At 64.2% G+C, this 57,671-nt stretch carries 50 protein-coding genes and 1 tRNA gene (2 of these 51 running past the window's edge); 28 read left to right on the forward strand and 23 right to left on the reverse strand.

Going from position 1 to position 57,671, the window contains the following annotated elements; translation table 11 throughout:
* The 4 genes from JG747_RS01325 to JG747_RS01340 form a co-directional block, all read left to right on the forward strand.
* Positions 1–1,254, forward strand: partial view of a glucoamylase family protein gene (locus JG747_RS01325; protein ID WP_038653758.1) — the 3' portion only. The gene continues 96 nt to the left of window position 1, outside the view; the window shows 1,254 of its 1,350 coding nt (coding positions 97–1,350); its start codon lies beyond the left edge, outside the window; the stop codon is at positions 1,252–1,254.
* Entirely contained in the window at positions 1,244–2,773 is a 1,530-nt protein-coding gene (locus JG747_RS01330; protein ID WP_019862820.1) for a mercuric reductase, read from the forward strand. The genes JG747_RS01325 and JG747_RS01330 overlap by 11 nt, the downstream gene beginning before the upstream one ends.
* Positions 2,774–3,150: 377 nt before the next feature.
* A complete protein-coding gene (locus JG747_RS01335) occupies positions 3,151–4,167 on the forward strand; it encodes a glycosyltransferase family 4 protein (protein WP_244748314.1) in 1,017 nt (338 codons plus the stop codon).
* The gene (locus JG747_RS01340) at positions 4,164–5,738 is read left to right on the forward strand and encodes a glycosyltransferase (RefSeq protein ID WP_202361009.1); all 1,575 of its coding nucleotides are present in this window, start codon (positions 4,164–4,166) and stop codon (positions 5,736–5,738) included. The genes JG747_RS01335 and JG747_RS01340 overlap by 4 nt, the downstream gene beginning before the upstream one ends.
* Here the strand turns inward: JG747_RS01340 and JG747_RS01345 are convergent.
* The 3 genes from JG747_RS01345 to JG747_RS01355 all read right to left on the reverse strand — a co-directional run bounded on the left by JG747_RS01345 (position 5,721) and on the right by JG747_RS01355 (position 8,847).
* Entirely contained in the window at positions 5,721–6,713 is a 993-nt protein-coding gene (locus tag JG747_RS01345; protein ID WP_244748315.1) for a hypothetical protein, read from the reverse strand. The genes JG747_RS01340 and JG747_RS01345 overlap by 18 nt on opposite strands.
* Positions 6,714–6,777: 64 nt before the next feature.
* The gene (locus JG747_RS01350) at positions 6,778–7,353 is read right to left on the reverse strand and encodes a DUF1349 domain-containing protein (RefSeq protein WP_202361011.1); all 576 of its coding nucleotides are present in this window, start codon (positions 7,351–7,353) and stop codon (positions 6,778–6,780) included.
* A gap of 54 nt (positions 7,354–7,407) precedes the next feature.
* Positions 7,408–8,847: an aldehyde dehydrogenase family protein gene (locus JG747_RS01355; protein ID WP_019862814.1), complete on the reverse strand. Its 1,440-nt coding sequence runs from the start codon at positions 8,845–8,847 to the stop codon at positions 7,408–7,410.
* Between the two features lie 239 nt (positions 8,848–9,086).
* On the opposite strand from JG747_RS01355, the gene JG747_RS01360 reads away from it, so the two are divergent.
* The 8 genes from JG747_RS01360 to JG747_RS01390 all read left to right on the forward strand — a co-directional run bounded on the left by JG747_RS01360 (position 9,087) and on the right by JG747_RS01390 (position 18,150).
* The gene (locus tag JG747_RS01360) at positions 9,087–9,746 is read left to right on the forward strand and encodes a TetR/AcrR family transcriptional regulator (RefSeq protein ID WP_064984434.1); all 660 of its coding nucleotides are present in this window, start codon (positions 9,087–9,089) and stop codon (positions 9,744–9,746) included.
* A gap of 168 nt (positions 9,747–9,914) precedes the next feature.
* Positions 9,915–12,326, forward strand: coding sequence for a GcvT family protein (locus tag JG747_RS01365; protein WP_202361012.1), 2,412 nt, complete (start codon positions 9,915–9,917; stop codon positions 12,324–12,326).
* 37 nt (positions 12,327–12,363) lie between these two features.
* Positions 12,364–13,617 carry a sarcosine oxidase subunit beta family protein gene (locus JG747_RS01370; RefSeq protein ID WP_202361013.1) on the forward strand — a complete coding sequence of 418 codons (1,254 nt, stop codon included), beginning with the start codon at positions 12,364–12,366 and terminating at the stop codon, positions 13,615–13,617.
* 10 nt (positions 13,618–13,627) lie between these two features.
* Positions 13,628–13,894: a sarcosine oxidase subunit delta gene (locus JG747_RS01375; protein ID WP_038651674.1), complete on the forward strand. Its 267-nt coding sequence runs from the start codon at positions 13,628–13,630 to the stop codon at positions 13,892–13,894.
* Positions 13,891–16,515 (forward strand): sarcosine oxidase subunit alpha family protein, encoded by a 2,625-nt coding sequence (locus JG747_RS01380; RefSeq protein WP_244748316.1) that lies wholly within the window; start codon positions 13,891–13,893, stop codon positions 16,513–16,515. The genes JG747_RS01375 and JG747_RS01380 overlap by 4 nt, the downstream gene beginning before the upstream one ends.
* 2 nt (positions 16,516–16,517) lie before the next feature.
* On the forward strand, positions 16,518–16,775 hold the full coding sequence (locus JG747_RS36820; protein WP_244748317.1) for a glycine cleavage T C-terminal barrel domain-containing protein: 258 nt from the start codon (positions 16,518–16,520) through the stop codon (positions 16,773–16,775).
* Positions 16,768–17,310 (forward strand): hypothetical protein, encoded by a 543-nt coding sequence (locus tag JG747_RS01385; protein WP_202361014.1) that lies wholly within the window; start codon positions 16,768–16,770, stop codon positions 17,308–17,310. The genes JG747_RS36820 and JG747_RS01385 overlap by 8 nt, the downstream gene beginning before the upstream one ends.
* A gap of 234 nt (positions 17,311–17,544) precedes the next feature.
* Positions 17,545–18,150 carry a helix-turn-helix domain-containing protein gene (locus JG747_RS01390; protein ID WP_202361015.1) on the forward strand — a complete coding sequence of 202 codons (606 nt, stop codon included), beginning with the start codon at positions 17,545–17,547 and terminating at the stop codon, positions 18,148–18,150.
* Positions 18,151–18,189: 39 nt separating this feature from the next.
* Here JG747_RS01390 and JG747_RS01395 read toward each other — a convergent pair whose 3' ends face one another.
* The 12 genes from JG747_RS01395 to ssuD form a co-directional block, all read right to left on the reverse strand.
* A complete protein-coding gene (locus JG747_RS01395; protein ID WP_064984426.1) occupies positions 18,190–19,401 on the reverse strand; it encodes an epoxide hydrolase family protein in 1,212 nt (403 codons plus the stop codon).
* A gap of 212 nt (positions 19,402–19,613) precedes the next feature.
* Positions 19,614–20,099: a hypothetical protein gene (locus JG747_RS01400; protein WP_038651664.1), complete on the reverse strand. Its 486-nt coding sequence runs from the start codon at positions 20,097–20,099 to the stop codon at positions 19,614–19,616.
* Positions 20,100–20,214: 115 nt separating this feature from the next.
* The gene (msuE, locus tag JG747_RS01405) at positions 20,215–20,775 is read right to left on the reverse strand and encodes an FMN reductase (RefSeq protein WP_019862803.1); all 561 of its coding nucleotides are present in this window, start codon (positions 20,773–20,775) and stop codon (positions 20,215–20,217) included.
* Positions 20,776–20,838: 63 nt separating this feature from the next.
* Entirely contained in the window at positions 20,839–22,086 is a 1,248-nt protein-coding gene (locus JG747_RS01410) for an SfnB family sulfur acquisition oxidoreductase (protein WP_202361016.1), read from the reverse strand.
* 23 nt (positions 22,087–22,109) lie between these two features.
* Positions 22,110–22,901 (reverse strand): ABC transporter ATP-binding protein, encoded by a 792-nt coding sequence (locus JG747_RS01415; protein ID WP_202361017.1) that lies wholly within the window; start codon positions 22,899–22,901, stop codon positions 22,110–22,112.
* A 79-nt stretch (positions 22,902–22,980) separates the two neighbouring features.
* Positions 22,981–24,318: an ABC transporter substrate-binding protein gene (locus JG747_RS01420; protein ID WP_202361018.1), complete on the reverse strand. Its 1,338-nt coding sequence runs from the start codon at positions 24,316–24,318 to the stop codon at positions 22,981–22,983.
* Between the two features lie 85 nt (positions 24,319–24,403).
* Positions 24,404–25,444 (reverse strand): branched-chain amino acid ABC transporter permease, encoded by a 1,041-nt coding sequence (locus tag JG747_RS01425; RefSeq protein ID WP_069090826.1) that lies wholly within the window; start codon positions 25,442–25,444, stop codon positions 24,404–24,406.
* A 2-nt stretch (positions 25,445–25,446) separates the two neighbouring features.
* Positions 25,447–26,346 (reverse strand): branched-chain amino acid ABC transporter permease, encoded by a 900-nt coding sequence (locus JG747_RS01430; protein ID WP_064984417.1) that lies wholly within the window; start codon positions 26,344–26,346, stop codon positions 25,447–25,449.
* On the reverse strand, positions 26,343–27,269 hold the full coding sequence (locus JG747_RS01435) for an ABC transporter ATP-binding protein (RefSeq protein ID WP_069090825.1): 927 nt from the start codon (positions 27,267–27,269) through the stop codon (positions 26,343–26,345). The genes JG747_RS01430 and JG747_RS01435 overlap by 4 nt, the downstream gene beginning before the upstream one ends.
* 123 nt (positions 27,270–27,392) lie before the next feature.
* A complete protein-coding gene (gene sfnG, locus JG747_RS01440; RefSeq protein ID WP_019862796.1) occupies positions 27,393–28,496 on the reverse strand; it encodes a dimethylsulfone monooxygenase SfnG in 1,104 nt (367 codons plus the stop codon).
* Positions 28,497–28,574: 78 nt separating this feature from the next.
* Positions 28,575–30,083 carry an FAD/NAD(P)-binding protein gene (locus JG747_RS01445; protein ID WP_244748318.1) on the reverse strand — a complete coding sequence of 503 codons (1,509 nt, stop codon included), beginning with the start codon at positions 30,081–30,083 and terminating at the stop codon, positions 28,575–28,577.
* Positions 30,080–31,252, reverse strand: coding sequence for an FMNH2-dependent alkanesulfonate monooxygenase (gene ssuD, locus JG747_RS01450; RefSeq protein WP_202361019.1), 1,173 nt, complete (start codon positions 31,250–31,252; stop codon positions 30,080–30,082). The genes JG747_RS01445 and ssuD overlap by 4 nt, the downstream gene beginning before the upstream one ends.
* A 725-nt stretch (positions 31,253–31,977) precedes the next feature.
* Here ssuD and JG747_RS01455 point away from each other — a divergent pair.
* Entirely contained in the window at positions 31,978–32,229 is a 252-nt protein-coding gene (locus tag JG747_RS01455) for a hypothetical protein (protein WP_027047672.1), read from the forward strand.
* A gap of 494 nt (positions 32,230–32,723) precedes the next feature.
* Here JG747_RS01455 and JG747_RS01460 read toward each other — a convergent pair.
* A tRNA-Ala gene (locus tag JG747_RS01460) sits at positions 32,724–32,799 on the reverse strand.
* Between the two features lie 172 nt (positions 32,800–32,971).
* Entirely contained in the window at positions 32,972–33,358 is a 387-nt protein-coding gene (locus JG747_RS01465) for a TIGR02300 family protein (protein WP_027047671.1), read from the reverse strand.
* A 206-nt stretch (positions 33,359–33,564) separates the two neighbouring features.
* Between JG747_RS01465 and aroA the strand changes: the two genes are divergently transcribed.
* From aroA to JG747_RS01485, 4 genes are all read left to right on the forward strand, one after another.
* A complete protein-coding gene (gene aroA / locus JG747_RS01470; protein ID WP_069090822.1) occupies positions 33,565–34,923 on the forward strand; it encodes a 3-phosphoshikimate 1-carboxyvinyltransferase in 1,359 nt (452 codons plus the stop codon).
* 79 nt (positions 34,924–35,002) lie between these two features.
* Positions 35,003–35,653 (forward strand): (d)CMP kinase, encoded by a 651-nt coding sequence (cmk, locus tag JG747_RS01475; RefSeq protein ID WP_019862791.1) that lies wholly within the window; start codon positions 35,003–35,005, stop codon positions 35,651–35,653.
* A gap of 209 nt (positions 35,654–35,862) precedes the next feature.
* Positions 35,863–37,560 carry a 30S ribosomal protein S1 gene (rpsA, locus tag JG747_RS01480; protein ID WP_010913037.1) on the forward strand — a complete coding sequence of 566 codons (1,698 nt, stop codon included), beginning with the start codon at positions 35,863–35,865 and terminating at the stop codon, positions 37,558–37,560.
* Positions 37,561–37,694: 134 nt separating this feature from the next.
* Positions 37,695–39,560: a hypothetical protein gene (locus tag JG747_RS01485; protein ID WP_202361020.1), complete on the forward strand. Its 1,866-nt coding sequence runs from the start codon at positions 37,695–37,697 to the stop codon at positions 39,558–39,560.
* Here JG747_RS01485 and JG747_RS01490 read toward each other — a convergent pair.
* The 4 genes from JG747_RS01490 to JG747_RS01505 all read right to left on the reverse strand — a co-directional run bounded on the left by JG747_RS01490 (position 39,545) and on the right by JG747_RS01505 (position 43,683).
* Positions 39,545–40,252, reverse strand: a complete 708-nt coding sequence (locus tag JG747_RS01490) for an SDR family NAD(P)-dependent oxidoreductase (RefSeq protein ID WP_019862788.1) — start codon at positions 40,250–40,252, stop codon at positions 39,545–39,547. The genes JG747_RS01485 and JG747_RS01490 overlap by 16 nt on opposite strands.
* A 238-nt stretch (positions 40,253–40,490) precedes the next feature.
* On the reverse strand, positions 40,491–42,071 hold the full coding sequence (locus tag JG747_RS01495; protein ID WP_202361021.1) for a 5-guanidino-2-oxopentanoate decarboxylase: 1,581 nt from the start codon (positions 42,069–42,071) through the stop codon (positions 40,491–40,493).
* Between the two features lie 92 nt (positions 42,072–42,163).
* A complete protein-coding gene (locus tag JG747_RS01500; RefSeq protein WP_202361022.1) occupies positions 42,164–42,814 on the reverse strand; it encodes a TetR family transcriptional regulator C-terminal domain-containing protein in 651 nt (216 codons plus the stop codon).
* A complete protein-coding gene (locus JG747_RS01505; protein ID WP_202361023.1) occupies positions 42,811–43,683 on the reverse strand; it encodes a dimethylarginine dimethylaminohydrolase family protein in 873 nt (290 codons plus the stop codon). Before JG747_RS01505 ends, JG747_RS01500 begins: the two co-directional genes overlap by 4 nt.
* Positions 43,684–43,897: 214 nt before the next feature.
* On the opposite strand from JG747_RS01505, the gene JG747_RS01510 reads away from it, so the two are divergent.
* The 5 genes from JG747_RS01510 (at position 43,898) to JG747_RS01530 (ending at position 48,395) form a co-directional block, all read left to right on the forward strand.
* Positions 43,898–44,713 carry an ABC transporter ATP-binding protein gene (locus tag JG747_RS01510; RefSeq protein ID WP_019862784.1) on the forward strand — a complete coding sequence of 272 codons (816 nt, stop codon included), beginning with the start codon at positions 43,898–43,900 and terminating at the stop codon, positions 44,711–44,713.
* A gap of 54 nt (positions 44,714–44,767) precedes the next feature.
* A complete protein-coding gene (locus tag JG747_RS01515; RefSeq protein WP_038651633.1) occupies positions 44,768–45,565 on the forward strand; it encodes a transporter substrate-binding domain-containing protein in 798 nt (265 codons plus the stop codon).
* A 206-nt stretch (positions 45,566–45,771) separates the two neighbouring features.
* Entirely contained in the window at positions 45,772–46,437 is a 666-nt protein-coding gene (locus JG747_RS01520; RefSeq protein ID WP_019862781.1) for an ABC transporter permease, read from the forward strand.
* Positions 46,437–47,243, forward strand: a complete 807-nt coding sequence (locus tag JG747_RS01525; RefSeq protein ID WP_202361024.1) for an ABC transporter permease — start codon at positions 46,437–46,439, stop codon at positions 47,241–47,243. Before JG747_RS01520 ends, JG747_RS01525 begins: the two co-directional genes overlap by 1 nt.
* Before the next feature lie 150 nt (positions 47,244–47,393).
* Positions 47,394–48,395 (forward strand): Ldh family oxidoreductase, encoded by a 1,002-nt coding sequence (locus JG747_RS01530; RefSeq protein WP_019862779.1) that lies wholly within the window; start codon positions 47,394–47,396, stop codon positions 48,393–48,395.
* 48 nt (positions 48,396–48,443) lie between these two features.
* On the opposite strand, the gene JG747_RS01535 is transcribed toward JG747_RS01530, so the two are convergent.
* Positions 48,444–49,580 carry a DJ-1/PfpI family protein gene (locus JG747_RS01535; RefSeq protein WP_202361025.1) on the reverse strand — a complete coding sequence of 379 codons (1,137 nt, stop codon included), beginning with the start codon at positions 49,578–49,580 and terminating at the stop codon, positions 48,444–48,446.
* A gap of 88 nt (positions 49,581–49,668) precedes the next feature.
* Here JG747_RS01535 and JG747_RS01540 point away from each other — a divergent pair, with 88 nt between their 5' ends.
* The 3 genes from JG747_RS01540 (at position 49,669) to JG747_RS01550 (ending at position 52,526) form a co-directional block, all read left to right on the forward strand.
* Positions 49,669–50,625: a GlxA family transcriptional regulator gene (locus JG747_RS01540; RefSeq protein WP_202362214.1), complete on the forward strand. Its 957-nt coding sequence runs from the start codon at positions 49,669–49,671 to the stop codon at positions 50,623–50,625.
* 360 nt (positions 50,626–50,985) lie between these two features.
* Positions 50,986–51,438 carry a DoxX family protein gene (locus tag JG747_RS01545; RefSeq protein ID WP_202361026.1) on the forward strand — a complete coding sequence of 151 codons (453 nt, stop codon included), beginning with the start codon at positions 50,986–50,988 and terminating at the stop codon, positions 51,436–51,438.
* 110 nt (positions 51,439–51,548) lie between these two features.
* Positions 51,549–52,526, forward strand: a complete 978-nt coding sequence (locus tag JG747_RS01550) for a complex I NDUFA9 subunit family protein (protein WP_027047668.1) — start codon at positions 51,549–51,551, stop codon at positions 52,524–52,526.
* A gap of 27 nt (positions 52,527–52,553) precedes the next feature.
* On the opposite strand, the gene JG747_RS01555 is transcribed toward JG747_RS01550, so the two are convergent.
* Complete coding sequence (locus JG747_RS01555) at positions 52,554–53,921, reverse strand: cytochrome P450 (protein WP_202361027.1); 1,368 nt, start codon at positions 53,919–53,921, stop codon at positions 52,554–52,556.
* A gap of 201 nt (positions 53,922–54,122) precedes the next feature.
* Between JG747_RS01555 and JG747_RS01560 the strand changes: the two genes are divergently transcribed.
* The 3 genes from JG747_RS01560 to gyrB all read left to right on the forward strand — a co-directional run.
* Positions 54,123–54,692, forward strand: coding sequence for an NADPH-dependent FMN reductase (locus JG747_RS01560; RefSeq protein ID WP_038651623.1), 570 nt, complete (start codon positions 54,123–54,125; stop codon positions 54,690–54,692).
* 90 nt (positions 54,693–54,782) lie between these two features.
* A complete protein-coding gene (locus tag JG747_RS01565; RefSeq protein WP_069090815.1) occupies positions 54,783–57,413 on the forward strand; it encodes a caspase family protein in 2,631 nt (876 codons plus the stop codon).
* 145 nt (positions 57,414–57,558) lie between these two features.
* Positions 57,559–57,671, forward strand: partial view of a DNA topoisomerase (ATP-hydrolyzing) subunit B gene (gene gyrB / locus JG747_RS01570; RefSeq protein WP_019862771.1) — the 5' end (the start) only. Its footprint extends 2,359 nt past the window's final position; 113 of the gene's 2,472 nt are visible here — the first part of the coding sequence; its start codon is at positions 57,559–57,561; the stop codon falls past the right edge of the window.

Below are 57,671 nucleotides of genomic sequence, written 5' to 3' on the forward strand. Positions count from 1 at the left end.
GACAACGGGCTGGTCGCCGATACATCGCGGCCGAACTCGCCGGCCAGCATCGCCGTCGTCGGTTTCGCCCTCTCCTGCTATCCGATCGGTGTCGAGCGCGGCTGGATGACACGTGCGGCGGCGGTGGAGCTGACGCTTGCGGCGCTGCGTTTCTTCTCGGCCAGTCCCCAAAACGGTGGTGACAACGTCACCGGCCATAAGGGTTTCTACTACCACTTCCTCGACATGCGTACAGGCTTGCGCGTCTGGCGCTGCGAGCTGTCGATGGTGGACACCGCCTTGCTGATGGCCGGCATATTGGTGGCCGGCGCATATTTCTCCGGCGGGGACGCGAAGGAGGCCGAAATCCGGCGGCTTGCCGAAGCGCTCTACCGGCGCGTCGACTGGCGCTGGGCGCAAGGCGCCAGCCCGACCTTGCGGCAAGGATGGAAGCCGAAGAGCGGTTTTCTCCACTATGGCTGGGAAGGCTATAACGAGGCGACCGTCCTCTATGTGCTGGCGATGGCCTCGCCGAACAGCCCGACTTCCGACGACAGTTACGAAGCCTGGACGGCGACCTACCAATGGGAAAACATCTACGGCCATGACGTGCTCTATGGCGGCCCGCTGTTCATGCACCAATTCTCGCATGCCTGGATCGATTTCGCCGGCATCCGCGACGCCTTCATGCGCGAGAAGAATTCGGACTATTTCGAAAACAGCCGCCGCTCGACCTATCTCCACCGCGATTATGCCCGTCACAACCCCTATGGCTTCGACGGCTATGGCGAGAACCTTTGGGGCCTCTCGGCGGGAGACGGGCCGGGCGGCTTCCGCGCCAGCGTGGAGCGACGGAGGCACCGGTTTTCGGGCTATGCCGCGCGCGGCGCACCGTTCGGGCCGGATGACGGGACGATCGCGCCATGGTCCTATCCGGCGTCGCTGCCTTTCGCGCCTGACATCTGCCTGGCAGCCATGCGTCATCTCGGTGAGCGCTATCCCCAGGTGATCGACAATTTCCGCCTGCCGAGCGGCTTCAATCCGACCTTGGCCAACCGGCGAAAATTCGGCCGCGACGGCTGGGTGTCGGAAGGCCATTACGGGCTGGACCAGGGCATCGTGGTGATGATGATCGAGAACCACCGCTCGCGCCTGGTCTGGGAGCTGATGCGCTCCAATCCGCACATCCGCCGTGGCCTGGACAAAGCAGGTTTCACCGGCGGCTGGCTGACACAGCCGGCAGGCTCCGCATCGGGAGCCTACGATGGCGCGTGAACAGACAAAGGCGGCCACCTTCCCGGTCGACCGCAACGACGTCGAACTGGTCCGAGGCGCGCATCCGCCGCACTGGAAGAACCCTACGCCCGACGGCCCCTACAATCTCGTCGTCATCGGCGCCGGGCCTGCCGGGCTGACCGCGGCGCGTGACGCCGCAAGCCTTGGCGCAAAGGTCGCGCTGATCGAACGCGGGCTGATCGGCGGCGCCTGCGTCAATGTCGGCGGCATCCCGTCGAAGTCGATCATCCGCACGGCCAGGCTCTATGCCGACATGCGCGACGCCGAGAATTTCGGCGGTGACACGCCTGCGCGTCTTCCCGTCGACTTCGAGCGGGTCATGATGCGGATGCGGCAGATCCGGCAGCGGCTCAGCCGCGCCGATTCAGCCGCGGCCATCACAGCCGAAGGCATCGACCTCTATTTCGGCGAAGCGCAGTTTGGCGGACCGGACACGGTTGAAGTCGCCGGCAAGACGCTGCATTTCAAGAAGGCCCTGGTCGCGACGGGCGCGCATCCGAGCGGGCCGGCGATCCCCGGACTTGCCGAGGCCGGCTATCTCGACAATGAGAGCATGTTCAACCTCACGCAACGTCCTGAGCGGCTCCTGGTCATTGGCGGCGGTCCGCTTGGCTGCGAGACGGCGCAGGCCTTCTGCCTGCTCGGTGCGAAAGTCATCCTGGCGCAGAACGATCCGATGTTCCTGCCCGGCGAGGAACGCGACGCCGCGCAGATCCTTTCGGACGCGCTGGCACGGGAGGGGGTGGAGGTGCGCCTGAACACCGAGGTGGTGGCGGTGCGCAAGGAAGGCGGCAAGAAGCTCGCCGACCTTTTGCGGGACGGCGACACGACAACGATCTCCGTTGACGAGATCATCGCCGGCGTCGGCCGTTCGCCCAATGTCAGGGGTCTCGGCCTGGAAGAGGCCGGCGTCGTGTATGACGCCAACGGCATCAAGGTGGACGATCACCTGAGGACCACCAATCCGCACATCTACGCGGCAGGCGATGTTTGCCTGGAATACAAGTTCACCCATACCGCAGAGGCAACGGCACGCATTGTCGTGCGCAATGCCCTGTTTCGCGGGCGCGAAAGGCTCAGTGACCTCGTCGTTCCCTGGTGCACCTATACCGATCCGGAGATCGCCCATGTCGGGCTCTATCCGATCGAGGCGCGGCAGAACGGCATTCCGGTCAAGACCTATACGGTGCTGATGCATGACGTCGCCCGCGCCGTGATGGACGGCGAGGAAGAAGGGTTCGTCAAGATCCATGTCCGGGAGGGATCCGACCGCATCCTGGGGGCGACGGTCGTCGCCGCCCATGCCGGCGAGATGATCAATGCGGTGACGCTTGCCATAAGGTCGGGCATGGGATTGCACGCCCTGGCCGACGTCATCCATCCGTTCCCGACGCAGGCACAAGGCATCAAGATGGCGGGCGATGCCTACAGGCGAACCCGGTTCACCTCCTTGCGCAGGCGTCTGGCGGCGCGCTGGCTGGCCTGGTCGAGGCGATGAACCCGGCCCCGCGCAGAGGACTCGGGGCGCGGCAGTATTCAAAATATACAGTGCTTGACGAAAGCCTTGTTCAGCTAAACAAGGTGGCGCTGATGCCTGTAATCACGGAATCGTTCTGAATGCCATCCGAATTGGACCCCTTGCCTGGCACAAAGCCCCAGGCGTCAGCATTGAACGGCACAGGCGCGCAACCAGCTGTCGGCCAGCCCGAGCGGGCGACCCAGAAACGTACGGTGGTCGTGTCGCACGACCCGGGCTTTCCGCCAGCTTCAGGTGCGGATCTGAGAAACTATCGCAACGCCGAAGCGGCCGCCAGGTTCGGACCGGTCTGCCTGGTTTCAGTGAAGCCGAACAAGGTAAGGAATGCACCTGATCCATTGATCCGGGTCGAGGCCCTGTCGATCGAAGGCGAACCTCGTACAGCCTCGATCGGTTGGTGGCGCTCAAGGGCGGAGAATCGCATATCGCGTTCCGCGCTGACGCGGCTTGAGGCACTCGTCCGTGAATTCCGCCCTGACACCATCATTGTCGAGGGCGTTGGCCTGTTCAAGCTGCTGCGGCCCCTGCGGCCGCTGGTGGAGCAACTCATTCTCGACATGCACAATGTCGAGTCCGACCTGGCCGGACAGATCAGGCGTCTCAGTGCCAAGCGAAGCGCGGCAGCATTCAACGTCCGGCTCCTCGAGAGAAAAGCACTATCCCTCGTCGACAGGGTATGGGTCTGCTCGAACCTCGATCGCCAGAAGCTGATGACGCTTTCCCGGCACAGGATCCCGATCGACGTTGTTCCGAACGGAATTCCGCAGGCCGGGGATGGTCTCGCGCGCCTGCCCGCCGAGCCGTGGACCGACAACGGCTTTCCGGTGATCGTGTTCATCGGCCATCTCGCCTACCCGCCAAACATCGATGCCGCCCAGCGGTTGGCCAGTGTCATATTGCCCCGTATGCGACACGCCCTGCCGGATGCCAAGCTCGTCCTGGCGGGACGCACCCCGCGACCGGAAGTGCAGGCATTGGCTGGATTGCCTGGTGTGGAGCTCATCGAAGATCCCGCGGATGTCGCGCCGCTGTTGTCCAGCGCGCATCTCACCATCGTCCCACTGACGGCGGGCGGCGGCACACGCATCAAGATCCTGGAGGCAATGGCCGCGGGCGTGCCGGTGATCGCCACGCCGATCGCGGCCGAAGGCCTGGACCTGGTCGAAAATGACGAGGTGCTGCTGTCTCAATCCGACGAAACGCTTGCCGAGATGGCCATCGGACTCTGTCTCGACCCCGAACGCAGGGCGCGGCAACGCCTTCGGGCGCATCAGGCGGTATGGGCAAGGTTCGGCCCGCAAGCGATCCGCGATGCCGTTCGTGACGGGCTTGGACCAAACGGCGCCACCGGATGATTCCGGCAATCCTGCACCAGACCTGGAAGAGCGACGCCATTCCAGCGCGCTTCCAGGCCTATGCAGACAGCTGGAAGCGGCACAATCCGCACTGGACGGTGATGTTCTGGAGCGACCGGATGCTGCTCGAATTCGTGGCCGAGCACTACCCTGATTTCCTGTCGATGTTCTGCGGCTACACGAGGGGCGTGCAGCGCTCGGATGCGGCCCGCTACATGCTGCTGCATCATTTTGGCGGGGTCTATGCCGACATCGACTGCGAATGCGTCGCAGCCTTCGATCCGATCATGGGCGAGACCCGTGTCGTGCTGTGCAAGGAGCCGGCGTCGCATGCGGCCGTCCAGGCGGACTTCCGGGGCCTGCCCTATCTTCTGTTCAACGGAACAATCGCTAGCCCGCGCCGGCATCCGTTCTGGATGCATGTCCTGTCCATGATGCCCGGGCTCGCAGACGCCGAGGACGTGCTCGACGCGACCGGTCCTTGCCTTTTGACCTCCGCCCAGCGCGGTTACAGCGATCAGGAAGCCTTTGCCATTCACCCTTCCGGCCTGTTCTCGCCGGTGACGTCTGCCGGGAGCATGGAGCGTGAGGCCGGCGACGATACTGCAGCACTTTCGATCCATCACTGGGCCGGCACATGGTGGATCCCGGAGCCGCCACCGAAATGGACGACCAGGCTGCGCAACCAAGCCTATCGGCTTCGGTACCAGCTGACGCGCGGAGCGTATCTGGATGAGGCCGAGGCCAAAGCCGGCGTCGACAAGGCGGTTCTGGCGGCGCCGCCGCCTTCGGGCCAGAACATCGCTGTTCTGGTGCCGCTTCGCGACGCCGCCGACCTCATCCAACCCTTTCTCGATGCGCTGGACGGGCTCGACTACCCCAAGGACAGGATCAAGCTGGTCTTCTGCGAAGGCGACAGCCTGGATGGCAGCTGGGAACGGCTGCAGGCCGCGACGACGGGACTGGCCGGCAAATATCGTGATATTGTGCTGCTGCAGCGACAGGTCGGCACTAGGCTCGACAGGGCAAAACGGGCCAGGCCGAGCATGCAACGCGTGCGGCGCGGCGCGATTGCCAAGGTGCGAAATTACCTCATCGATCACGGGCTGAAGGAAGACGACGACTGGGCGCTGTGGATCGATATCGACATCTGGCGCTTTCCCGGCGATGTGCTGGGCCGGCTGATCGCCACGCGGCATCGCATCGCTGTGCCCAACTGCGTGAAGATCGCCGGCGGCGACAGCTTCGACCTCAAAAGTTTCGTTATCCGACGGCGGACCAGGGATTATCGCTACTACCGCGAGATCCGCGGCGGTCTGCACCAGCCTCCCAAGCAGACCCCATATCGCTATCATCTGAGCGATGTCAGGCATCTCGACATCATCGGCCTCGATGCGGTCGGCGGAACCATGCTTCTGGTCGATGCCGCTCTGCATCGCGGCGGCCTTCGCTTCCCCGAAATTCCCTACCGCGACCTGATCGAGACCGAAGCCTTTGGGGTGCTCGCCAACGATCTCGGCATCCGGCCGGTCGGCCTGCCGAAGCTGGAGATCCTACACGTCCCCTGGTGAGGCGGCAGCCTGCCGAAGTTCCTGCCTGAGGGGCTCCAGATAGGCCTGCGGCCGCAGGCGTCGCCACAAATATTCCCGGTCCGTCAGATGCGCGACTTTGCCGATCCAGCGCTGTGGCGCTTCCGGATCCCTGACCTCGTGCCAATCCTCGACAATGATGACCGGCAAGCCCTCGTAGAGAGGATCGAGCGGCGAGGTCTTGGTCACGACGATGCAGCCGAGATAAAGCAGCTCCCATGTGCGGTGACAGTCGAGGCCGTTTCCCGTGGTCGAAAGCACGAGCGGATATTGCGAATACAGCTGCCAGATGCCGCGCTGCGAAACACGTCTTTTCAGGAAGTCGACATGCGGGCATCCGGCCAGCACATCAAGCAATTCCCGACGCTCGCTCGAGCCGCTGCTGACGCTGAAATCACAGAATATCCTGGGCTGGCGACGATCCGCACCGCCTTGCCGGCCGCGCAGGGTTTGCAGTTGCCGCACCAGTCCGGCAGGCGTCGCAAGGGAGCGTGGCGTATGGAGGTCCAGTCCGATCGGGAACGGCTTGATCCGGGGATGGACGCCATCGCAGTTCTGGCTGTACCAGGATACCAGATAGGGGTTGGCGAGGAGCCGCTCGACGGTGTCCTTCGCCAGGTCCGACGGCACCGAGGCATCGCCGTCGGTTGTCAGCAGGACGAAGGGAGCCTTGATGGTCGGCAAGACGACCCGGGTGAACGTATCGAGGTCGCAGTTTCGCCGTTCCCTGGCCAATGTGCTCAGCCGCACCCAGACGATGCCGTGCGCGCCACTGTAGTGGTTGCGGAAAAAGGCCTCGTCCTGCGTCGATTCGGTCGGCGCGTTGCGATACCAATCGGGTCCGGCGAAGTCGCAGAAGTAAGCGATGCCTTGCGACCACAGCACGGAAGGAACGCCGAGAAATCTCAGCGCCCAGGAACGCACCGCCTTTTTGAGTTTTGCCCGCCAACGCGACATGCCCATCGGCAAGGCTTAGCCCAGACACCGTCGCGGCTGCAATGTCCCGGTTCCGGCCGGAACGTCAGCCGTGGAGTTCCCGTGAAATCGGCGGGCCGACCGAAAATCCCGAGAATGTGACCTCGAAACCCTCGCGCTGCGGCGAACAGCACATCATGCCGACATCGACCGTCTTCGAGATCGGAAAATAGGCGAGCCGCACCGGCTTCCAGTGACCGTCCGAAGCGTCGAGATACTGGACGCGGATCGCCTCGCCGTGGCGGGTCAGGCGGATGCTGACGCCGTTCGGGCCGGCGTGAATGGCGACCAGCGACCAGTCCGATGTGTCGTTGGTGACGACGACGGAGAAATAGGCAAGGCCGTCGGTGTATTCGATGCCGGCCTTGATCCAATGCGTTTCGCTGAGCCGGACCATCAGTCCGGCCTGGTCATAGAGCACCTTGTAGTCGCCCTTGACGGTGACTTCGGCGGTGAAATCGCCCTCGACCGGCCGATGCAGGAAGTGGCCGTTGTCACGCCAGAAACCGTAGAAGGTCTGGCGCCAGAAATCGGTCTCCTTGCCGGTGCGCACGCGCACCGCATCGCCGCCGACGGCGTGATGCGGCGGCGGGTTGAGCCAGGTCAGGTCCTGCAACGTCATTGCCTCATGCCGATTCCCCGGTGAAAGTCGCCGGCCCGACAGGCCGGCGCCCGATCAGCCTGCGAATGTATAGGCGGTCTTCACCGTGGTGTAGAACTCCATGGCATAGCGGCCCTGTTCGCGCGGGCCGTAGCTCGAGCCCTTGCGGCCACCGAAGGGAACATGGAAATCGACGCCCGCCGTCGGCAGGTTGACCATCACCATGCCGGCCTCCGAATTGCGCTTGAAGTGCGTGGCATGCTTCAGGCTCGTGGTGCAGATGCCCGACGTGAGCCCGAAAGGCGTGTCGTTGGCGACGGAAAGCGCCTCGTCATAATCCTTGACGCGGATGACGCTGGCGACTGGGCCAAAAATCTCCTCGCGCGAAGAGCGCATGGCATTGGTGGCTTCGGTCAGCAGGGCCGGGCTGAGATAGAAGCCGGGCGTCTTGCGGTCGAGCCGTTCGCCGCCGAAGGCGAGCGTAGCGCCTTCCCTGACTCCGATGGCGATATAATCCTCGTCCTGTTTCAGCTGGGTCGCGTCGACGACCGGGCCGATCTGGGTCTGCGCATCGAGCGCATCGCCGATCACCAGTCTGCCCATCCGCTCCTTCAGCGCATCGACGAAACGGTCATGGATCCCTTCGGTCACGATCAGCCTGGACGAGGCGGTGCAGCGCTGGCCGGTCGAGAAGAAGGCGCCGTTGAGCGCGCAATCGACCGCGACCGCAAGATCGGCGTCGTCAAGCACGACCAGCGGGTTCTTACCGCCCATTTCGAGCTGGAACTTGCGCATATGCTCGACACTTGCCGCGGCGACGCGTTTTCCCGTGCCGACCGAACCGGTGAAGGTGATGGCGTTGACATCGGGGCTGTCGAGCATCGCCTGGCCGACCACCGAGCCCTTGCCCATCACGAGGTTGAGCACGCCCTTGGGCAGGCCGGCGCGATGCAGGATATCGACGATGGACCAGGCGCTCTCCGGAACCAGCTCGGCCGGCTTGAAGACGATGGTGTTGCCATGCGCCAGCGCCGGCGCGATCTTCCAGGCCGGGATGGCGATGGGGAAATTCCACGGCGTGATGATGCCGACCACGCCGACAGCCTCGCGGGTGATCTCGACGCCGACGCCCGGCCGCACGCTCGGCACCATCTCGCCGGTCAGGCGCAATGTTTCGCCGGCAAAGAAATCGAATATCTGGGCGGCGCGGATGGTCTCGCCAATGCCTTCGGCCAGCGTCTTGCCTTCCTCACGCGCCAGATTGCGGCCGATCTCGTCCTTGCGCGCCATGATCTCGTCGGACGCCTTTTTCAGCACCGCATGGCGTGCCAATGGACCGGAGCGGGACCATGAAGGAAACGCCGCCTTGGCCGCCGCGATGGCCTGCTTGGCCTGTTCGACCCCAGCCGAGGCATATTCGCCGACGACATCTCCGGTGTCCGAAGGGTTGATGTTGCGGGAGCCGGCATCGCCGACCCATTCGCCATCGATGAGGTTCTTTCGAAACTGTGCCATATCTGGTCTTTCCTGCTGGTTGGCCGCACGGCGGCATCTGGTGAATTGGTATTTGCCAGACAAATGCCTTGCGGGAAAGCACGCACTGGTCGAACAGCCGCGACAAAAATCCCCGGGCCAGCCGTCGCAGCCAGCCCGGCTGGTATCCGCGGAGCGTTATTCCCGACCAGGCGAATTGCCCTGTACACCTATGTCCATAGCCTTGATTTGGCTGATGCGGCGTGTCATGCGTCGTAGAGATGGCAGCACTCGAAACGACGATCCAGCGCGCCGGCGCCACCGGCAACATCAAGGCCACGCGCGAAGACTGGCTGAAACTGGCGCTTGAAACGCTGATCTCGGACGGCGTCGAACGCGTCCGCGTGCTGACGCTTGGCCAGCAGCTCGATGTCTCGCGCTCCAGCTTCTACTGGTATTTCAAGAGCCGGCAGGATCTGCTCGACCAGTTGCTGGACTATTGGCGGCAGACCAACACAAGGTTCATCGTCGAACGCGCCTCGCGGCCTTCCGCGACCGTCATCCGCGGCGTGATGAGCATTTTCGAATGCTGGGTGGATGAGAGGCTGTTCGATCCCCGGCTGGACTTCGCGATCAGGGCCTGGGCCCGGCGTTCACCCGCCATCAGGCGCGCCCTCGACGAGGCCGACGAGGAACGCGTCAATGCCATACGCGACATGTTCAAACGTCACGGCTATGAGGAAGAGGACGCATTCGTGCGCGCTCGCGTCCTCTATTTCATGCAGATCGGCTATTACTCGCTTGAGCTCAACGAACCGATGAGCACCCGTCTCACGCACGTCGCCTCCTATCTGCGCAGCTTCACCGGCCAGGAGCCTCCGGCAGAAGATGTCGAGGATTTTGCGCGCTACGTCGAGAAGACGCTTTCCGGCAAACGATAGACACATTCGCCGGCCGCCCTGACCCGACAGTTTTCTAGACGCGGTCCGTAGGGCCACCCCCATAGCCAGCCAGCACGCTTGCCAGATGCGAGCCAACTTGGCAACGTACTAGACACATGTGTACAATGCCGGTAGGCTGCGCCGCCATAACCGGTGGAGTGCGGCAAGATGAAATCCCAATACAGGGCGATCGTAGTCGGCGGCGGCGTGGTTGGGGCCTCGGTGCTCTACCATCTGGCGAAGTTCGGCTGGAGCGATGTCGCGCTGATCGAACGCGAGGTGCTGACCGCCGGGTCCAGCTGGCACGCGGCCGGCGGCTTCCACGCGCTGAACGCCGACCCCAACATCGCCGCGCTGCAGGCCTATACGATCGACCTGTTGTCGGAGGTCGAGACGGAATCGGGCCAGAACATCGGCATGCACATGACCGGCGGCATCTCGGTCGCGTCGGCGCCGGAACGTTGGGAATGGCTGAAGGCCTCCTACCGCATCTTCCAGACCATGGGCATTGACGATGTCCATCTGGTCGGCGTCGACGAGATCAGGCAGCGCTGCCCGATCCTCAACACCGACGGCATGCTGGGCGGCCTTTACGCGGCGCGCGAGGGCCATATCGACCCCTCGGGCGTCGTCCATGCCTATGCCAAGGCGGCAAGGAAGCGCGGCGCCGAGATCATCGAGCACAACCGCGTGCTGGCGCTGAACCGCCGCGCCGACGGCAGCTGGGATGTGGTCACCGAGAAAGGCACTGTCATTGCCGAGCACGTCGTCAATGCCGGCGGATTGTGGGCCAAGCAGGTCGGTCGGATGGCCGGCATCGACCTGCCGGTGTCGCCGATGGAGCATCACTACCTCGTCACCGAGGCGCTGCCTGAGATCCAGGCGCTCGACCGGGAATTGCCGCTGATCGTCGACCTCGAAGGCTTCACCTATATGCGCCAGGAGCAGAAGGGCTTGCTGCTTGGCATCTACGAAATCAAGCACAAGCACTGGAACATGGACGGCGCGCCGTGGGACTACGGCATCGAGCTGATCCAGGAGGACACCGATCGCATCGCCAACGAGCTGGCGCTCGGCTTCAGCCGCTACCCCTGCCTTGAGACCGCCGGCATCAAGCGCTGGGTGAACGGCGCCTTCACCTTCTCGCCGGACGGCAATCCGTTGGTCGGCCCGGTGCGCGGCGTCCCCAACTACTGGGTGGCCTGCGGCGTCATGGCCGGGTTCCTACAAGGCGGCGGCGTCGGCAAGTCGCTCGCCGAATGGATGATCCATGGCGAGCCGGAAGCCGACGTCTACGGCATGGACATCGCCCGCTACGGCGATTTCGCCTCCAACCGCGAATACATCAAGCAGACGACCGGGCAGTTCTATTCACGCCGCTTCGTCATGAGCTATCCCAACGAGCAATTGCCGGCGGGACGGCCGTTGAAGACGGCGGGTGCGCATGACGCCATGGACGCCGCGGGTGCGCGCTGGGGCAATTCCTGGGGCATGGAAGTGCCGCTGTATTTTGCCCCGCAAGGCTTCGTCGAGGCACCGACGCTGAGGCGCTCCAACGCTTTCGACATCGTCGGCCAGGAATGCCGCAAGGTGCGCGAAGGCGTCGGCCTGCTCGATATCACCGCCTTCTCGCGCTACGAGGTCTCCGGACCGCATGCGGAGGCGTGGCTCGACCGGCTGCTTGCCTGCGCGCTGCCCAAGCCCGGCCGCGCGAAGCTCGCGCCGATGCTGGGCGAAAACGGCAAGCTCAAGGGCGATCTCACGGCCTTCAACTGGGGCGACGGCTCCTGGTGGATCATGGGGTCCTATTATCTTCGCCAATGGCACATGCGCTGGTTCGAACAGCATCTCGCTGACGGCGTCACCGTGCGCGACATTTCGGACGCGGTCGCCGGCTTCTCATTGGCCGGCCCCAATGCGCGGCGTCTGCTCGAGCGGCTGACGCACCAGGATGTCTCGCATGAAGCCTTCGGCTTCCTCGCCTGTAAGCCGCTCGATGTCGGCCTGGTGCGGGCCAAGGTCGGGCGGCTCTCGGTCATCGGCGAGCTCGGCTACGAGATCCATTGCCAGGCCAACGAGCACGCCGGGCTGCGCCGCGCGCTGCTGGCGGCAGGCAGCGACCTTGGCGTCACGGAATACGGCTTCGGCGCCGTCAACTCGCTGCGGCTCGAAAAGAGTTTTGGCATCTGGTCGCGCGAGTTCACCCAGGATTATACGCCTGATGAAACCGGCATGGACCGCTGGATCGCCTTCGACAAGGGTGACTTCATCGGCCGTGAAGCGGCGGTGAAACAGCAGAAGGCCGACGCCAGGCGCACGCTGGTGACGCTCGAAATCGACGCTGCGGGTGCCGACGCCAGCGGCTACGAACCGGTCTGGAGCAGAGGCAAGCTTGCCGGTTTCGTTACATCGGGCGGCTATGGCCATACGGTCGGCAAGAGCCTTGCCATGGCGCTTGTCGATCACGATGCGGCCGGTATCGATACGGAGTTGACAACCCATATCGTCGGCGTCGAAACAGGTGCGCGCGTCATCGCTTCGTCGCCCTACGATCCACAGGGCAAAGCGATGCGGGCATGACCGGACGAACCGCTGCCATCCCTGCGGAAGACATGCCATGACCAGACGCTATTCCGCATTGTCGCTGTTCAAGGAGGGCCTTGCCGGCCAGACCGGCTGGAAGCAGGCCTGGCGCTCGCCCGAGCCGAAGCCGACCTATGACGCGATCATCATCGGCGGCGGCGGCCACGGGCTGGCGACAGCCTACTACCTGGCCAAGAACCACGGCATCACCCAGGTCGCAGTGCTGGAAAAGGGCTGGATCGGCGGCGGCAATACCGGCCGCAACACCACCGTGGTGCGCTCCAACTATTATTATCCCGAAAGCGTCGAACTCTACGGGCTGGCGCACCGGCTCTATGAAGGCCTGTCGAAGGATTTGAACTACAACGTCATGCTGTCGCAGCGCGGCATGGTCAATCTCTGCCACTCGACGGCCGAGATGGAGATCGGCGCACGCACCGTCAACGCCATGCAGCTCAACGGCATCGATGCGGAGCTGTTTTCATCAGAAGATGTGCGGCGCGTGGCGCCGATCTACAATTTCTCCCCGGATGCGCGTTTCCCCGTGTTCGGCGGTATCTGGCAAGGCAGGGCCGGCACCGCGCGCCACGACGCGGTCGCCTGGGGCTATGCGCGGGCGGCGAGCCGGCTCGGCGTCGACATCATCCAGAATTGCGAGATCACCGATTTCATCGTCGAAGGCGGCCGATGCCGCGGCGTCCAGACGACGCGCGGCGCGATCCGCGCCGAGCGCATCGGCATGGCGGTGGCCGGCCATTCCTCGGTGCTGGCGACCAAGGCCGGCTTCAGGCTGCCGATCAATTCCTATGCGCTGCAGGCCTGCGTCTCCGAGCCGGTGAAGCCGATCCTCGACACGGTGGTGCTGTCGCCCGGCTGCGGCGTCTATGTCAGCCAGTCGGACAAGGGCGAGATCGTCATCGGCGGCGGGCTCGACCGCGTCCCCTCCTATGCGCAGCGCGGCAATCTGCCGACGCTGGAAACCGTGATCGCCGGGCTGCTGGAAATGTTCCCGATCTTCGGCCAGTTGAAGCTGATGCGGCAATGGGCCGGCATCGTCGATGTCGTGCCGGACTCCTCGCCGATCATCGGTCCCTCGCCGCTGCCCAACCTCTTCCTCAATTGCGGCTGGGGCACGGGCGGCTTCAAGGCCATTCCCGCCGGCGGGACGCTGCTGGCGAACCTGCTGGCGATCGGCAAGCACAACGACATCAGCCGTCCCTTTGATCTCGATCGCTTCGCCAGCGGACGGCTGATCGACGAAGCGGCCGGCTCCGGCATCGCGCATTAGAGGTTTCTTGATGCAGCTCTTTCCTTGCCCGTTCTGCGGCCCGCGCGACGAGACCGAATTCCACTATGGCGGCGATGCCGGCAACGCCAGGCCGGATGGCGCCGAGGTGCCCATCGAGCGCTGGGCCGGATATCTCTATCTGCGCGGCAACCCGAAGGGCACGGCGCGCGAAATCTGGGTTCACATGAGCTGCGGCGAGTTCTTCGTCATGGAGCGTGACACCGTCACGCACAAGGTGCTGTCGTCGACCGCGCTTGGCGGGGAGCACGCGGCGTGAGCGCCTCGCGTCTCGCCACCGGCGGGAGCGCCATCGACCGCTCGCGGCCGATCCGCTTCAGCTTCGACGGCGCAAGCGTGGACGGTTTTGCCGGCGACACCATCGCTTCGGCACTGCTCGCCAATGATATCGCGGTCGTCGGCCGTAGCTTCAAATACCACCGGCCGCGCGGCATCTGGGGCGCCGGCGTCGAGGAGCCGAACGCGCTGGTCGATATTGGCGGCCCACAGGCGTCGCCGAACACGCGGGCCACGACCGAGCCGGCACGCGACGGGCTGGTGGCGAAAAGCGTCAACGCGACGCCCAATGCGCTGGCCGACCGCAACGCCTTCCTCGATCGCTTCTCGCGCTTCATTCCGGCGGCGTTCTACTACAAGACCTTGATGTGGCCGGACTGGCACATGTTCGAGCCGCGCATCCGCGCCATGGCCGGACTGGGCAAGGTCGACACCGACTGGACCTCGCCGGGCACGGCGGATCAGGTCAACCATCATTGCGACGTGCTGGTGGTCGGCGCTGGACCGGCCGGACTGGCGACAGCCAGGATGGCCGCCGGCGCGGGCCTCTCCGTCACGCTGGTCGACGACCAGCGCAAACCGGGCGGATCGCTCGGCCATCGCGCCGGCGAGATCGACGGCAAGCCCGTGGCCATGTGGATCGAGGAGACAGTTGCGGAACTTACCGCCGGCGGTCACCTGATCCTGCCATCGACCACCGCCTTCGGCATCTACGACCACGATCTGGTCGGGCTGAACCAGCGTCATTTCGATGGCCGGCGCGACACGCTGTGGCGGGTCCGGCCGCGTCATATCGTGCTGGCGACCGGCGCCATCGAGCGGCCACTGCCCTTCGCCAACAACGACCTGCCGGGCGTCCTGTCGGCGGATGCGGCACTCGCCTATCTCAGACGCCACGCGGTTCTCGTCGGCCGGCGCGTTGTCGTCGCGACCAACAATGACAGTGCTTATGAGGTGGCGGCAGCGTTGGCCGAGGCTGGCGCCGACGTCACGCTTGTCGACATCAGGCGTGACGGCATCCCCGAAACGCCGGCCAAGGTGCGGCTAGTCAAAGGGCGGGCGCTTGCAGCCGCCATGGGCAGACTGCGCGTCGAGGGCGTAACGCTGGATGACGGCACCAGGCTCGACGCCGACTGCGTGCTGGTCTCGGGCGGCTGGACGCCGACAATCCATCTGTTCGGCCAGGCCAAAGGCAAGCTCGCCTGGAGCGACGCCCGCGCCGCGTTCCTGCCGGGTGATCCCGTCGATGGCATTTCAGTCGCCGGTGCGGCAGCAGGTTCGGTCTCGTTGTCGGAGGTGTTCGCCAGTTCGGAGAAGACCGTTGCCTCGCTCAGCAAAACGAAAGCAGCAGTGCCACGCAGCACGGGGCCGGAAGCGACTGGCGGCATAGCGGCGGCCTGGCCGGTGCCCGGCTCGAAAGGACGCATCTGGATCGACTACCAGAACGACGTGACGGTGAAGGACGTCGAGCTGGCGGCGCGCGAGAACTTCGTCTCGGTCGAGCACCTGAAGCGCTATACCACGCTCGGCATGGCAACCGACCAGGGCAAGACCTCCAACCTGCCCGGGCTGGCGCTGATGGCCGGGATTACCGGACGCACCGTGCCGGAAGTCGGAACCACAACCTACCGTCCGCCCTTCACGCCGGTGCCGCTGGCAAGCTTTGCCGGCGCGCGCGCCGGTGAATTGATGGCGCCGGTGCGTCGGCTGCCGCTGGAGAGCGTGCATCGCGCCAGCGGCGCGGTCTTCCAGGAATATGGCGGCTGGCTGCGTCCGGCCCACTATGGCGGCCGCGACGCCGATGCGGATCGCGCCATCCAGGACGAAGCGTTGCGCGCCCGCCGGTCGGTCGCGCTGTTCGACGGTTCGACGCTGGGCAAGATCGAGGTGATCGGTCCGAAGGCCGCCGAATTCGTCGATTTCCTCTACTACAACACCATGTCGACGCTGAAGCCTGGCCGCTGCCGCTATGGCTTCATGCTGTCGGAGACTGGCGTGGTCTTCGACGACGGCGTGCTGGTGCGGCTGGACGAGCATCGCTTCGTCGTGTCGTGCTCGTCCTCGCATGTCGCGGCGGTGCATGCCCGGCTGGAGGAATGGCGCCAGGACCGCTTTGGCCGCGAGGCCGTCTATATCCACAACGCCACATCGGACATGGCGACGCTGACCGTCTCCGGACCGAACGCCCGCAAGCTGCTCGAAACGGTCGATCTCGGCCTCTCCCTCGATGATGCCGATCTGCCGCATATGGCGATGGGTCAGGGCAGCTATGGCGGCGACGCGGTGCGCATTGCGCGGGTCAGCTTCACCGGCGACAGGAGCTATGAAATTTCGATCCGCGCCGATCGCGCCGAGCCGCTCTGGGCGCATCTGCGCCAAGCAGGGCAGGCACTCGATGCCGTCGTCATCGGTCTCGAAGCGCTGATGATCCTGCGCGCTGAGAAAGGCTTCATCGTCATCGGCAAGGACACGGACGGCACCACGCTGCCACACGACCTCGGCAGCGAAGGCCCACGCACCAAACGCCAGACCGAATATGTCGGTCGCCGCTCGCTGTTTACCGAGGAGGCTCGCGCGGCGATCGCCTGCAGCTTGTCGGCCTGACGGTGCCGTCCGGTGAAGCGCCGCTGCCAACCGGCGCGCATGGCATCAAGCGGGAGAGCGGCAGGCTGCACAGCCAGGGCTTCGTCACCTCGAGCTACCGCAGCCCGACGCTTGGCCGGCCCATCGCGCTCGCTCTGATCGAGCGCGGCGCGGCGCGCCACGGCGAGACGATCGAAGTCCAGCATCTCGGCAAGGTCAGGACGGCGACGATCGCCGCGCCTTGCGCCTTCGACCCGGCAGGAGACCGGCTCCATGCGTGATCTCGCGGAAAAATGGTCCGTCCCACCGGACTGGCGGAACGCCACCATTGAAGTGCCGGGGCTCAAAGTAGGCGCCGTTGCCGGGCTGCACCAACGCCTGGTCAGTGGCGACCTTGCGGCATGGGCCGAGGCTTCCGGCTTCGATGGACCAGCCGTCGGGGCATTCGGCCTGGCGGAAGGCATGCGCTATTCGGTCCGCCTGGCACGCGACCTCTTGCTCGCCGTTTCCACCACGCCCTTCGGCATGGCCACCGGGTGGTTCAGCGAGGGGTTCGCTGTGACGGAGATCAGCGCCGGATTGCAGGTGTTCGAGGTCGAAGGCCCGGCGCTTGGTGCCTTCATCGCACGCGGGACGACGCTCGACCCCGCTGGGCCGCCAAGCGCCAGTGCAACGCTTTCCTTCGCCGGCATCGGCGCCATCGTGTACCGCCGTCAGCGCAGCCTGCGCATCCATGTCGATCGTGGCCTCGCCGCCTATCTCTGGACATGGATGGAAACAGCCGCCGCCAACATCGCCACCGGATCCCAGAATTAACCGGCCACGACAATGCCGGCCCTGGCTGATCGCCACTCCCAGGTCGGCGTGGGTGCGTCTTGCGCAAAATCAATCGCAAGGGCTGGACGCCGTCGCGCAAGGGTTCGACTGTAAAATCTCCATTCATGAATCGACGTCGCGGTTTTGCCGGAGCAATTGCCGATCATGGTCCAAAAGCATACGAGCCGGCCATCTCCCCATCCCTGGATCGACACAGTCTGGCAAACTGTGTGTTTGAGCGACGGGATTTACAAAGCCACACCTGACGGTTCGTGGGATCTGCTCCGCAGCGTCGCGCCGGACGGGATTTCCGTGGTGTTCTTGAGCGGCCAGGCAACCGAGCCCGTCGACGTGCCATATGTCGAGGGTGAGCACTCGGTCGTCATCTCATTTGCCGCCCATGTCTATCTTGCGCGTGACAAGGAGGTGCGAACCGGCGCCGCGGTCCGATTTCTGGATGTAACACAAGACCAATTTCTATTGGATGGCGTGGAACTGCCGTTGCCGACTTTCCTGAACGCCGAAGCTCTTGTCGACGAGATGATAGCGGCGGGGCTGCTTGCGTCCGACGACGTCGTGGCCAGGGCCTTTACCGAGAAGCCCAAGGCTGCCTCCAAACGCTCGGTGCAGCAGCATTTCAAGAACACCACCGGCATCACGCAGAAGGATTTCCAGTTGATCCGCCGCGCACAGGAAGCGGTTCGGCGCTTGAAAGCCGGCGATAGTGCCGCGGCCGTGGCTTTCGATCTTGGCTATACGGATCAACCGCACATGATCAAATCCATAAAGAAGATCATGGGTTCTCTGCCATCAAACCTCGATGCGGTTCACAAGATCTGATGCCGGGCGAGGGTTCGCCCGGCGGAGATCACCGCGGCGCTATTTCGTGACAAGCGCCGCGAATTGCTTGATGTCCTCGACATAGAATGCCGGATCTTCCCACGCGGCGAAATGGCCCGTCTTTTCCATATTGTGAAATTGCACGACATTTCCCGACGTCTGGCGGTCCGCCCATTCACGCGGCAGGCGAACGCCGCCCGGGATCGGCGCTTCGGTCGCCACCGCCACCGGAACCCCGGTGTTCTTTCCCTTGATGGTCGGCGGCTGCATCGCGTTCTGATTGTAAATGCGGAAGGACGAGGCCGCCGTTTCCGTCAGCCAGTAGATCATGATGTTGGTCAAAAGCGCGTCGCGACCAAATCTGGCGTCGGCCTCGTCGCCGACCCCCATTCCGGCCATGAAGCTCATAATCCATGCGGCAAGGCCGACCGGAGAGTCGTTCATGGCAAAGGCAAGGCTCTGCGGCTTTGTCGCCTGGACCAGATTGAAGGCGCCATGCATGAAGAACCATTGCTGGATCGCTCCCGCGTAACCCTGCTCCGGCCCGCTGAGGGCGCCAAAATCCGTGGTCTGGTCCGGGTAGCCCACATCGGTCAGATGGAAGCCGATAAGCTTGTCCGAGTGGCGCTGCGCCAGCGACATGGCGATCACCGACCCCAGATCGCCGCCAGCCACGATGAAGCGGTCGTAGCCCAGCACGTCATTCATAAGGTGAGCAAGAATGTCGGCCACCTTGTCGGCGGGCAGAGCCGTTCTGCCAGAAAAGCCAGTCCCCGGAATGGACGGCACGACGACGTGAAATTCCTCCGCCAGCGCATCCACGACCTTGTGATAGCGGTAAAAACTGTCCGGCCAGCCATGAAGCAGAAGGATTGCCGTCGCACCCTTCTTTTTCGACGGCTGATGGACGAAATGCAGGGCGATGCCCTCGATATCGACCTTGTAGTTCGGCAATGCGTTCAGGCTCGCTTCGGCCTTCCGCCAATCATAGTCATGGAGCCAGTAGGCGGTCAGCTTCTTCATGTAGTCGAGATTCGTACCAGTCATCCATCCGGCTCCGGCGGGTTCATCCGGCCAGCGGGTGTGGCTCAGGCGCGCCTTGAGATCGGCGAGTTGGTCATCGGAAATGGCAATCTTGAACGGCGTCGGCTTGGCCATTGTCGTATTCTCCTGTGAGACGGCGCTGCGATCGGTGAGACCGCCGAGAAGAGCTGCCGCGATGGCGCTTTTGGCAAATTCGCGGCGGTTCATTCTCGCAGCTCCTTGTTCATTTTCGATGGAGCCAAACTATTGGAACGGCGGCCGCGCGGATTGTAAATTTGCGCAAACCATCCAGACGAGACGAGCACGCGACAGGTCTCATTCTCGCGCCCGCTGAGGCATGAGGGATGCACAACGACAAACGGTGCAGCGTTCCGCCACCCGGCAACAAAGGGTGGAGGCGGACGAACATTGTGCTTTTTCTAGAGGGTGAACGACCAGAACAGGCAGGCCAGCGTCGCGGCGGCGAAGACCACGAAGAACAGGCTGCGCAACAGCACGTTGCGGCGCAGTTCGTTCATGACGAAGTGGCAGCCGACGACAGCCACAGCGAACAGGAACCGCCAGTTCAGCAATGCGAGCATTGCGCTGCCCTGGCCGAAAGCCCATCGGGCGAGAAGGCCGCCGACGATGGTGGCGAACAGCACGATCACCGCCCAGAAGATCGCGTCGGCGCAATGGGTGAGGACGATGCTGGCCGCCCTGATCGGCAGGATCATCATCAACAGCGCGCTGAAGAAAAAGACGGCGGCGAGCGGAATGAAGGTTCCGGCATCAGCGATGCCATCGAGGCGTCTGACGCCGATTGCGCCATAGGGATAGCCATGCCTGGCCACCGCAAGGCTCAGCGCCATGAGCAAGGCGGTCAGCACGGCGACGAGTGCGAAGGTCGTAAGGGCTTTGCTCATGGTGTTCCTGTCCCGGACGAATCAGACAGGAACTTTGTAGCGGGCGGTCGTAAATTGCACGTAAGTGAGGAAGCCGCTCGTGCGGATTTCAATCGGTGAAAGCCACTGTCGGCTGCTATTCGGCGGCGATCCTGCCTGCCGAGCGGTTGGCGAGTACGAAGCCGACCTCGTCCACCGCCTGCGCCGCGCGCTTCAGGATCGCCTCGGAGCGCAGCACTCCGTCGGTGAAATCCTTGTCGGTGGCATAGACGGCAGTCGGCAAGGCAAAGGCCTCGAAGAAGCCAAACAGCGGCCGCAGTTGATGCTCGACGATCAACGCATGGCGCTCGCCGCCGCCGGTCGCGGTCAGCACGATGGGCTTGCCCCGCAACGCGGCCGGATCGATCAGGTCGAAGAAGTGCTTGAACAGGCCGGTATAGCTGCCCTTGTAGGTCGGCGAACCGACCACCAGCACATCGGCCGCGAGGATCTGCGCCAGGATCGGCTGCGCCCGGCTGTCGAGGTCGCGCGCCCACCGTGCCGTGCCGAGCGAAGGGCCGACATCCTCGATGTCGTAGGTTACAGCCGACAGGCCATGGCGCGCGGCGATGTCCCTGGTGACCAGTTCGACGAAGGCGCGCGTCTTTGACGGCCGGGTGATGTTGCCGGAAAAACCGACGACTGTGGGGTTTGACATGGCAGTGGGCCTCTTGGATGTCGAAGTTTGAAGTGGCGGGCCACCCGGCCCGCCGAGGGGAAATCAGCTCCAGGCGTGCAGCGGCGGATTTTCGCCGTTTAGGAAATATTTGCCGAGGATCGAGTACTTCCAGCGTACCGGATCGTGCAGCGTGTGGGTGCGGGCATTGCGCCAATGCCTGTCGAGATTGTGCTCGGCCAGCGTCGAACGCGTGCCGGCCAGTTCGAACAGCTTGTTGGTGGCGGCGATGGCGATTTCGGTCGACAGTATCTTCGCCTCGGCAGTGACGATCTGCGCATGCGCCACCGTATCAGCGGTCGGCTCGGCCACCGCGCGGTCGATCGCCAGGCCGGCCTTTTCGAGCAGCGCCTGCGCGGCGTGCAGGCGCAGCGTCAGGTCGCCGACCGCCTGGATGGTGTAGGGATCGTCCCAGGCATTGTCGACGCCGCTGTCGATCCAGGCGCGGCTCTTCGTCCTGACGAAGTGAACCGTCTCGTCGATCGCCGCCTGGGCAATGCCGGTGTCGACCGCCACCTGGATGATCTGGAAGATGGCGCCGTCGGCGGTCGGTTTGTCGTAGCCCTTGTAGCCGGGCACCAGAAAAGTCTTCGGCACCTTGACATTGTCGATGATGACGGTGCCCGACAAGGTCGTGCGCTGGCCGAAGCTCGACCAGTCGTCGATGACCGTCAGGCCCGGCGCTCCGCGGTCGGCAATGGCATACCAGGCGCGGCCCTCGTCATCGAGCGCCACGATCGGCACCAGATGGGCAAGCAAAGCGCCGGAGGAATAGAATTTGCGGCCGTTGACGACGACATGGTCGCCGGCATCGGTGAAACGGGTCTCGAAATCGGCGGCGCGCTTGGAGCCGAACTCGGAAAAGGCGTTGCCGAACCGCGTGCCTTTCAGCGCCTCGGCAAACAGCAGCTTCTGCTGGTCCGCGTCGGAAACGGTGCGGATGGCGGCGACGACGCCGAGATGGTTCTGCGCGATCTGGCCGATCGAGGAATCCGCAGCCGAGATGATCTCGATCACCTTGGCCAACGTCGCGTAGGACACCTCCGGCCCGCCGAACGCCTTGGGTACGTTGATCGACCACAGGCCGCTCTGCGAGAAGGCGTCGAGTTCGGCGACCGGCCAGATCCGCTCGCGGTCGCGCTTCGAGGAGCCCTTGACGAATTCGGCGGCAAGCGCGTGGGCCACCGCAATCGCTTCGGCGTCATCCCGGATGATGTGGGCCGGCGCCGACGGCCTTGCAACGGGCGGCACGGCGGCGGAGGCGTGGTCTGTTTTGACGGTCGAGACGGTCATTTCACTGCTCCTTGAGATTTTGTTCAAGCGACGGCATGGAGATGGGCTGGTTTGGCAGCCGGCGAGGGCTGTTGGCCGAGATAGAAGGCGCGCACGTCCTCGCGCTGGCGAAGATCGGCAGCCGCGCCGGTGAGAACGGAGACGCCGTTTTCGAGCACCGTGGCGTGGTCGGCATAGCGCAGCGCGACAGCGGAATTCTGCTCGGCGACCAGGATCGACAGGCCGGTTTCGCGGTTGAGTTTTCTGAGTGTCTGGAAGATGTCCTGGACGATGAGCGGGGCCAGCCCCATCGACGGCTCGTCGAGAACCAGCAGACGCGGCCGCGACATCAGCGCCCGGCCGATCGCCGCCATCTGCTGCTCGCCGCCGGAGGTCAGGCCGGACAGGGTCCGACGCTTCTCCTTGAGACGGGGAAAATAGCCGTAGATCCGCTCGAGATCCGCGTTGATCTCGGCACGGCGGCCGCTGCGGCCGATGCCGCCGGCGACCAGGTTTTCCTCGACGGTGAGGCTCTTGAAGCAGTGGCGGCCTTCCAGCACCGACACTAGCCCGGCGCGCACCAGATCGCCGGGCTTGCGGCGAGAGACATCGGCGCCGTCATAGCGGATGCTACCGGCATTGACCTGGCCGCGTTCCGCCGGCAGCAGGTTGGAGACGGTCTTCAGCGTCGTGGTCTTGCCGGCGCCGTTGGCGCCGAGCAGCGCCAGGATTTCGCCGCGCCGGATCTCGAAGCTGACGCCATGCAGCGCCGCGATGGCGTGGTTATAGGTGGCATGGATCGTGTCCACCGCAAGGATGACGTCATTGTCCGGCATGGGCTCTTCTTCCGCGGTTCGAGAACCGTAAGGAGCGGTGCGCCACGGAAAGCTGTCCGTGGCGTCCGGCATTGGCTGATCAGTTGGTGGTCACGGCGTTGGCATCATCGGCGGTGCGCAGCTTGATGCCCTTCTCGGCGGCATAGGCTTCGGCGGATTTCTCGATGATTGGCCGCAGCAGCGCCCAGTCCGGCGCGATCCAGTCGGAGACGACGTTCCACTTCTTGCCGTCCCACTGCTGGAAGGTCACGTAGCCTTCGCCCTCGTGATTGTCCCAGCTGACATTGATGGAGTGGAACAGGTCCTTGGCGCCGAGCGCCTCGACCTTGGCCGGATCGAGCTTGAGATGTTCGAAGCCCCAGCGGACTTCATCGCCGGTCAGCGTGCGGTAGCCGAATTTCTCTTGCGCGACACGGATTGCCTCGACATTGAGGATGCCGTTGACGATGCCGAGATTGTGGTAGACCGAGCCGATGCGCCACTTGTCTTCAAGGTTGCCCTTGCTGGCGCCGTAGACAGTCTTCACGATCTCCTGCACCACCGGATAGGTGTTGCCGGAGGCCTGGGTGGTGATGGCGGTGTAGCCCTTGGCGGCGTCGCCGGCCGGGATGACGTCCTCTTCCGAATTCGACCAGACATTGCCGACAATATGGTCGACGGGGAAGCCGACCTTGACCGCCGTCTTCAGCGCCACCGGGTTCATCACGCCCCAGCCGCGCAGGACGACGAAGTCCGGCTTGGCGCGGCGGATGGTCAGCCATTGCGACTGCTGCTCATTGCCGGGATGCGGCACCTCGATCTGCTGCACGGTGAAGCCGTATTTCTGCGCCAGCAATTCATAGATCGGGATGGTCTCCTTGCCGTAGGGCGAGCCGTGATAGAGCACGACGATCTTCTTGCCCTTGAGCTTGTCGATGCCGCCTTCCTTGGCGGCGATGTAGTTCACGATGCCTGATGTCTCGCTGTAGGGATTGAGCAGCAGCGGGAAGACGTAAGGGAAAACGCGGCCGTCGGTGGAGTCGGTGCGGCCATGGTTGACGGTGATCAACGGCACCTTGTCGGCGGTGATCCGGTCGATCATGGCATAGGCGATGCCGACCGAAAGCGGATTCCATGCGGCCGCACCCGCATGGCTCTTCTGCCGCTCATAGCATTCGACGCCACGCTCGACCTCGTACTGGGTCTCGCATTCGTCCCAGGTCAGCTTGACGCCGTTGACGCCGCCGTCGCGGATGTTGATGAGATTGAGATAGTCGATGAAGCCGCCGAAAAAGCCGGTGCCGCCGGCCGCGTAGGGACCGACGCGATAGCTCTGCAGCGGAAAGTATTGTTCGTCGGCGTGGGCGGCCGGCAAGGCCACCGACACGATCATCGCCGCGGACAGCGCCGCCGCCTTGATTGTGCTGAGGAAGGTCATGGTCGAGATACTCCCGGTATGGGCCGTCTTGGTTCGGCCTCTGGTTCATTTTCCGATTCAGTTCGATGCGGTTGCCCCGCAGGGCTCATGTCGACTGCCAGGCGAACAGGAGCCGTCTTCGGATCCTGTCCCACAGGGCCACCAGCCCGTCGGGTTCCAGGATCAGAAACAGGATGATGAGGGCGCCGAGCACGATGCGCTGGCTCATGTCGAGGACGCCCGAGTCGAAGACATCGCCGAGCAGGAAGCCGCCGAGGCGCGACAGGCCAAGCGGAAAGACGACGATCAGGGCGGCGCCGAAGAAAGCGCCACGGATCGAAGCGAGGCCGCCGATGATGATGATGAACAGGATCTGGAACGAGCGGTCGAGATCGAAGCCGTCCGGCTCGACGGTCCTGAGATAGGCGAAGGCCCAGATGACGCCGGCAACGCCAATAATGAAGGAGGAGATGGCGAAGGCCAGCAGCTTGGTCTTCAGCACCGGAATGCCGATGATGCGGGCGGCGGTCTCGTTGTCGCGGATGGCAATGAAGTTGCGACCGGTCTGCGACGACACGAGCCGATAGGCGAGGAAGGTGAGGATGCTGACGATGGTCAGCGCAAAGAGATAGCGGCCGACGGCGCCATCCAGCGCAAGACCGCCGATAGACAGCCTCGGCGCGTCGATGACACCGGACGCCGAGTTGTTGGAGAACCAGCTGAACTTGGTCAGCGCCCATTGCACGAAGAACTGAGCGGCGAGCGTCGAGACGGCGAGATAGAACCCTTTCAGCCGTAGGCTCGGCAGGCCGAAGACGATGCCGATCGCGGCGGCGACGATGCCGGCGAGCACGATGCTGCCGATCAGCGGCAGGCCTTCAACACGCAGGTTGAAATTGTAGGCGGCGAAGGCGCCCGCCGCCATGAAGGCGGCGCTGCCCAGCGAGACCTGGCCGGCATAGCCGGTGAGGATGTTCAGCCCGACGCCGGCAAGACCGAGCGCCAGGAACGGCAGCAGGATGGCCTCGAACAGATAGCTCGAACCGATCAACGGCACGACGCCATAGGCAAAGGCAAGCAGCAGCACGGGCGCGATCCATTTCAGCAGCACCGGTGCGGAGGTGAGATCGCTTGTGATCGCGGCCATGCTCAGACCCTTTCCACGAGCTTCTGGCCGAACAGGCCGGAGGGGCGAATGAGCAGGAAGACCAGCGCCACGACATAGGCGAACCAGCTCTCGATGCCGCCGCCGAAATAGTCGCCGATATAGACCTCGGCGAGTTTCTCGCTGGCGCCGATCAAGAGGCCGCCGACGATGGCGCCGAGAATGGAATCGAAGCCGCCAAGCACCAGCACCGGCAGCGCCTTGAGCACCACCAGCGACAGGGAGAATTGCACGCCGAGGCGGGCGCCCCAGAGCAGACCCGCGACCAGCGCGACCAGGCCGGCGGCGGCCCAGACGGTCGCCCAGATCAGCGGCAGCCTGAGGCCGACAGCCAGGGCGGCGAACTGGTCGTCGGCAACGGCGCGGAAGGAGAGCCCGATGCGGGTGTAGCGGAAGAACAGCGACAGCAGCAGAACCATGCCGGCGGCGACCACCGCCGCGAAGATGTCGAACTGGCTGATCAGCACGCCGCCGACTTCCAGCGGCACATCCTCGATGCCGAGGTCGAGGCCGTGGACCTGCGTGCCCCAGATCAGCTGGGCAGCGCCCTCGATGATGTAGGACAGGCCGAGCGTCGCCATGAACAGCGTGATCGGCGGCTTGTTGGTGAGTGGCCTGAGCACCGTGCGCTCGATGGCGATGCCGATCGCCACCATGATGGCGAAGGTGGCCACCAGCGCCAAGGCGAAGGGAACACCGCGCTCGACCAGGCTGACGAAAGTGAGTGCCGCGAACAGGAGCAGAGCGCCTTGCGCGAAATTGAGCACGCCCGATGTCTTGTAGATCAGCACGAAGCCGATCGCGACCAGCGAGTACATGACGCCGGAGAGCAGGCCGCCGACGAGCACTTCGATGAAAAACTGGTAGTCGAAATCGGCGATCATATGCCTGCCCCGTCCTCATTGTCGGAGGCGACGCCGAGATAGGCATCGATGACGCGCTGGTCGTTCCTGACCTCGTCAGGCGTGGCGTCGGCGATCTTGCGGCCGTAGTCGAGAACGGCGATGCGGTCGGACAAGCCCATGACGACGCCGACATCATGCTCGATCAGCACGACAGTGGTGGCGAAGCGGTCGCGCGCGGCGCGCACGAAACTTGCCATCTCGCTTTTCTCGCCGGCGGTCATGCCGGCCATCGGTTCGTCGAGCAGAAGCAGGCGCGGTTCAGCGACCAGCGCGCGGGCCAGTTCGACCCGCTTCTGCAGACCGTAAGGCAGCGTGCCGGCGAGACGATCGCGGACTGCGGTGAGATCGAGGAATTCGAGGATCTGGCCGGCGCGGCTCAAGGAGTCGCGCTGCTCGCCACGCGAGCGGCCGATGCCGAGCACCTGCCCGGCGAAATTGGAGCGGACCTTGTAGGCGAGGCCGGAGGCGACATTGTCGAGGACGCTGAGGCCCTTGAACAGGGCAAGGTTCTGAAACGTCCTGGCGACCCCGAGATGCGCCAGACGCTGCGTCGGCACCTGACCATAGCGGATGCCATCGAGCAGGACATGGCCGCGATCCGGCCGGTAGACGCCGCTGATGACATTGATCAGCGAACTCTTGCCGGCACCGTTCGGGCCGATGATGGCGCGGATCTCTCCGGGGCGCACCGACAGGTCGATATCGGCCAGCGCGACGACGCCGCCGAACGACAGGCCGATGCCCTGCAGTGAAAGCAACGGAGCGGCGGCATCCGCGATCGACCCTGCCGGCACGATGCCAACGGCGGACGGCTGGGGCGTTGACGGCAGGCCGCGCGCAAAGACTTCCGGCGCATAGACCGAGGCGTCCATCATTCCAACGGCATAGTTGGCCAAGGGCATTCCAATCGTCCTCGATTGCTTCGGCAGACGCACGAATCCTCATCGCCACCCGATCGATCGAGCGCGCTTGGGAACCTTCATTGGTGTGCAGGCCGGACTGATCGGCCTGCGTTTTGAAAAGGGCTATTCCGCTGCCAGCGATGCAGCCTGCTCGGCATTTTCCAGCTCGCGAACGAGCGGGATGACATGCTTGCCGAAATACTCGACCTCTTCCTGGAAGTGCAGGAAGCCGAGCAGGATGAGATCGGCGCCGGCGCGCTTGAGATCGACGATGCGCTCGGCGACCTGCCTTGGCGTGCCGATCAGGTTCGAACGGAAGCCGTCATTGTACTGGACCAGATCGTCGAAGGAGGATTTTGCCCAGTTGCCCTCGCCTTCCGGCGAGGCCTTGCCGGCATTCTTGACCTCGTGGCCGAAGGCGTTGACCGCTTCGGGGTTGGCCTTGGCGATGATTTCGGCGAGCACCGCCTTGGCCTCGTCCTCCGTCTCGCGGACGATGGCGAAGGCGTTGACGCCAACCTTGACCGAATGGTTGTTGGCCTTCGCCTTGGCCCTGATGTCATCCACCTGCTTGGAGATTTCGGCCGGCGTGTTGCCGTTGGTGAAGTACCAGTCCGAGACACGCGAGGCCATGTCGCGCGCGGCACGCGACGAGCCACCCTGGAAGATTTCCGGCAAAGGCTGTGGCGGCTTCGGCTTCAGTGAATATTCGTTGAAGCGGTAGAAATCGCCGCGGAAGGTGAAGCTGTCCTGCGTCCATATTCCACGCAAGGCGCGGATGAATTCCTCGGAGCGGCGGTAGCGCTCGTCATGGTCGAGCCAGTGCTCGCCGATGGCGTGGAACTCGCCGCGGAACCAGCCGGAGACGAGGTTGATGGCGACGCGGCCATTGGTCAGGTAGCTGATGGTGGCGAGCTGCTTTGCGGCCAGCGCCGGATTCCACGGCCCGGGCAGGATCGCCGCGATGACCTTCAGCGTCGTGGTGGCCGCCAGCAGATCATGGCTGAAGGCAACCGATTCATGCTGTTCGTCGGCGCCGTAGCCGGCGGTGAAACGGATCTGGCTCAGCGCATAGTCGAAGCCGGCCTTCTCCGCGATCTGCGCCAGCTTGCGGTTATATTCGGCCGAATGGTTGGTGCGCTGCTCGATGTTGGAAATCACCAGGCCGCCCGAAACATTCGGCACCCAGTAGGCGAACTTGACCGCGTCGGTTGCTGCGTGTGCCATGAACTGTCTCCCCTTCAGGCCGTGTCGTTGATCGGTCCGGCGTGGCCGGATCTCACCGATATTTATTATGTCTACTGATTATATATACAAAGTAGGATTTTCCGTTTTTGGCGGCCGCTTGGGACGGAAATACCAATTTTGCCCGGCGCTGGCATTGGCGCCAACCGCCTCGACGGACGGAAACCCGTCGACCAGCCTTGCGATCTCGGTCGCGACCATCTGGGCATGGCGGGCGACCTCCGGCAGGCCCATGAGTTCGCCGAAGGTGCCCCGCGCCAGCGGACCGGCGACAAAGAGCCCGGCGACCGCCTCGCCATCCCGGCCGATGGCGCGGCTGTCGAGATTTGTCTCAATGCCGAGTCCGTAGGCGTCGACCCTGATCAACCCGGCCTCGGCCAGGGAGCGCAGCGCCGGATTGAGCTGAAGCGCCCGCCCATGGGCAGGCCCCGTCGTGTTGATGACGGCATCGAAGCGTGCGGTCTCGATCCGAGTCTGGCCGCGCCGCTGAAAGCTGACCGCGAGGTTCTCGCCCTCGTCGTTCGACGCGACAAGCCTGGCGGCGATGGTGTCGAACGTGCCGGCGGCCTTGCGGCGGTCGAGCACGGAAGCAATTTGCGGGGCGATCCTGAAGCGATGCACGTCCCAGAACACGCGCAGCCGGCGGACGAGCCTTGCACGTTCTGATGGAGCAAGCGCGGCCCACAGAACCGGCCCCTGCAGGCGCAACTGGTCGAAGACGGACTGCCAGTTGACATTGGCCTCGCGCGCCGCCGCCAGCGTCACGCGGATTTTGCCAAGCAGACCGAGCGCCGATGTGGCCGGCGCCGATGCGAAATCGCCGAAGGGTTCGCCCCTGACATCAGGATGGCCGCGCGAGCGAAGTCCGCGGCGCGACAGCGCCAGGGCGCGGCCGCGATGGCCGCGGCGGTCGAGCTCCGCGATCATGTCGGCCGAGGTCAGCCCGGAGCCGACGATCAACACGGAAGCGTCCGGCTCGATCCTGGCAAGTGCCGACGCTGCGTAGGGATCGGCGACAAAACCCGGCGCTTCGGCCAGGGAAGCAAGCGCTGCCGGGATTGCGGGAGCAGGATGCGTGGCGGCGAGGACGACGATGTCGGCGATGACAGGTCCGGCGGACGTCTGCACAGCCCAGCCCGCGCCATTGGCTTCGCGTGTCACGCCTGTGGCGAGACCGCCGACATGACGGACCGCGCCTGAAGCCAGATAGGGCGCGAGGTGCTCGGCGACATAGCGGCCGAACACACGCCGGCGCGGATAGGCGTCGCCATTCTTCCAGATCGCGTCCGCATCACGCTCGAGTTCGCCGGAGCCGGCCAGCCAGCGGGCAAAATGCTGCGGGTCGTCGGGAGCGATGCTCATTCTGACGGCCGGCACATTGACCCGGTGCGACGGCTCTTCGCTGGAATAGGCCAGGCCGCCGCCGAGCGTGGGGCGTGGCTCGATCACCGAGATCGACAGGCGCTCCGGCCGATGCGCCCGCGCCAGATGCCAGGCCAACGCCGCGCCGGAAAAGCCGCCGCCGATGATGGCGACGCGCAGTCGGCTGACCGGAGGCAGCGCGTTCACGAGGCGCTGGCGAGCGACTTCGGCCGATGGTCGCCGGCGATGGTCTCGCCGAACGGGCCGGTGTTGACGGATGCGCCGGCGGCTTTGACCGGATGATCGGTTGGCAATTTCGGCAGCACCAGTTCGCCAAAACGATAGGCTTCTTCCAGATGCGGGTAGCCGGACAGAATGAAGGTGTCGATGCCGAGGCGCCGGTACTCATCGATGCGCTCGGCGATGGTGTCGGGGTCGCCGACCAGGGCTGTCCCCGCGCCGCCGCGCACCAGGCCGACACCGGCCCACAGATTGGGGGCGATCTCGAGCTTGGCGCGATCGCCGCCATGCAGCGCGCTCATCCGCGCCTGGCCGACCGAATCCATGCGGGCAAAGACCTTCTGGGCCGAAGCAATGGTAGCGTCATCGAGGCGGCTGATCAGCCGGTCGGCGGCGGCCCAGGCCTCCTCGGTGGTTTCGCGTGCGATGACATGCAGGCGAATGCCGAAGGAGAGTTTTCGGCCTGCCTTTTCGGCCAGGTCACGCACGGCGTCCAGCTTGCGCTCGACATCGGCGGGCGGTTCGCCCCAGGTCAGATATTTGTCGATCTCCTGCGCCGCCACTGTCGACCCGGCATCGGACGAGCCGCCAAAATAGAGCGGCGGATAGGGCGTCTGCACGGGCGGGAACAGCAGCCTGCCATCCTCGATGTGGAAATGCTTGCCCTTGTGCTCGACCGTCTCACCGCTCAGCACGCGCTTGTAGATCCGCAGGAATTCCTGCGTCACCTCGTAGCGCTCGGCATGCGACAGGAAAATGCCATCACCCTTGTTCTCAAGCGGATCGCCGCCGGTGACGACATTGATCAGCAGGCGGCCATTGGAGATGCGGTCGAGCGTCGCCGTCATACGCGCGGCGAGCGTCGGCGACTGCAAGCCGGGCCGCACGGCGACCAGGAAACGCAGCCGCTCGGTCAGCGGCACCAGCGCCGAGGCGATCACCCAGGAATCCTCGCACGACCGGCCGGTCGGCAGCAGCGCGCCGTAATAGCCCAGCGTGTCGGCGGCCTTCGCCACTTGCGTCAGGTAGGGCAGATCGACCGATCGGCCGCTCTCAGCGGTGCCGAGATAGCGGCTGTCGCCATGTGTCGGTAGAAACCAGAGGACCTTGATGCGGTCCGGAACGTCGCCGGTCATGGCCTGCCTCCCGCGAGCCGGTGGCGATGGCGGACTCTTCCTGGCGGGGTTGAGAGCGAGCGCAAAGAGGCGGGCATGGCGGAATCCTGTCCGGGAAACAGATCGTCCGCACTTTGCTTATTCTATAAACTCTGTAGAGTTAGTTTATTCCAAATCCGCGGTTAAAATTGGAAATTCCCTTCGATCGATCGAACCCGCGCCTGATCCTCGGCGGGCTCGCTGGCGTCAGGCCCTGGCGGATTGGAGAACCCTGCTTGGCGGCTTTCCGTTGCAGCGCATCGGGCGCCTGGAGGTGGCTCAAGCCGAGAAATGATGACTGGGAAAGTCACATGCATTCCGGACTTCGAAGGCATGCGGGCTAGGAGCAACCGAGAACTGCTGGAAGCCGACGTTCGATCGAGGTGAAGGCGCTATCGATTGCCCTCCGGACACGTGATCGGGCGTCCCGACAGTCGGAGGGGGCGGCGGCCGAAACTCGCGCTGGCGAGGTTCGCTCCGTCCCTTCCGACCCCTAGGTGCATATTAGCCACAGGTAATGTTAATCAGCTATCCGGTCTTGCAATCGTCGGCATAGGTGTCCCTTAATGGGTCACCGTGTCTGGCACCGTCATTGCACTGTCGGCAATGCCGGCGACATCTCTCACCCAGCAATCGGGGGGCAGATGGGGGGCCCCGCCGCTTCGCAAATGGAGCGGCGGGCTATCGACAACGGGGGGCGGGCAATCATGTATTTTCCGCAATTTTTGGTGGGGATGTTCACCACGTCGGCCGTAGTGGCGATCTGGGCCGAAATGGAAACCGGATCTGTCGGCAAAGCGCTCGTTTGGACCGTCCTCACGCTGATGATGCTGCAGGTTGGATATTTCCTGCTGGCATTTGGGCTTTTCTATAAGCGCTCGACGGAAAGCACCGATACAGAACCGGACACTGCTCATCAGCCCGTCCGTCGAGACGGTAGCGTCTCATCGGGCCGATGATGACCGACAAGCCGGCCGCAACCTACTGTGAGCATGACGCCGCCTACGGGCAATTCCAGGAAAAGTGTGAGCGGTTTTCCGTCTGGAATTGCGTCAAAACAAAGAGTTAGAGCGGTTCGCCGTTTCCATGAAACGGTGAAACGCTCTAAGGGCGAAGTGATGGAGTGGCCAGCGCCCCGTCAAGCCAAAGCTATTTGGCCGTCATCTGCTTGCGCCATCCCAAGGTCTGTCGAACGATCCCGACCATACACCGCGCTTGGTTGCCGCGCATTTGCACGACGAAGTGAAGCTTCCGTACCAAGAGCAGTCCTAAAGGCTTGCGGTGCTGGTGAAACTTGAGGCTCGGTCGCGGCTTTCCCGCTTTTTCCTGTCAGTCCGCCGCGCAAACTTGGTCTCCGGGTCGAAAAACGCTCCTGGCCGTGCCCCGGCAGGTTTCCGAATGGCAGCCCTGGACACGCAAACGGCAAATAACTTGAAAACATTGGGAGACTGTTTGGTGGAGCCAATCGGAATCGAACCGACGACCTCTTGAATGCCATTCAAGCGCTCTCCCAACTGAGCTATGGCCCCACTCCCGGCAGTCAGCCGGCGCCGTTTCCGGCGAAGAGATCAGCGCGGGTTGGAACACCGCGCCGTTAGTGCAGGCGGCTTCTAACCCCGCCTTTCTCAGATATCAAGCCTTGATGAGCGGCTTTTTGTTCACAGGCCGAGAAAGCCTGCAAACGCTTACGTTTCAGGCCTATCAGACCTCGTCGTCGTCGTCGCCGACGCCGATCATGTCGGCAACGTCGTCGTCTTCTTCCTCTTCGTCGGCAAGGAAAGTGTCATCCTCATCGTCGCCGAGGTCGACGTCCTCGTCATCGCCGAGATCGGGCAGGTCGTCGCCCTTGACGTCGTCGTCGGCCTCTTCGAGCGAGACGACTTCAACGCCCTCTTCGTCCTCGGCGTCCACTTCCTTCTCGGCCACTTCCTCTTCCTCCTCGAGGGCGGCGATCTTGCCTTCCTCGAAATAGGAACGCGGATAGGTCTTGCCGGTGTAGGGCGAGACAATCGGGTCCTTGTTCAGGTCGTAGAATTTTCGACCCGTCTCGGGGTCGATACGCTTTGTGCCAAGTTCGGTTTTTGCCACGGCAAGCCTCGTCAATAAAAGAGTGGTCCCCTTAACCACTGTTTGCGGCGCTGTCAAAGCCAAAAGCCGGCGTCACAAAACCAAGTCCTGAAAGGCCTCGCGGCAAGTGACGACCATGGGGATGACCATTTCGCCTCGCCGTGATACGAGACCGCCGCAACAAATGAAAAGCGCCGGCCCGCCGGCATTCCGTCCAGGGAAATTCCATGTCTCACGCCGCCGCTGCCAAGCCGGCCACCGCCCGCAAATCTCAAGCCCTTTCCGGCACCGCGCGCGTGCCGGGCGACAAGTCGATCTCGCACCGCTCCTTCATGTTCGGCGGCCTCGCCTCCGGCGAAACCCGCATCACCGGCCTGCTCGAGGGCGAGGACGTGATGCGCACAGGCGCGGCCATGAAGGCGATGGGCGCGCATATCGAAAAGCGCGGCGCCGAATGGGTGATCCGCGGCACCGGCAACGGCGCGCTGCTGCAGCCGGAAGGTCCGCTCGACTTCGGCAATGCCGGCACCGGCTCGCGGCTCACCATGGGTCTCGTCGGCACCTATGACATGGAAACCACCTTCATCGGCGACGCCTCGCTGTCGGGCCGGCCGATGGGCCGCGTGCTGGAACCGCTGCGCCAGATGGGCGTGCAGGTGCTGAAGGCGACGCCCGGCGACCGCATGCCGATCACGCTGCATGGCCCCAAGCACGCCGCCCCGATCACCTACCGGGTGCCGATGGCCTCTGCGCAGGTGAAGTCGGCGGTATTGCTCGCCGGCCTCAACACGCCTGGCATCACCACCGTCATCGAACCGGTGATGACGCGTGACCACACCGAAAAGATGCTCAAAGGCTTCGGCGCCAATCTGTCGGTCGAGACCGACGAGCGCGGCGTGCGCCATATCTTCATCGAGGGCCAGGGCAAGCTGACCGGCCAGACGATCGCCGTGCCCGGCGACCCGTCCTCTGCCGGCTTCCCGCTGGTCGCCGCGCTGATCGTGCCGGGCTCGGACATCGTGATCGAAAACGTGCTGATGAACCCGACCCGCACCGGTCTGCTGCTGACGCTGCAGGAAATGGGCGGCCAGATCGACATCTTGAACCCACGCAATGCCGGCGGCGAGGACGTCGCCGATCTGCGCGTGCGTTATTCCGAACTCAAGGGCGTCACCGTGCCGCCGGAGCGGGCACCGTCGATGATCGACGAGTACCCGGTGCTGGCTGTCGCCGCCAGCTTCGCCGAGGGCGAGACGCTGATGCAGGGGCTGGAAGAATTGCGCGTGAAGGAATCCGACCGGCTGTCGGCCGTCGCCAACGGGCTGAAGCTCAACGGCGTCGACTGCAACGAGGGCGAGGCGTCGCTTGCCGTGCGCGGCAGGCCGGGCGGCAAGGGCCTCGGCGGCCATCCCAACGGCCTGGATACGACGGTGCAGACACATCTCGACCACCGCATCGCCATGAGCTTTCTGGTCATGGGGCTGGCGACGGAAAAGCCTGTCACCATCGACGACCAGGCGATGATCGCGACGAGCTTTCCGGAGTTCATGGGACTGATGACGGGGCTCGGGGCGGAGATCGGGTGACGGTCATGGCAACCAACAGCCGCGGCACTTTGGCAGGCGGCGAAGGATCTCGGCGCCCAACCCTTTCGTTGGCCAGCCAATGACTCACGTCTTCACCATTGCCATAGACGGCCCTGCCGGTGCAGGCAAAGGCACACTCGCCCGGCGTCTCGCCGACCACTACCGGCTGAACCTGCTCGACACCGGCCTCACCTATCGGGCGGTCGCCTATGCATTGCTTCAGCATGCGCTGCCGCTCGACAATGTCTCGGCGGCCGAGACCGCGGCGCGCCAGGTCGATATGGCAAAGCTCGACCGGGCGGTGCTGTCGGCGCATGCCATCGGCGAGGCCGCCTCGAAAGTTGCGGTGTATCCGACGGTGCGGCGCATTCTCGTGGAAAAGCAGCGCGCCTTCGCCAGGACGCCGCCGGGCGCGGTGCTGGACGGGCGCGACATCGGCACGGTCGTGTGCCCTGATGCCGACATCAAACTCTATGTGACGGCGAGCGCGGAGGTACGCGCCAAGCGCCGGCTGGCAGAGATCGAAAGCATCGGCGGCACCGCCAATTTCGCCGAAATCCTCGCCGATATCATGCGCCGCGACGAGCGCGACATGGGCCGTGCCGACTCGCCCTTGAAGCCGGCCGCCGACGCGCACTTGCTAGATACCAGCGAAATGGCTATAGAAGCCGCGTTTCTCGCGGCCATGGCGATCGTTGACGACGTGCTGGCCAGGAGAAACAACGCCTGATCCGGGTTTTCTCCCGCGTTTCCGTTGCCGGAAGCGCAGAAAATACCCATATCGGGCACGAACCAGCCTGCCAGCATTCTTCATGCGCCGGAATTGCCGCTTAAAATGCGGCCCAGGGCTTTTTTAAGTCCGGAACGCCGGCAGGCCAACGCAACGCTAACCCACGGCGCCCGTCCCGCTCAGAGATGCGGGGCACTCCAGGAGAAACAATGTCAGCTGCAAATCCCACTCGCGACGATTTCGCGAGCCTGCTCGAAGAATCATTCACTACCGGCCATTCCGGCGAAGGTCAGGTCGTCAAGGGCACGATCACCGCGATCGAAAAGGACATGGCCATCATCGACGTCGGCCTCAAGGTCGAAGGCCGCGTGCCGCTGAAGGAATTCGGCGTCAAGGGCAAGGACACCACCCTCAAGGTCGGTGACACCGTCGAAGTCTATGTCGAGCGCATCGAGAACGCGCTTGGCGAAGCGATGCTTTCCCGCGAGAAGGCCCGCCGCGAAGAGAGCTGGGTCCGTCTCGAAGAGAAGTTCACCAAGGGTGAGCGCGTCGAAGGCGTCATCTTCAACCAGGTCAAGGGCGGCTTCACCGTCGACCTCGACGGCGCCGTGGCCTTCCTGCCGCGCAGCCAGGTCGATATCCGCCCGATCCGCGACGTCTCCCCGCTGATGCACAACCCGCAGCCCTTCGAGATCCTCAAGATGGATCGCCGCCGCGGCAACATCGTGGTGTCGCGCCGCACCGTGCTCGAGGAGAGCCGCGCCGAACAGCGTTCGGAAATCGTGCAGAACCTCGAAGAAGGCCAGGTTGTCGAAGGCGTCGTCAAGAACATCACCGACTACGGTGCGTTCGTCGACCTCGGCGGCATCGACGGCCTGCTGCATGTCACCGACATGGCCTGGCGCCGCGTCAATCATCCGACCGAAATCCTCAACATCGGTCAGACGGTCAAGGTGCAGATCATCCGCATCAACCAGGAAACCCACCGTATCTCGCTCGGCATGAAGCAGCTCGAGAGCGATCCGTGGTCCGAGATCGGCACCAAGTTCCCGATCGGCAAGAAGATCAAGGGCACCGTCACCAACATCACCGACTACGGCGCGTTCGTCGAGCTGGAGCCGGGCATCGAAGGTCTCATCCACGTTTCGGAAATGTCGTGGACCAAGAAGAACGTGCATCCCGGCAAGATCCTGTCGACGACCCAGGAAGTCGACGTGGTGGTGCTCGAGGTCGATCCGGCCAAGCGCCGCATCTCGCTCGGCCTCAAGCAGACGCTCGAGAACCCGTGGGAAGCCTTCGCGCGCAACCATCCGGTCGGCAGCCAGGTCGAGGGCGAGGTCAAGAACAAGACCGAGTTCGGCCTGTTCATCGGCCTGGAAGGCGACGTGGACGGCATGGTGCACCTCTCCGACCTCGACTGGACCCGTCCGGGCGAGCAGGTCATCGAAGAGTACAATCGCGGCGACATGGTCAAGGCGCAGGTGCTCGACGTCGACATCGAGAAGGAGCGCATCTCGCTCGGCATCAAGCAGCTGGCCCGCGACACGGTCGGCGAAGCGGCGACCTCGGGCGAACTGCGCAAGAACGCCGTGGTCACCTGTGAAGTCATCGGCGTCAAGGATGGCGGTCTGGAAGTGCGGCTGGTCGACAGCGGCATCGAGACCTTCATCAAGCGCTCCGATCTGAGCCGTGACCGCGACGAGCAGCGCCCAGAGCGCTTCACCGTCGGCCAGAAGGTCGATGCCCGCGTCATCGCCTTCGACAAGAAGACCCGCAAGCTGCAGGTCTCGATCAAGGCGCTGGAAATCGCCGAAGAGAAGGAGGCGGTCGCCCAGTACGGCTCGACCGACTCCGGCGCTTCGCTGGGCGATATCCTGGGTGCCGCGCTGAAGAAGCAGGGCAACTAAGGCGTCAGCCATCGACAGCACGCCTCGCGTGCGGCCTTACAAAAAAGACCCGCCGGAGCGATCCGGCGGGTCTTTTTCTTTACGAGAACATAAACTTCATCGCGTATTTGCCGGTGGTCCAACGGAATACTTCCATGAGCACTGGCGCCAATCGTGCCGCTGCGCAGCCTTCGGGGTTGCTGCGCCTTTACACCAGCTCGCCTGTCCTGTTCTGCTTTTGCGCGATGGCGATCCTGACGACCGCTCTGTGGTCTCTGGGCTTCCAGCTCAACAATGACGCGGACGATCTCCTCAAGCTGCACGAAATCCGTACTTTGCTTGAAACGGGCAATATCTTCGACCGCACGCTGCCCGGCATCGTCCAGCCAGAGCCCTATGTCTCACACTGGCCGTGGATCGTGGACTTGCCCTACGCCGCCTTCGCGCGCCTGTTGGCGCCGTTTGCCGGCTTCGAGCCGGCTCTGACGCTGGCAAGCTTTGCCGTCCCGCTGCTGCTGTTGGCGCCCGCGCTCTATTTCTACAATCGGCTGGTGACAGCCATCGGCTTTGCCTACCCGGCCGTTGCATTGCCGTTGGCTTTGATCTTTGCCGCGCGCAGCTTTTTCGAATTCGCCCCGGGACGGATCGACTATCACAATCTGCAAATCCTGCTTCTGCTGGCGGCGCTGGTTTTGATGATGTCGCAGAACCGCCTTTCGGCCTTCGTCAACGGGCTGCTGACGGCCCTGGCAATCGCCGTCAGCGCCGAATTCGCGCCGTTCTACGCCCTGGTGATGGCGGTCTATGCCTTCGACTGGATCTTCGACCGCGAGGGCGGCCAAAACAGGATCATCGGTTTCGGGCTGGCCTTGACCGCCGGTGCAATCGGCCTGTTCGCGGCGATCGTGCCGCCTTCTGCCTATGCCGCGGTCAGATGCGACACCTATTCGACGCCGCATGTCACGGCATTGGTCGCGGCCGGGCTCTCGTTCGCCTTCGGGCCCTTGCTTGCCGGCCGGCGTGTAGGGTGGCCGATGCGAACAGCAATCCTACTGGTGTTCGCGGCGGCCAGCGCGGCGGTGCTGGCGGGGTTGTTCCCGCAATGCCTGGCCAGCCCCTATGCCTCGATCGACGCCTATGTCCGCGACAACATGATCAACAGAATTCTCCAGGAATTGAGCCTGTTTCGGCGACCTGATGTCGTCCTGTCGACGGGTTTTCTCAGCATGGCGCTGCTGTTTATCGGCGCGCTCGCGCCAGCCGTGATCTGCGCCAGGCCGGAAGGTCGAAGCCGGCCTGTCGTCATATTGGCGCTGTTCTCGCTGCTCTCGCTGGCGCTTGCGATCGGTTATGTCCGCTACTACCGCTACCTGCCGATCTTCTCCGGCATCGGCCTCATCTTCGCCCTGGCGAGCCTCCTGCCGAGTGCGGGGCTGGGTCGCTATTTGAAATCTCCGGCGCCGGCGGCATCGCACAGATACGCATTGATCCTGCCCGGTCTGGTTTTGTCCGGAGCAATGGCGCTGTACCACCTGTCGGTAAAACCGGCGCAAGCGGCGGTTCCCGCCGCCGAACTCGCCGACGGCTGCTATTACAGCCCTTTTGAACCGGAACAGGGTTGGCCCTCTGGCGCCGTCGTTCTTTCTCCCCCGCTGATCGGCTCACGTTTCGTCGCCCTCGCCGAAGGTCCGAAGGTGGTGACGATCCCCAACCATCCATCGGCCAAGGGCATCGAGCGCAGCTATCGTTTCCTCGATCCGGCGACCGCCGACCCCCGCGCGATACTCGATGCGTCCAAGGCAACGCATGTCGCGATTTGCGCCTGGCGAGGCCCGCCATTGCCGGGACTGGAAGCCGCCTATCCATTCGCGGCGGGCCTGATTGAAGGCCGGCCGCCGGCATGGTTGCGGGAGTGCCCGACGAAAGCTTCATCGCCGCTGCGCATCTACAGCTATCGCAATGCCGATGGATCGGATGCCGCGTGCCCGACTTCGACGCTCGCCGCTCAGGCCCGGCCGTAGAGCGGCACCAGCGTTCCGCTCATCGCCTGGTTGGCCGGCGAGGCGAGATAGGCGATGGCTTCGGCCGCTGCTTCCAGGCTGACCCATTTGCTGAAATCGGCGTCCGGCATGTCGGCGCGGTTTGCCGGCGTGTCGAGCGTCGACGGGGCCACGGCATTGACCAGGATGCCCTTGGCCTTGAGTTCTTCGGCCATCGCCACCGTCATGGCCGCGACCGCCGCCTTGCTGGCGGTGTAGGCGACCATGCCGGCGCCGCGCCTGGGGTCGAGCCCGGCGCGCGCGGTGACGTTGACGATGCGGCCTGATGTGCCCGACGCCAGCATCGATCGGATCGCCGCGCGGCTGCACAGGAAGGTAGTGCGGGCGTTGGTGTCCATCATCTCGGCAAAGGATGCCGATTCGATCTTTTCCACCGGCGCCATGGTGAAGCCGCCGGCGAGATGGATCGATCCCCACAAGGCAGGAACCTGGGCATAGAAGGCTTCGACCTTGGCGGAGTCCGACAGGTCGACATTGTGCGCCAGCTTGACGTTGTCGTGGGCGGTGAAAGGAAATTGCTGGGGTGCCGCGGCGTGTGCGTTCGGCACGTGGCAGATGGCGCCCTGTTCCAGCAGCCGGCCAACCACCGCACCGCCGAGAGCGCCGGTCCCACCGGTCACAACGATATGCCTGCCTTGAAGTGTTTCCGTCATCCTGGACCGCTCCTGTCGTGTTTTTATGATTGTGTCGCTTGTTGTGCCGCCCCGACGCGAAGCGTCGCGCCTTTCGGGCGATCACTCAATTGATATCTCGACATGGCAGCCGTCGCGTCTTTGCATGCGTCACAACGCATATTATGGCAATAGCGTCAGCCATGCGGCCGTTGCGGTACAACAGGCGAGCCGACGAATGGTCCGATGCAGACGAGAGATCAACGCTGGGCTGAAGCCTTCAATCGACGGTGATTTCGATGACGCAAGGCAATCCGGTTGCCCGGGCGCGCTTCAGGGCCTGCGGCAAGGCGCCGATATCGGCGAGCCGTTCTGCTGATATGCCATAGGCTTCGGCCAGCTTGCAGAAATCCGGCGGCGCCGGCGAGACCCCGACGGGCTCGACGCCGACATCGAGCATCGAGGTCTCGATCTCGCGATAGCCCCTGTTGTTCCAGACCACGAAGATGACCGGCGCCTTTGCATCGAGCGCCGCGCCAAGTTCGGGTAAGGTGAACTGGAAGCCGCCATCGCCGGTCAGGCAGACAACCGGCGCATCGGGCACGGCAAGTGCGGCGCCGATTGCCGCCGGCGGACCGTAGCCAAGCGCGCCGAAGCCGGTGGCGGCGTTGAACCAGCCGCCCGGCCGGTCGTGATCATAGTAGAGGTTGGCGGCGTAGACCGGCTGCGTCGAATCGCCGACGACGATGGCCCCCGGCAAGGCATCGCGGATCATTTCCACGGCATGCACCTGCGCCATATAGGCCGGGCTCAGCTCGGCGGATGCCGCCTTGCGTGCGGCGGCGGCGCGCACCTCGCCGTCCGGCGCGGCAGGATGAGCGGGGCCGATCGCGGCGAGCAAGGCTTCAATCGCCTCGGCGCAGTCGGCCTGGATGCCGACCGTCACCGGGCGGCGTGCGAGCTGGTCGGCGCCGATGTCGATGCGAATCAGGTTGGAAGGCAGCACAAAGCCGCCGTCGCCATAGCCGTCATAGTCGGTCGGGCCGAATTCGGTGCCGGCGGCAATCACCAGATCGGCCTCGGCCATCAGCGCCCGAACCGCCCTCAGGCTTGGGCTTGCCGGCACGCAGAGCGGGTGGCGGTGCAGCAGGCCGCGCGCATTGGTGGTCTCGACGACCGGCGCGCCCAGTGTCTCGGCCAGGCGCCGCAGCGCCATCTCGGCCCGCTTGGCGCCGCCTCCGGCCAGGATCAGCGGGCGGCGCGCGGCGGCGATGAGTTTGGCAGCACTGGCAATGGCCGCGCCATCCGGTGCCGGCGGTGCCGCATTGCTCAACAACGCCGAAATGTCGTCGCCCGGCTCGACCATGACATCGGTCGGGATCTCGATGTGCACCGGACCCGGCCGCGACGATGAAAACAGCGCGAAGGCCTGCGCCAGCGCGTCAGGCAATTCGCTTGCCTCGGTGACGCGCCGCGACAACAGCGCCACCTTTTCCATCATGCCGCGCTGGTCCGGGAGCTCATGCAGGAAGCCCAGCCCCTTGCCCAGCGTCGGCATTGCGTTGACGCCTGATATGACCAGCATCGGCACCGAATCGGCGCGCGCCTGGCCCATGGCGGTGATGGTGTTGGTCAGCCCCGGTCCGGTGATGACGAAGGCGACCCCTGGTCTGCCGCTGGCTCGGGCATAGCCGTCGGCCATGAAGCCGGCGCCCTGTTCATGGCGCGGCGTGACATGGCGGATCTTCGAGCGCGCCAGGCCACGGTAGAGCTCGACCGTGTGGACGCCGGGAATGCCGAAGACGGTATCGACGCCGTGCGCTTCGAGCAGCATGATCAGGGCTTCGCCTAGTGTTGTCATTGATTGTCTTCCCTTAGAGCCGATCACTGTTCGGAAACAGTGATCGGCTCGGTCCTTTGTTTTCAACGCAATTCCGGACGGAAAACCGCATCTCACTTTTCCTGGAATTGCTTTAGCGGCGCGAGGCCCAGTTCGGCCTCGACAGTCTTGATGCCGATCGCCGCCAATTCGCCGGGCGAGAACATCTCGCCGGCCAGGCAGCCTTCTATCCAGAGCCCGTCGATGATTGCATTGATCGCGATGGCATGGTGGCGCAACTGGCTTGCGTCCGGCTCGCGCCGTTCGGCGGCGAGCACCTCGGCCACAACGGCTTCCACCTCGTTGCGAAAGCCAAGGTAGCCTTCGCGGTGGGCGCGAGCCAGGCTTGGATCCGCACCGGCGCGGCCGATGAAGGTTGCCCAGAGCGAAAACACTCGCGCGTCGATGATCGGCACGTTGAGGTTGGCGGTAACGAAAGCCGCAAGGCGCTGGCGCGGCGAGGCATCTTGCATGGCCAACGCCGCTTTCGCCTGCTCGGTCATGCGGCCCATGAGGGCAGCATAGGCTTCCTGCAGCAATTCTTCCTTGCCGGGAAAATAGTGCCGGATCAGCCCGGCGGTGACGCCGGCGCGCAATGCGATGGTGCGCAAGGTGGCGCCCTGCAGACCACGTTCCGCCACGCTGTCCAGAGTTGCCTCGATCAAATCCTGCCGCCGCCGCTCCTCGCCCTCGCGACGGAACCTGCGGCGGGATGGCGTATTCATTGGCGCAGAATCGGCCGCGTCAGGCATGTCGGCCCGCCTTCACAGGCGATGCAGAGCGCATCGGCCTCGAAGATTTCGACCGTGCAGCCGGCGGCTTCCATCGCGGCCTTGGTCTTTGGAAAGCCTGCGACGGCAATGAGCTGGAGCGGATTGGTCGGCAGCACGTTCAGGCTGAGGCCGTTGGAAGCCGCGAACTCTTCGGCATCGCCTTCGACCAGACGGATGCCGCGCGCCTTCAGCATCTGATAGAACGGGGCCGGCAAAAGCGGTGAATAGACCAAAGCAAGGTCATCGGCCAGCGGGCTGATCACCGACATCAGATGCAGGCAGGCCTCTTCGCCCTGCCACAACGGAAGGTCAAAGCCGTAGACCGATACGCCCAGCGGCGTCAGCAGGTTGGAGATCTGCTGGATGCCTTCCTGGTTGGAACGGACACCGCGCCCGATCACTAGCGTGCGCGCATCCAGCCAGACACAGTCACCGCCTTCGACCTGGCCTGGGGCCTCGACGCGGCCGAGGATCGGAATGCCCAGTCTCCTGTAGGTCTCCTCATGCAGCGAAGGCTCCCGGGCGCGCAACGGCTTGCCCATGGACAGAATCAGTGCGCCGCGGTTGGTCATCAGCGATGGGTCGTGCGTGAACACCGAGTCCGAAAGTCCGTCGGCCTTGTCCTCGATCCATTCGATTTCGGCGCCGGAGGCCGCCACCAGTTCAGCAAGGGCCGCGTGTTGCGATGCCGCTTTCGCTGGATTGAATCCCGGGCCATAGTGCCAGGCGGCTCTGTCGGCGTCGCGCATCGCGTTGGCCGCCGACCGCATCAGCACGCGTCGCAGCGGCGCTGCCATGGATTGTGATCCGAAAGCGCTCATCGAAGCCCTTTTTTTGCTGAAAAAAACCGAGAAAATTTCATGGAGGGCTATTTATACACTTGCGCAACAAGCTCGCAAGTGCCGTAATGGGCGGGATTGACGGGCTCGCGCCGTTGGGTCCATGCTGAAATCTGGAGCGGGGCAGTACAGCGTATATGTTGATTGGCCGGATAGACGTTCGACGAACTGCCGCCGACGATGCAGAGGCCAGCCGGTGAGCGCGGTGGAAGCTGCCGCAGTCTCATCCGGCAAGGCGCAGAGTGGCGCTGCCGAAGCAATCCATGTCGAAAACCTGCACAAGAAATTCGGCCAGCTGCATGTGCTGAAGGGCGTGTCGCTGTCGGCGCGCGATGGCGAGGTGATCGCCATCATCGGCGGCTCGGGCTCGGGCAAATCGACGCTGCTGCGCTGCATCAACTGCCTGGAAAATCCGACCAGCGGCATCATCCGTGTCAATGGCGAGGAGATCAAGCTCAAGGCGGACAGCCATGGCCACACCGTTCCGGCCGACCGCAGGCAGATCGAGCGCATCCGCTCCAAGCTCGGCATGGTGTTCCAGAACTTCAACCTGTGGAGCCACATGACGCTGATCGAAAACGTCATCGAGGTTCCCGTGCATGTGCTCGGCGTCAAGCGCGACGAGGCGATCGCCCAGGCCGAAAAACTGCTGGCGCGCGTCGGGCTTGCCGAAAAGCGCGACGTCTATCCGGCCTATCTTTCAGGCGGCCAGCAGCAGCGCGCCGCAATTGCCCGCGCGCTCGCCATCAATCCGCGCGTCATGCTGTTCGACGAGCCGACCTCGGCGCTCGACCCCGAACTGGTCGGCGAGGTGCTGAAGGTTATCGGCGATCTGGCGCGCGAAGGCCGCACCATGGTGCTGGTCACCCATGAGATGAAGTTCGCCCGCGAGGTCGCGACCCATGTCGTCTATCTCTACAACGGGCTCGTCGAGGAAGAAGGCCCGCCGGAGCAGATCTTCGGCGCGCCGAAATCCGAAAGGCTCAAGCAGTTCATCCGCAACATCGGCTAGGGACAGGCCGAGACGGAAGAAAACCGGGAACCAACAACAAACTGGGAGTTTGAAATGAAGACTGTTCTGAAGACATTCGCCGCGGCACTGCTGCTCGGCGTCGCCGCCATGGGCGTGGCCAAGGCCGATCCGGTCAAGATCGGCGTCGCCGCCGAGCCCTATCCGCCCTTCACCTCGCCGGATGCCTCGGGAAAATGGGTCGGCTGGGAAATCGACTTCATCGACGCCGTGTGCGCCGAGGAGAAACTCGACTGCGTCATCACGCCTGTTGCCTGGGACGGTATCATCCCGGCGCTGACCACCAAGAAGATCGACCTCATCGTCTCGTCGATGTCGATCACCGACGAGCGCAAGAAGACGATCGACTTCTCGGACAAGTACTACAACACGCCGACGGCGATTATCGGACCGAAGGACCAGAAGTTCGGCGCCACGCCTGACGACCTGAAGGGCAAGGTGGTCGGCGTCCAGGTGTCGACCGTGCACGCCGTCTACGCCAAGAAGCACTTCGGCTCCACGGCTTCCGAAATCAAGGAATACCAGACCCAGGACGAAGCCAACCAGGATCTCGCCGCCGGCCGCCTCGATGCGGTGCAGGCCGATTCCATCGCGCTTGGCGAATTCCTCAAGTCCGACCAGGGCAAGGCCTGCTGCGACCTGAAGGGCATGGTGGCTCCGGACGACGAGGTGCTTGGACCGGGCGTCGGCGCCGGCGTGCGCAAGGAAGACACCGACCTGAAGGGAAAGATCAACGCCGGCATCAAGGCGATCCGCTCCAACGGCAAGTACGACGAGATCTCGAAGAAGTACTTCGATTTCGACATTTACGGCGGCTCGACGCAGTCGAACTGACGCCCCTCCGCATGAGCCGGAGGGCATGACGCCAACGTCGTGCCCTCCGCCCTATCCTTCCCACGCATGCCTGCCGCCGGCCGCTGGCGTCGGCAGAGAGAGCCAGCAATCCGGGGGCAAAGCTGATCGACGCGCTTCTTCCGGCCTCGGCGGCCGGTATCATCGAACTCCTCTCGCCCGCGCCCGTCGGCTGGGGCGGCACACTCATGCTCGGGCTGTTGCATTCGCTCGAGATTGCCGTCGGCGCCACGATCGTCGGCCTGCTCATCGGGATCTGCGGCGCCTATGGCAAGCTCTATGGCGGGCCTGTGGTGCGCGACCTGCTCGCGGTCTACACCACCGTGGTGCGCGCCGTGCCGGAACTGGTGCTGATCCTGCTGCTCTACTATGCCGGCACCGACCTGATCAACCAGGTGCTGACCGCGATCGGTTACCAGCGTGTCGATATTAGCGGGTTGGTGGCCGGCATAGCCGTGCTCGGCTTCTGCCAGGGCGCCTATTCGACGGAGGTCATGCGCGGCGCGATCCTGGCCATCCCGCAGGGCCAGATCGAAGCCGCCCGCGCCTTCGGCATGTCTCCCGGCCTTCTCTTGCGGCGCATCACGTTGCCGGCGATGCTGCCCTTTGCCATTCCGGGTCTCGCCAATCTGTGGCTGATCGCGACGAAGGACACCGCGCTGCTGGCCGTCGTCGGCTTCTTCGAGCTGACGCTGGCGACTCGGCAGGCAGCAGGCGTCACCAAGGCCTATCTGATATTCTATCTCGCCGCCGGCGTTCTCTATCTGGCGGTGACGCTGTTTTCGAACTTCCTGCTTGGCCGCGCCGAGAAATGGGCGCGGCGGGGCATGCCTTCGGTCAAGGAGGCACGCTGATGGCGGGCGAAGCGGCCATCAACACGGCGGCGCGCGCCTCGCTCTGGCTGCAGCCGCACCGCATCGTCCTCATCCTGATCGCGCTGGGGCTGGTGCTGTCGGCCGCCTTTTTCATGCGCTGGGACTGGCTGCCGCAATATTGGGAAATGGGCCTGATGGGCATCTGGCGGGCCCTGTGGATCCTGGCCGTCACCTGCGCGCTCGGCTTCCTGATCGCCGTGCCGGTCGGGCTGGCGCAGGCCGCCGGTTCAATCTGGGTCGCGGCGCCGGCGAAAATCTTCTGCACCATCATCCGCGGCACGCCGCTGCTTCTGCAACTGTGGCTGCTCTATTACGGGCTGGGCTCGCTGTTCCCGCAATATCCATGGATCCGCGACTCCTGGATGTGGCCCTATCTGAGGCAGGCATGGCCGTACGGCGTTCTGGCTCTCACCCTGTCCTTCGCCGGTTACGAGGGCGAAGTGATGCGCGGCGCCTTTGCCGGCGTGCCCAAGGGACAGTTGGAAGCCGCCCGCGCCTTCGGCATGAGCCGCTGGAAGATCCTCCGGCGCATCTGGCTGCCGCAGGCCTTCTACCGGGCGCTGCCGACGTTGACCGGCGAGACCGTGCTGCAGTTGAAGTCGACGCCGCTGGTGGCGACGATCAGCGTGATCGATATCTTCGCCGTCGCAGGTAAGGTGCGGCAGGACACCTACCTCACCTACGAGCCCTTGCTGCTGCTGGCGTTGATCTATATGGCGATCACCGGCATTCTGGTCCTGGCTCTCAGCCGGATCGAGGCGCGGATTCCGGTCAAGGTCGGCTAGAGGCGCACCGATCGCGCAGACGGCAACGATGGAGATATCCGCCGCTTTTCTTGCAGGTGCGGACGATTTTCAACACAAACGCCGGCTCATCTGCTGCTAGGCACAGACCAGACAACGCAACCAGATTCCCGCAACCCCAGGACAGCCATAATGCAACTCAGTCTCGACCAGGCAAGAGGACTGTGCCGGATGGCGGCACTCGGCGCCGGCGCCAATGAGGAAGCGGCGCAGTCGCTCACCGCCTCGATCATCGCCGCCGAGGCGGAAGGGCTTTCGACCGTCGGCCTGTCGCATTTCATCGACTATCTCGAAGCGCTGGAAGCCGGGCGCATCGACGGCAATGCCGATCCGGTGATCACAAGGCCGGCGCTGGCCGTCTATCTCTGCGATGCACGGGGCGGGCTGGCGCATACCGGCTTCGACCGGACGATCGACGATCTTGCCAAGGCGGCAAAATTGTTCGGCGTCGCCATCTTCTCGCAGAAGAACGCCTATACGTGCGGCGCGCTCGGCTATTTCACCGGCAGGCTGGCGGCACAGGGGCTAGTGTCCTTCGCCGCGACCAACGGCCCGGCGGTGCTTGCCGGGTCGGGCTCGGTCAAGCCGGTCTATTGCACCAATCCGATGTCGTTTGCCGCGCCCGCCGCCGACGGCGCGCCTCTGGTCATCGACCAGTCATCGAGCGCCACTGCCTTCGTCAACATCCGCAAGGCGGCCGAAGACGGCAAGAAAATCCCCGAAGGCTGGGCGCTGGACGCCAGCGGCAATCCGACCACCGACCCGGCCGCCGCAATGAAGGGCGCCATGCTTGCCTTTGGCGGCCAGCGCGGCGCCAACATCGCGCTGATGGTCGAAGTGTTGGCTGCGGGCATTTCCGGGGCCAACTGGTCGCTCGATGCGCCCTGGTTCACCGGCGGGCCCGACAGCCCCGGCACCGGCCTGTTCGTGCTGGCTATCGAGCCCAAGCTGCTCGATCCGGATTTCGAACAGCGCATGAAGGACCAGCTCGACCGCCTGCGCCGCCGCTTCGGCGTGCATGTGCCGGGCCGCGCCCGGGCGGAAGCCGCCGAGAAGGCGCAGGCGCGCGGCATCACCGCGCCCAAGGCGGTGGTGCAGCGCATTTCCGAATTCGCCGAGCGCTATTCGGCCTGAATTGCGGCGGACGAACGCCGGCCGGTGCCGGGCCTTAGACAGTGCCTTTCACCGGGGATATTCGAGCTGCATGGCGACGAAGTCGGCCGTGCGTGCACCGTGGCGCGCCGAGATGTCTTGCAGCGCCTGGTCAAGCGCCCTCGCCGGCCGCGGATCGGCCATTGCCGGAACCAACCGGTCGACCGGCCAGCCGGTGGCGATCTGGTCAGGCAAGATACGCAAGCCGTCGCGGCTGACGATCGCGCCGTCCTTGCCGGCGAATGTGACCGCGCCGGAGCGAAAGGTTCGCGACCAGGCATCGGCGACCAGCGCCAGCGACACCTCATCCACGCCTGATGTCAGCGGGATGCCGAGCTGCTCATGATCCAGCACGGCAAGCGCGTTGCCGATCGCCGTCAGCGCGAACGGGCGGGTGAACTTGAAGACGCCGCTGTCGTGCCGCGCATCCCAGTGCGCCAGGCCCAGATCACGGCCGACGGCTTCGGCCTTGTCCCGGCCGGCGATGGCCTCGATCAGGGTCAGCATCATCGGCATCGATGCGGTGATCCCCGTTGTCGTCGCGACACCCTGATCGACGACGAAGCGCCGGTCGGCGACATAGTGAATCGCAGGATGTTTCTCGCGGAGCTCGCCGACGGAATACCAATGGGTCGTCGCCCGCTTACCGTCGAGCAACCCGCTGGCACCGACCACCTTGGCGCCGGCGCAGATGCCGATCACCATGGCGCCCTTGGCTGCCTGGCTCTTGATCCATTTCAGCACCTCGGCGTCGTCGTCGCGCATCATGGCCGGGACGATGACGTAGTCGGCGCCGTCCGGATGCTCGGCGTCGAATGCCGCTGTCGTCGCATCGGGCTCGATCTGCAAGGCCGGGTGCAATCTCATCGGTCCGGGCTGCGTCGCCAGCGCCACGACATCGGCGACATCGGCGCGCCGCAGGATGCCGTAGGGCATGAGATAGTCGGTGGTTTCGGTGCCGTCGTTGATGCCTACGATGGCGATCAGGGGACGCTGGCGCTTCGGCGGCTTCAATGCCGCAAGCGTCGCGGCGGCCTCCTTGGCATCGATTGCCGGCTGAACGGCAGCCTGGGACGCCGCCGGCAGCGACAGCAGCCATGCGGCACCCAATGCGAGGACAGCCGCCACGACGCCGAGACCACTCCACAGCATGATACGCAAATTCATGACCCAGTCCTTTCAATCGAAACGCTTGACCATCAACCTAGCTGCGGTAGGTTTTGTCCGAAATGACGTATATCGCGCAAAAACTGCCATGATCCGGAAGGTGGGCATCATCATTCACCCCGGCTTCCAACTGCTGGATGCGGCGGGCCCGGCGGCGGCCTTTGAGCTGGCGGAAGGCTTTTGTGTCGGCAGCTACACGCTCGATATACTGGCGCCGGGCGGCGGGGAGATCGAGAGCTCATCCGGCATGCGGCTCACGGCCCGACCTTTGTCGATGGAAGAGCCGCTCGACACCGCCATCATCTCCGGTGGCGAAATCATTCGCTCCATGGCTGCCGCACAGGAGATCGTCACCTGGCTCCGGGGCACGGGTGTGAGGCGAACGGCGAGCGTGTGCACAGGCGCCTATCTGCTGGCCGAAGCTGGACTTCTCGACGGCAGGCGCGCCACCACCCACTGGTGGAGCACGCACGACTTCGCACGCCGCTATCCCGCGGTGAAACTCGATGCGGAGCGGATCTTCGTCAGGGATGGCAGCGTGTGGACCTCAGCCGGCATTTCGGCCGGCATCGACCTGTCCTTGGCGCTCATCGAGGATGATCTTGGCCCGGCCATGGCGCGACGCGTTGCGCAGCAGCTTGTCGTGCATCAACGCCGCCCCGGCGGCCAGTCGCAATTCTCCGCCCTTGTCGAACTCGGCGGACGAACGGGCCGCTTTATCGAGCTGATCGGGTGGATGCGCACCGCGCTCGCCCAACCGCTGACCGTGGAGTGCCTTGCCGATCGTGCCGCCATGAGCCCGCGGCATTTTGCGCGCGCCTTCAAGGCGGAAACCGGCACCACTCCGGCCAAGGCCGTGGAACGAATTCGCCTGGAGAGCGCGCGGATCGCTGTTGAAACAGGCCCCATGTCGCTCGATCGCATCGCAGAAGAGAGCGGCTTCGGCGATGCCGGGCGAATGCGCCGCGCTTTCCTCAGAAGCTTTGGCCAGCCACCGCAAGCGCTCAGGCGGGCAGCGGCGGTTTCCCGCAATGGCGGCCGGTGACGTCCTTCGACGCATTCATGTCGCCCCGGCGGTACGATTTTTATCCGCCTTATGAACCTTCCTGCGTGTCGCGGCGACCAATGACTGTCCGGGTTGGGTTTGCCCGGTCGGTGTCTTTTGTCGAATGCGTCCAGGGCTGGGGCGGGCGTCTTACGCCATGCTGATACCGTCTCAGGTCAGGCCGCCTCGTTGGACCCTGGTTTCGACGCGAGTTCACCCGGAAAACCCCGCCTCGTCGGGGTTTTCTGCGTTTCGTCCCACGCGTCCGATAAACATGATCGTAAAAGTTAACTTTAGTTAACTTGACTTGATGGGATCCATCGGGCGTCTGCAGAGGTGTTCACACAGACAGGAGCTACGATGTCCGCAACCACCGACGCTTCCCGCGGCAGACTGATCATTCCGGCGCTCGGCCGCCTGTATTCGTCGCTGCATGACGCTGGCGAAACCGTGCTGCGCGCCGTCGCCGGTGCGTTCCTCGCCATCCACGGCTCGCAAAAGATCACCAATCCTTTCGGCGCCGCCGAGATGGTCGAAGGCCTCGGCTTCTATCCCGGCGCCTTCTGGTCGCTGCTTCTGGCCTGCACCGAATTCTTCGGCGGCATTTTCATCGCCATCGGGTTCTTGACGCGTCCTGCCGCTTTTGCCGGCCTGTTCGTACTGCTGGTCACAGTCTGGTTCCACTGGGTGACCATGGGCCAGGGTTTTCCGGGTGCTGAAAAGTCGCTTTTGTGGGCCGCGATCCTGCTCTTCTTCGTCATTCGCGGCGGCAACCGTCACTCGGTCGACGCCCGCATCGGCAAGGTGTTCTAACCAGCTTTCAAGAGGGGTGACGCGACGACGCGTCACCCTTTGCCTTTGGCGCAAAACCGACTATGAAACGGCTTCAGCCAAGCCATCTGGAAAGTGCGCCGGAGCCAGCCATGACCGAAATCCTGCAGACCCCAAAGCTCGTCGTCGTCTTTGGCGGGTCTGGCTTTGTCGGCCGCCATGTGGTGCGCGCGCTGGCCAAGCGCGGCTACCGCATCCGGGTTGCTTGCCGGCGGCCCGACCTTGCCGGCCATCTGCAGCCGCTCGGCAATGTCGGCCAGATCCAGCCGGTGCAGGCCAATGTGCGCGTGCGCTGGTCGGTCGACCGCGCCGTGCAGGGCGCCGACCATGTCGTCAACCTCGTCGCCATCCTGCATGAGACCGGCCGGCAGAAATTCTCCGCCGTGCACGAATTCGGCTCCCGCGCCGTCGCCGAGGCGGCGCGCTCGGTCGGTGCCGGGCTGACCCATATTTCAGCGCTTGGCGCAGACGCGGACTCCGAATCGGATTACGCGCGCACCAAAGCGCTTGGCGAGAAGGCCGTGCTCGAGACGATCAACGACGCCGTGATCTTCCGGCCGTCGATCAATTTCGGACCGGAAGACAGCTTCTTCAACCGCTTCGCCAACATGGCGCGCTATTCGCCGGTGCTGCCGCTGATCGGCGGCGGCAGGACCAAGTTCCAGCCGGTCTATGTCGGCGACGTCGCCGAAGCGGTGGCGCGCTCGGTCGACGGCAAGATCAATCGCGGCCAGATCTACGAGCTTGGCGGCCCCAATGTGCTCACCTTCAAGGAGTGCATGGAAGAGCTGCTCGCCGTGATCGAGCGCAAGCGCTTGCTGGTTCCCGTGCCGTGGTGGGTGGCCAACATCCAGGCCTCGATCCTCGGCCTGTTGCCCAATCCGCTGCTAACCAAGGACCAGGTGATGCAGTTGCGCGAGCACAACATCGTCTCGGAAGCCGCCGTCAAGGCCAACCGGACGCTCGCCGGGCTCGGCATCCAGCCGCAATCGATCGCGACGATCCTGCCGAGCTACCTCTGGCGCTTCCGCGCCGCAGGCCAGTTCCAGCAGCGCAAGCCCGCGGCTTGATTCACCGCAACCGCCTGAAAGCCACGCCTAGCGCGGCGTGACCTGCATGGGCAGCCCGCCTTGCGGTTGGGTCGTTAGCTTCTGCACCGGCCAAGGCTTGGTCTCGGCCGTCGTGTCGAAGCGGAAGCGCGACAAAAGGATGGCGAGGGCGATAATCGCTTCCTGCATGGCGAAACTGGCGCCGATGCAGACGCGCGGCCCCGCACCGAACGGCAGATACTGGAAGCGATCGATCTTCTCACGGTTGCCTGGGTGGAAGCGCTCGGGCAGGAAGGCGTCGGGTCTGTCCCACAGCTTCCTGTGGCGGTGGACGACCCAGGGCATGACCAGCACGGCCGCGTGCTTGGGGATATAAAGGTCCTTCCACATCTCCGGCTCGATCGGCTCGCGGTTGATCGAGGGCGCCGGCGGATAGAGCCGGAGCGCCTCGTCGAAGGCGGCGCGGGTCAACGGCATGGCGTCGAGCCACTTCGTCGGATCGGGTTCGCGCGCCAGCACCTCATCGATCTCCTGCTCGACCCGATTGCGCTCCCATGGCGATTCGGCGAGGCAGTAAAGCGTCCAGCCCAGCGCCCGCGCGGTGGTCTCATGGCCGGCGCCGATGAAGGTGATGATGTTGTCCTCGACTTCCGAGCGCGTCAGCCCGTCGGGACCTTCGGCCTTCAGCAGCAGCGTCAGGAAATCCTGCGGCACCGCATCGGGATCGCGCCTGAATTTCTCTTCGCGCATCTTGACCGTATCGGTCACGATCTTGCGGAAATAGGCCATGGTCTTGCGGCCGCGGATGCGGGTCAGCCGCGGCAGCCAGTCGGGCGCGCGCAACAGATCGAGCGGATCGACGCGGCCCATGGTCTCGAACAGGCGGTCGATCTCGTTGGCGAAACTGCCCGGCTCGCCCGCGATCTGGCCGGAAAACAGCGTCTCGGCGAGGATATCATAGGTGAGCAATGTCATGTCGTGGGCGATGTCGGATGTGCCGCCCGCTTCGTACCGGGTGACGAACTCCTTGGTGCGTTTCAGCATCGGCTGGGCAAAGCCGAAGATATGGCGCGGCGTGAACACCGGCGCCATCGCCTTTCGCGAGCGCTTCCACACCTCGCCCTCGGCGGTCAGCAGGCCATCGCGCAGGATAGGCCGCAGGATCTTCTGGCGCACCGTCGCCATCTTGTAGTTCTTGGCGTTGTCGACCAGCACATGTCGGATGAGGCCGGGATCGTTGGCGACGATCAGATGGCCACCAACGCCATTCGCGGAAATCCACGGCTCGTTATAGGTATGCTCTCCCCACAATTCGAGCGGATTGCGATAGACAATGCGGATCATCTCCAGCGTCGAAGGCGGCGTTGTGCGCGGCTTCGGCGCGGGGGGAACAAAGGGGGCGGGCTGAATGTCCATGAAGTGCTCCGCTGCTCGCATCAATGTAGTGGCTGGCGATCCCCGCGTCCATGTGACCGGACGGCAGGCAATTCGCCACGCGAAGCAGACGCTCCATTCATCCGATCGTGACCGCCTGCTCCGGCATCTCGCCTTGTCCGCCGGGACGCTCTGCCGTACTGACAGTCACCAACAGATACCGCTTGAGAAAGGAGCCCCGCCTTGAAGCACCAGTTGAGCATTATCATCGGCAGCACGCGGCCCGGCCGCGCCGGCCCGGTTTTTGCCGAATGGCTGGACACATTCGCGCGCCAGCACGGGAAATTCGAGCCGGTGCTAACCGACATCGCCGCGTTCCACCTGCCGGTGCTGGACGAGCCGCACCATCCAAGGCTTGGCAATTATCAGAACGACCACACCAAGGCCTGGTCGAAGGCGATCGACGCCGCGGACGCCTTCGTGTTCGTGGCGCCGGAGTATAATTATTTCGCAGCGCCAGCGATCGTCAACGCGATCGACTACCTGCTGCGCGAATGGAAGTACAAGCCGGCCGCCATTTTCAGCTATGGCGGCGTATCCGGCGGCCTGCGCGCGGCGCAGGCGCTGAAGCCGCTTTTGACGTCGGTGGGGATCATGCCGATCCCGGAAGGCGTCGCGCTGCCGATGTATCAGAAGCTGCTCGACGAGAACGGCGCCTTCAGCGCCAGCGAACAGGTGACCGGCGGGGCCAGGACCATGCTGGACGAGCTGTTGCGCTGGAGCGAAGCGCTGAAGCCGCTGCGCGCTGCCTGAACGGGCCGGTGTTGGCCAAACGCGCCGGCTTGCCCGCGCCGGAAAGAGGTGGAATGGTCGGCAGGTGACGGAGCCCGGGGGCGGTTCGACTTGCGCTTGCTGTTTGCCTTGCTGCTGACGATTGCGACCACCGCCACCGCGGTGGCGGAACGGCGCGTGGCGCTGGTCATGGCAGAGGACGACTACCGGCTGGTGCGGCCGCTCGCCAATCCCATCCATGACGGCGAGGCGATGGAAGCCGCGCTTAAGAAGCTCGGCTTCGAGGTCACCCTAGAAACCAACCGGGACCTTCGGCGCATGCGGCGCGCGCTCGACGACTTTCGCGAGGATGCCAAGGGCGCCGATGTCGCGCTGGTCTATTTCTCCGGCCATGGCGTCGAAATCTCAGGCGACAACCGGCTGCTGCCGGTCGATGCCGACGCGTCTTCGCTCGATCAACTGGACAAGACCAGTCTGCCGCTGGAGGAGGTGCGCGATGCCGTCGCCGCGACCGCCAAGGTCGGGCTGATCGTGCTCGATGCGTGCCGCAGCGATCCGTTCTCGGCAAGCAGCGGCGAAGGGCGTGGCGCGACTTCGCTGGCGAAGGATGTCGCCGACAAGGTCAAGCCGGGCCTCGGCCGCGTCGGGCGTGCGGAAAACATCCTGTTCGCCTTCTCGGCCGCCCCGGGCGAGACCGCCGCCGACGGCACCGGCCAGAACTCGCCCTTCACGACCGCGCTGACCAAATATCTCGGCACGGATGGATTGGAGATCCGCTCGGTGCTGACCTTGGTGCAGCAGGAGGTCTATGACCTCTCGCGCGGCAAGCAACTGCCTTATGTCGAAAGCGGCCTGCCGAAACTGTTCTTTGCCGCTGCCGCCAAGGAACAGCTGCCGGAACGCGAACGGCTGCTGCTCGCCATGGCCGACGTGACCCCGGAAATGCGCGGCGAGGTCGAACAGATCGCCAGCGACGCCGATATGCCGCTGGCGCCGCTTTATGGCGCGCTGATCAGTTCCGACGCCAACCATCTCTCCGCCGACAGCCTGAATGCCCGGCTGCGCGAGGCCGCCGACGCCTTCGTCAAGGTGCGCGGCGAAATGAAGACGCTCGCCTCCGACGATCCGCAGGTGGCGGAATTGCGCCGGCAGGCCGAGGAACAGCTTTCGCTCGGCGCCTTCGATGGTGCCCGCGCTCTTCTCGCCAAGGCCGCCGCCATCGACAATGTTTCGCGCCAGGCGCTGAAGGGCAATTTCGTCAGCCGCACCCTGTCCGAGGCCGCTACGCGCTTCCTATCCGGTGGTGCGGCGCGCGCCGACCTCGACTACGCCACGGCCATTAGTGACTATGAATCGGTGCTGGCGCTCTATGGCGAGGCCGGGCAGACCTCGCTCAACCTGGAACAGGCCGATCGCCAGAGCCGCACGCTGGAGGAACTCGGTATTCTCTATACGACGGTGGGCAATGTCGAGGCGGCCGGCCGCGCCTTTACCGCGCTGTTGACCAATCTCGAGCAGCGGTCACGTCAGGAAACCGACCCCAGCGTCAAGCGCGATCTCGCCATCAGCCACATCAAGCTCGCCAACATAAAGATGGTGCAAGGCGACCTGCCAACCTCCCTGGAGCACTATGAGGCGGCCCGGGACATGCTGCGGGACCTGACCGCAAGCGTGCCGGACGAGAAAGGCTGGCTCGGGGATCTTGCCATGGCCAATGACAAGATCGGCAACGTGCTGGCAACGCAGGGCGATGTGGGTGCGGCGGCCAAGGCCTACCAGCAAAGCCTGTCGATCAAGCAGAAATTGGCCGATGCCGAGCCGAACAGCGCCTACCTGCAGCGCGACCTGACCATAACCTATGATGAAATCGGCGACCTTGCCCGGACCGCGGGACAGTTGGACGACGCCCAAACGGACTTTGAAGAGAGCCTGAGAATTCGGCTTGTGCTGGCCAAGAACAAACCCGATGACCCTGAGCGCCAGCGCGCGGTTTCTGTCAGCCACGAGAGGATTGGGGATGTACTGCGCGAGCGCGGCGACGCCGCCGGTGCGCTCGCGGCCTACAGCAAGAGCCAGGCGATCGCCGAGGAACTGGTACGCCGTGACCCTAACGACACCGACTTGAAGCGCGATCTGTCGATCAGTTACGCCAAGATCGGCAACGCGCTCAACGACCAGGAGAACTGGCCAGCGGCACTGGCTTCCTATCAGCAAGCGCTGGCCGTAGCGCGCGAACTTGCCGCTGATGACCCCGGCAACACCGACTGGCAGCGCGACCTGTCGGTCTGCCTGGAAAAAGTTGCCGGTGTGCTTGATGCCCAGGGCAATGTCGGCGGCGCATTGCAAAACTACCAGGATAGTCTTGCCATTGTCGACCGGCTGGCCAAGCTCGATCCAGGCAATTCCGACTGGCAACGCGACCTGTCGATCACTTTGTCGGAAATCGGCATGCTGGAGACCAAGCAGCGCCACTTCGAGGGCTCCAAGAAGGCCTTCGAGGCCAGCCTCGGCATCCGCCAGAAACTGGCTCAGTCCGATCCGAACAATGCGATCTGGCAATTTGATCTGGTACAGGCCTACATCAACTACGCGTATGTGGCGAAGGATCCGAAGGCCGTGCTGACCAAGGCGCTGAACCTGACGCTGGAGCTCGACCGCACAGGCCGGCTGGCTCCAAGAGACAAACCCACGATCAAATATTTGCGCGGCGTTCTCGCCAAATTGAACGCCCGGAAAAAATAGCCGGCTGCCAGCCCGGGATTCGGCCCGGAAATGCCCGCAAACCTTGGAAAAACCGCCTTTAGCGCCTATATCTACGCTATATCAGACGCGCGATTCGGGGCCGATTTTTCGCGCTGTACAAGCGGCATCTAGACAATAGGTTTTCATGAGCGACCAGACCGAGAACACCAACGGCGCCGAAGCCGAATACGGCGCCGATTCCATCAAGGTTTTGAAGGGCTTGGACGCTGTCCGCAAACGCCCCGGCATGTATATCGG

This window comes from Mesorhizobium sp. 131-3-5, from assembly GCF_016756575.1.
In the GTDB taxonomy this organism is placed as follows: Bacteria; Pseudomonadota; Alphaproteobacteria; order Rhizobiales; family Rhizobiaceae; genus Mesorhizobium; species Mesorhizobium jarvisii.

Excerpts from the sequence above, each read along its gene's own strand:
- JG747_RS01330 (WP_019862820.1), top strand. The coding sequence starts at position 1,244 with ATGGCGCGTGAACAGACAAAGGCGGCCACCTTCCCGGTCGACCGCAAC.
- JG747_RS01340 (WP_202361009.1), top strand. The coding sequence starts at position 4,164 with ATGATTCCGGCAATCCTGCACCAGACCTGGAAGAGCGACGCCATTCCA.
- JG747_RS01345 (WP_244748315.1), bottom strand. The coding sequence starts at position 6,713 with ATGTCGCGTTGGCGGGCAAAACTCAAAAAGGCGGTGCGTTCCTGGGCG.
- JG747_RS01350 (WP_202361011.1), bottom strand. The coding sequence starts at position 7,353 with ATGACGTTGCAGGACCTGACCTGGCTCAACCCGCCGCCGCATCACGCC.
- JG747_RS01355 (WP_019862814.1), bottom strand. The coding sequence starts at position 8,847 with ATGGCACAGTTTCGAAAGAACCTCATCGATGGCGAATGGGTCGGCGAT.
- JG747_RS01360 (WP_064984434.1), top strand. The coding sequence starts at position 9,087 with ATGGCAGCACTCGAAACGACGATCCAGCGCGCCGGCGCCACCGGCAAC.
- JG747_RS01365 (WP_202361012.1), top strand. The coding sequence starts at position 9,915 with ATGAAATCCCAATACAGGGCGATCGTAGTCGGCGGCGGCGTGGTTGGG.
- JG747_RS01370 (WP_202361013.1), top strand. The coding sequence starts at position 12,364 with ATGACCAGACGCTATTCCGCATTGTCGCTGTTCAAGGAGGGCCTTGCC.
- JG747_RS01375 (WP_038651674.1), top strand. The coding sequence starts at position 13,628 with ATGCAGCTCTTTCCTTGCCCGTTCTGCGGCCCGCGCGACGAGACCGAA.
- JG747_RS01385 (WP_202361014.1), top strand. The coding sequence starts at position 16,768 with ATGCGTGATCTCGCGGAAAAATGGTCCGTCCCACCGGACTGGCGGAAC.
- JG747_RS01395 (WP_064984426.1), bottom strand. The coding sequence starts at position 19,401 with ATGAACCGCCGCGAATTTGCCAAAAGCGCCATCGCGGCAGCTCTTCTC.
- JG747_RS01400 (WP_038651664.1), bottom strand. The coding sequence starts at position 20,099 with ATGAGCAAAGCCCTTACGACCTTCGCACTCGTCGCCGTGCTGACCGCC.
- msuE (WP_019862803.1), bottom strand. The coding sequence starts at position 20,775 with ATGTCAAACCCCACAGTCGTCGGTTTTTCCGGCAACATCACCCGGCCG.
- JG747_RS01410 (WP_202361016.1), bottom strand. The coding sequence starts at position 22,086 with ATGACCGTCTCGACCGTCAAAACAGACCACGCCTCCGCCGCCGTGCCG.
- JG747_RS01415 (WP_202361017.1), bottom strand. The coding sequence starts at position 22,901 with ATGCCGGACAATGACGTCATCCTTGCGGTGGACACGATCCATGCCACC.
- JG747_RS01420 (WP_202361018.1), bottom strand. The coding sequence starts at position 24,318 with ATGACCTTCCTCAGCACAATCAAGGCGGCGGCGCTGTCCGCGGCGATG.
- JG747_RS01425 (WP_069090826.1), bottom strand. The coding sequence starts at position 25,444 with ATGGCCGCGATCACAAGCGATCTCACCTCCGCACCGGTGCTGCTGAAA.
- JG747_RS01430 (WP_064984417.1), bottom strand. The coding sequence starts at position 26,346 with ATGATCGCCGATTTCGACTACCAGTTTTTCATCGAAGTGCTCGTCGGC.
- JG747_RS01435 (WP_069090825.1), bottom strand. The coding sequence starts at position 27,269 with ATGCCCTTGGCCAACTATGCCGTTGGAATGATGGACGCCTCGGTCTAT.
- sfnG (WP_019862796.1), bottom strand. The coding sequence starts at position 28,496 with ATGGCACACGCAGCAACCGACGCGGTCAAGTTCGCCTACTGGGTGCCG.
- ssuD (WP_202361019.1), bottom strand. The coding sequence starts at position 31,252 with ATGACCGGCGACGTTCCGGACCGCATCAAGGTCCTCTGGTTTCTACCG.
- JG747_RS01455 (WP_027047672.1), top strand. The coding sequence starts at position 31,978 with ATGTATTTTCCGCAATTTTTGGTGGGGATGTTCACCACGTCGGCCGTA.
- aroA (WP_069090822.1), top strand. The coding sequence starts at position 33,565 with ATGTCTCACGCCGCCGCTGCCAAGCCGGCCACCGCCCGCAAATCTCAA.
- cmk (WP_019862791.1), top strand. The coding sequence starts at position 35,003 with ATGACTCACGTCTTCACCATTGCCATAGACGGCCCTGCCGGTGCAGGC.
- rpsA (WP_010913037.1), top strand. The coding sequence starts at position 35,863 with ATGTCAGCTGCAAATCCCACTCGCGACGATTTCGCGAGCCTGCTCGAA.
- JG747_RS01485 (WP_202361020.1), top strand. The coding sequence starts at position 37,695 with ATGAGCACTGGCGCCAATCGTGCCGCTGCGCAGCCTTCGGGGTTGCTG.
- JG747_RS01490 (WP_019862788.1), bottom strand. The coding sequence starts at position 40,252 with ATGACGGAAACACTTCAAGGCAGGCATATCGTTGTGACCGGTGGGACC.
- JG747_RS01495 (WP_202361021.1), bottom strand. The coding sequence starts at position 42,071 with ATGACAACACTAGGCGAAGCCCTGATCATGCTGCTCGAAGCGCACGGC.
- JG747_RS01500 (WP_202361022.1), bottom strand. The coding sequence starts at position 42,814 with ATGAATACGCCATCCCGCCGCAGGTTCCGTCGCGAGGGCGAGGAGCGG.
- JG747_RS01505 (WP_202361023.1), bottom strand. The coding sequence starts at position 43,683 with ATGAGCGCTTTCGGATCACAATCCATGGCAGCGCCGCTGCGACGCGTG.
- JG747_RS01515 (WP_038651633.1), top strand. The coding sequence starts at position 44,768 with ATGAAGACTGTTCTGAAGACATTCGCCGCGGCACTGCTGCTCGGCGTC.
- JG747_RS01520 (WP_019862781.1), top strand. The coding sequence starts at position 45,772 with ATGCTCGGGCTGTTGCATTCGCTCGAGATTGCCGTCGGCGCCACGATC.
- JG747_RS01525 (WP_202361024.1), top strand. The coding sequence starts at position 46,437 with ATGGCGGGCGAAGCGGCCATCAACACGGCGGCGCGCGCCTCGCTCTGG.
- JG747_RS01530 (WP_019862779.1), top strand. The coding sequence starts at position 47,394 with ATGCAACTCAGTCTCGACCAGGCAAGAGGACTGTGCCGGATGGCGGCA.
- JG747_RS01535 (WP_202361025.1), bottom strand. The coding sequence starts at position 49,580 with ATGAATTTGCGTATCATGCTGTGGAGTGGTCTCGGCGTCGTGGCGGCT.
- JG747_RS01540 (WP_202362214.1), top strand. The coding sequence starts at position 49,669 with ATGATCCGGAAGGTGGGCATCATCATTCACCCCGGCTTCCAACTGCTG.
- JG747_RS01545 (WP_202361026.1), top strand. The coding sequence starts at position 50,986 with ATGTCCGCAACCACCGACGCTTCCCGCGGCAGACTGATCATTCCGGCG.
- JG747_RS01550 (WP_027047668.1), top strand. The coding sequence starts at position 51,549 with ATGACCGAAATCCTGCAGACCCCAAAGCTCGTCGTCGTCTTTGGCGGG.
- JG747_RS01555 (WP_202361027.1), bottom strand. The coding sequence starts at position 53,921 with ATGGACATTCAGCCCGCCCCCTTTGTTCCCCCCGCGCCGAAGCCGCGC.